The sequence below is a fragment of the Pseudomonas brassicacearum genome (assembly GCF_003732225.1).
In the GTDB taxonomy this organism is placed as follows: domain Bacteria; phylum Pseudomonadota; class Gammaproteobacteria; order Pseudomonadales; family Pseudomonadaceae; genus Aquipseudomonas; species Aquipseudomonas brassicacearum_E.
In genome coordinates this window covers 325079-382749 of record NZ_MOBJ01000007.1, presented here as the reverse complement: position 1 = coordinate 382749, position 57671 = coordinate 325079, and the positions used below count along the sequence as shown (strand labels likewise).

At 58.4% G+C, this 57671-nt stretch carries 58 protein-coding genes (2 of these 58 running past the window's edge); 37 read left to right on the top strand and 21 right to left on the bottom strand.

Features of this window, described 5'->3' with window-relative positions; translation table 11 throughout:
- Positions 1-372 carry the 3' end of a multidrug efflux RND transporter permease subunit gene (locus BK659_RS11700; RefSeq protein ID WP_123425211.1) on the top strand. The gene continues 2655 nt to the left of window position 1, outside the view, so the window shows 372 of its 3027 coding nt (coding positions 2656-3027); the start codon falls outside the window, past its left edge; the stop codon is at positions 370-372.
- A 183-nt stretch (positions 373-555) separates the two neighbouring features.
- On the opposite strand, the gene BK659_RS11695 is transcribed toward BK659_RS11700, so the two are convergent.
- The 7 genes from BK659_RS11695 to BK659_RS11665 all read right to left on the bottom strand — a co-directional run bounded on the left by BK659_RS11695 (position 556) and on the right by BK659_RS11665 (position 6626).
- A complete protein-coding gene (locus BK659_RS11695; RefSeq protein WP_123425210.1) occupies positions 556-786 on the bottom strand; it encodes a hypothetical protein in 231 nt (76 codons plus the stop codon).
- A 105-nt stretch (positions 787-891) separates the two neighbouring features.
- A complete protein-coding gene (locus BK659_RS11690; protein ID WP_123425209.1) occupies positions 892-2172 on the bottom strand; it encodes a sensor histidine kinase in 1281 nt (426 codons plus the stop codon).
- Complete coding sequence (colR, locus tag BK659_RS11685; protein WP_123425208.1) at positions 2162-2845, bottom strand: two-component system response regulator ColR; 684 nt, start codon at positions 2843-2845, stop codon at positions 2162-2164. The genes BK659_RS11690 and colR overlap by 11 nt, the downstream gene beginning before the upstream one ends.
- A gap of 274 nt (positions 2846-3119) precedes the next feature.
- The gene (gene groL, locus BK659_RS11680) at positions 3120-4763 is read right to left on the bottom strand and encodes a chaperonin GroEL (protein ID WP_123425207.1); all 1644 of its coding nucleotides are present in this window, start codon (positions 4761-4763) and stop codon (positions 3120-3122) included.
- 48 nt (positions 4764-4811) lie between these two features.
- Positions 4812-5105, bottom strand: coding sequence for a co-chaperone GroES (locus BK659_RS11675; RefSeq protein ID WP_008032125.1), 294 nt, complete (start codon positions 5103-5105; stop codon positions 4812-4814).
- 246 nt (positions 5106-5351) lie between these two features.
- A complete protein-coding gene (locus BK659_RS11670) occupies positions 5352-5828 on the bottom strand; it encodes an FxsA family protein (RefSeq protein WP_123425206.1) in 477 nt (158 codons plus the stop codon).
- Between the two features lie 66 nt (positions 5829-5894).
- Positions 5895-6626 (bottom strand): HugZ family pyridoxamine 5'-phosphate oxidase, encoded by a 732-nt coding sequence (locus tag BK659_RS11665; protein ID WP_123425205.1) that lies wholly within the window; start codon positions 6624-6626, stop codon positions 5895-5897.
- Positions 6627-6791: 165 nt separating this feature from the next.
- On the opposite strand from BK659_RS11665, the gene BK659_RS11660 reads away from it, so the two are divergent.
- Positions 6792-7550, top strand: coding sequence for an SDR family oxidoreductase (locus BK659_RS11660; protein ID WP_123425204.1), 759 nt, complete (start codon positions 6792-6794; stop codon positions 7548-7550).
- Positions 7551-7619: 69 nt separating this feature from the next.
- Here the strand turns inward: BK659_RS11660 and apbC are convergent, their stop codons facing one another.
- Positions 7620-8714, bottom strand: coding sequence for an iron-sulfur cluster carrier protein ApbC (apbC, locus tag BK659_RS11655; RefSeq protein WP_123425203.1), 1095 nt, complete (start codon positions 8712-8714; stop codon positions 7620-7622).
- Between the two features lie 331 nt (positions 8715-9045).
- Between apbC and metG the strand changes: the two genes are divergently transcribed.
- The 8 genes from metG to BK659_RS11615 all read left to right on the top strand — a co-directional run bounded on the left by metG (position 9046) and on the right by BK659_RS11615 (position 16114).
- Entirely contained in the window at positions 9046-11097 is a 2052-nt protein-coding gene (gene metG, locus BK659_RS11650; RefSeq protein WP_123425202.1) for a methionine--tRNA ligase, read from the top strand.
- A gap of 111 nt (positions 11098-11208) precedes the next feature.
- The gene (locus BK659_RS11645) at positions 11209-11778 is read left to right on the top strand and encodes an Rnf-Nqr domain containing protein (RefSeq protein ID WP_123425201.1); all 570 of its coding nucleotides are present in this window, start codon (positions 11209-11211) and stop codon (positions 11776-11778) included.
- On the top strand, positions 11775-12989 hold the full coding sequence (rsxB, locus tag BK659_RS11640; protein ID WP_123425200.1) for an electron transport complex subunit RsxB: 1215 nt from the start codon (positions 11775-11777) through the stop codon (positions 12987-12989). Before BK659_RS11645 ends, rsxB begins: the two co-directional genes overlap by 4 nt.
- Positions 12976-13974, top strand: a complete 999-nt coding sequence (locus BK659_RS11635; protein ID WP_123425199.1) for an RnfABCDGE type electron transport complex subunit D — start codon at positions 12976-12978, stop codon at positions 13972-13974. The genes rsxB and BK659_RS11635 overlap by 14 nt, the downstream gene beginning before the upstream one ends.
- Positions 13971-14576, top strand: coding sequence for an RnfABCDGE type electron transport complex subunit G (locus tag BK659_RS11630; protein ID WP_123425198.1), 606 nt, complete (start codon positions 13971-13973; stop codon positions 14574-14576). The genes BK659_RS11635 and BK659_RS11630 overlap by 4 nt, the downstream gene beginning before the upstream one ends.
- Positions 14573-15163 (top strand): Rnf-Nqr domain containing protein, encoded by a 591-nt coding sequence (locus BK659_RS11625; protein ID WP_123425197.1) that lies wholly within the window; start codon positions 14573-14575, stop codon positions 15161-15163. The genes BK659_RS11630 and BK659_RS11625 overlap by 4 nt, the downstream gene beginning before the upstream one ends.
- 25 nt (positions 15164-15188) lie before the next feature.
- Complete coding sequence (gene nth / locus BK659_RS11620) at positions 15189-15827, top strand: endonuclease III (protein ID WP_123425196.1); 639 nt, start codon at positions 15189-15191, stop codon at positions 15825-15827.
- Between the two features lie 107 nt (positions 15828-15934).
- A complete protein-coding gene (locus tag BK659_RS11615; RefSeq protein WP_123425195.1) occupies positions 15935-16114 on the top strand; it encodes a PA3496 family putative envelope integrity protein in 180 nt (59 codons plus the stop codon).
- Between the two features lie 224 nt (positions 16115-16338).
- Here the strand turns inward: BK659_RS11615 and BK659_RS11610 are convergent, their stop codons facing one another.
- The gene (locus BK659_RS11610) at positions 16339-16965 is read right to left on the bottom strand and encodes a response regulator transcription factor (RefSeq protein WP_123425194.1); all 627 of its coding nucleotides are present in this window, start codon (positions 16963-16965) and stop codon (positions 16339-16341) included.
- Positions 16966-17566: 601 nt separating this feature from the next.
- On the opposite strand from BK659_RS11610, the gene BK659_RS11605 reads away from it, so the two are divergent.
- Entirely contained in the window at positions 17567-18259 is a 693-nt protein-coding gene (locus tag BK659_RS11605; RefSeq protein WP_123425193.1) for a hypothetical protein, read from the top strand.
- Positions 18260-18456: 197 nt separating this feature from the next.
- Here BK659_RS11605 and BK659_RS11600 read toward each other — a convergent pair whose 3' ends face one another.
- Both BK659_RS11600 and BK659_RS11595 read right to left on the bottom strand, forming a co-directional pair.
- Complete coding sequence (locus BK659_RS11600; protein ID WP_019693354.1) at positions 18457-19674, bottom strand: argininosuccinate synthase; 1218 nt, start codon at positions 19672-19674, stop codon at positions 18457-18459.
- Between the two features lie 129 nt (positions 19675-19803).
- The gene (locus tag BK659_RS11595; RefSeq protein WP_123425192.1) at positions 19804-20712 is read right to left on the bottom strand and encodes a flagellar protein MotY; all 909 of its coding nucleotides are present in this window, start codon (positions 20710-20712) and stop codon (positions 19804-19806) included.
- Between the two features lie 156 nt (positions 20713-20868).
- Here BK659_RS11595 and pyrC point away from each other — a divergent pair, with 156 nt between their 5' ends.
- Together pyrC and rnt are read left to right on the top strand one after the other, a co-directional pair.
- Complete coding sequence (pyrC, locus tag BK659_RS11590) at positions 20869-21915, top strand: dihydroorotase (protein WP_123425191.1); 1047 nt, start codon at positions 20869-20871, stop codon at positions 21913-21915.
- Positions 21912-22586 carry a ribonuclease T gene (rnt, locus tag BK659_RS11585; RefSeq protein ID WP_123425190.1) on the top strand — a complete coding sequence of 225 codons (675 nt, stop codon included), beginning with the start codon at positions 21912-21914 and terminating at the stop codon, positions 22584-22586. Before pyrC ends, rnt begins: the two co-directional genes overlap by 4 nt.
- 72 nt (positions 22587-22658) lie before the next feature.
- On the opposite strand, the gene BK659_RS11580 is transcribed toward rnt, so the two are convergent.
- Positions 22659-23261, bottom strand: coding sequence for a peroxiredoxin (locus BK659_RS11580; RefSeq protein WP_123425189.1), 603 nt, complete (start codon positions 23259-23261; stop codon positions 22659-22661).
- Between the two features lie 316 nt (positions 23262-23577).
- Between BK659_RS11580 and BK659_RS11575 the strand changes: the two genes are divergently transcribed.
- Entirely contained in the window at positions 23578-23796 is a 219-nt protein-coding gene (locus BK659_RS11575) for a bacterioferritin-associated ferredoxin (protein WP_123425188.1), read from the top strand.
- 200 nt (positions 23797-23996) lie between these two features.
- A complete protein-coding gene (bfr, locus tag BK659_RS11570) occupies positions 23997-24470 on the top strand; it encodes a bacterioferritin (RefSeq protein ID WP_071553578.1) in 474 nt (157 codons plus the stop codon).
- A 184-nt stretch (positions 24471-24654) separates the two neighbouring features.
- Here bfr and grxD read toward each other — a convergent pair whose 3' ends face one another.
- The 3 genes from grxD to BK659_RS11555 form a co-directional block, all read right to left on the bottom strand.
- Positions 24655-24996 (bottom strand): Grx4 family monothiol glutaredoxin, encoded by a 342-nt coding sequence (grxD, locus tag BK659_RS11565; protein ID WP_123425187.1) that lies wholly within the window; start codon positions 24994-24996, stop codon positions 24655-24657.
- Positions 24997-25093: 97 nt separating this feature from the next.
- Positions 25094-27202: a molybdopterin oxidoreductase family protein gene (locus BK659_RS11560; RefSeq protein WP_123425186.1), complete on the bottom strand. Its 2109-nt coding sequence runs from the start codon at positions 27200-27202 to the stop codon at positions 25094-25096.
- 124 nt (positions 27203-27326) lie between these two features.
- Positions 27327-27617 (bottom strand): hypothetical protein, encoded by a 291-nt coding sequence (locus tag BK659_RS11555; protein ID WP_123425185.1) that lies wholly within the window; start codon positions 27615-27617, stop codon positions 27327-27329.
- 415 nt (positions 27618-28032) lie between these two features.
- On the opposite strand from BK659_RS11555, the gene argF reads away from it, so the two are divergent.
- Positions 28033-28953 (top strand): ornithine carbamoyltransferase, encoded by a 921-nt coding sequence (argF, locus tag BK659_RS11550; protein WP_123425184.1) that lies wholly within the window; start codon positions 28033-28035, stop codon positions 28951-28953.
- Positions 28950-30059 (top strand): ABC transporter ATP-binding protein, encoded by a 1110-nt coding sequence (locus BK659_RS11545; protein ID WP_123425183.1) that lies wholly within the window; start codon positions 28950-28952, stop codon positions 30057-30059. Before argF ends, BK659_RS11545 begins: the two co-directional genes overlap by 4 nt.
- A gap of 122 nt (positions 30060-30181) precedes the next feature.
- Here BK659_RS11545 and BK659_RS11540 read toward each other — a convergent pair whose 3' ends face one another.
- Together BK659_RS11540 and ybaK are read right to left on the bottom strand one after the other, a co-directional pair.
- Positions 30182-30964, bottom strand: coding sequence for a PhzF family phenazine biosynthesis protein (locus BK659_RS11540; protein ID WP_123425182.1), 783 nt, complete (start codon positions 30962-30964; stop codon positions 30182-30184).
- Positions 30965-31061: 97 nt separating this feature from the next.
- Complete coding sequence (gene ybaK, locus BK659_RS11535; protein ID WP_123425181.1) at positions 31062-31532, bottom strand: Cys-tRNA(Pro) deacylase; 471 nt, start codon at positions 31530-31532, stop codon at positions 31062-31064.
- A gap of 370 nt (positions 31533-31902) precedes the next feature.
- Here ybaK and BK659_RS11530 point away from each other — a divergent pair, with 370 nt between their 5' ends.
- The 14 genes from BK659_RS11530 to BK659_RS11465 all read left to right on the top strand — a co-directional run bounded on the left by BK659_RS11530 (position 31903) and on the right by BK659_RS11465 (position 46349).
- Positions 31903-32754, top strand: coding sequence for an MIP/aquaporin family protein (locus BK659_RS11530; RefSeq protein WP_123425180.1), 852 nt, complete (start codon positions 31903-31905; stop codon positions 32752-32754).
- 77 nt (positions 32755-32831) lie between these two features.
- Positions 32832-34337, top strand: coding sequence for a glycerol kinase GlpK (gene glpK, locus BK659_RS11525; RefSeq protein WP_123425179.1), 1506 nt, complete (start codon positions 32832-32834; stop codon positions 34335-34337).
- A 95-nt stretch (positions 34338-34432) separates the two neighbouring features.
- Complete coding sequence (locus BK659_RS11520) at positions 34433-35188, top strand: DeoR/GlpR family transcriptional regulator (protein WP_071553568.1); 756 nt, start codon at positions 34433-34435, stop codon at positions 35186-35188.
- A gap of 293 nt (positions 35189-35481) precedes the next feature.
- Positions 35482-37020 (top strand): glycerol-3-phosphate dehydrogenase, encoded by a 1539-nt coding sequence (glpD, locus tag BK659_RS11515; RefSeq protein ID WP_123425178.1) that lies wholly within the window; start codon positions 35482-35484, stop codon positions 37018-37020.
- Positions 37021-37469: 449 nt separating this feature from the next.
- Positions 37470-38384, top strand: coding sequence for a glutamate/aspartate ABC transporter substrate-binding protein (locus BK659_RS11510; RefSeq protein WP_123425177.1), 915 nt, complete (start codon positions 37470-37472; stop codon positions 38382-38384).
- Between the two features lie 192 nt (positions 38385-38576).
- Positions 38577-39323, top strand: a complete 747-nt coding sequence (locus BK659_RS11505; protein ID WP_123425176.1) for an amino acid ABC transporter permease — start codon at positions 38577-38579, stop codon at positions 39321-39323.
- Positions 39323-39994 (top strand): amino acid ABC transporter permease, encoded by a 672-nt coding sequence (locus tag BK659_RS11500; RefSeq protein WP_123425175.1) that lies wholly within the window; start codon positions 39323-39325, stop codon positions 39992-39994. Before BK659_RS11505 ends, BK659_RS11500 begins: the two co-directional genes overlap by 1 nt.
- On the top strand, positions 39991-40725 hold the full coding sequence (locus tag BK659_RS11495) for an amino acid ABC transporter ATP-binding protein (RefSeq protein ID WP_123425174.1): 735 nt from the start codon (positions 39991-39993) through the stop codon (positions 40723-40725). The genes BK659_RS11500 and BK659_RS11495 overlap by 4 nt, the downstream gene beginning before the upstream one ends.
- 163 nt (positions 40726-40888) lie before the next feature.
- Complete coding sequence (gene aauS / locus BK659_RS11490) at positions 40889-42790, top strand: two-component sensor histidine kinase AauS (protein ID WP_123425173.1); 1902 nt, start codon at positions 40889-40891, stop codon at positions 42788-42790.
- Complete coding sequence (gene aauR, locus BK659_RS11485; RefSeq protein WP_123425172.1) at positions 42787-44115, top strand: two-component response regulator AauR; 1329 nt, start codon at positions 42787-42789, stop codon at positions 44113-44115. The genes aauS and aauR overlap by 4 nt, the downstream gene beginning before the upstream one ends.
- A gap of 27 nt (positions 44116-44142) precedes the next feature.
- Entirely contained in the window at positions 44143-44472 is a 330-nt protein-coding gene (locus BK659_RS11480; protein ID WP_185015346.1) for a GlpM family protein, read from the top strand.
- A 170-nt stretch (positions 44473-44642) separates the two neighbouring features.
- On the top strand, positions 44643-45563 hold the full coding sequence (locus tag BK659_RS11475) for an arginase family protein (protein ID WP_123425170.1): 921 nt from the start codon (positions 44643-44645) through the stop codon (positions 45561-45563).
- Positions 45560-45934: a DMT family transporter gene (locus BK659_RS11470; protein WP_123425169.1), complete on the top strand. Its 375-nt coding sequence runs from the start codon at positions 45560-45562 to the stop codon at positions 45932-45934. The genes BK659_RS11475 and BK659_RS11470 overlap by 4 nt, the downstream gene beginning before the upstream one ends.
- Before the next feature lie 10 nt (positions 45935-45944).
- Positions 45945-46349, top strand: coding sequence for a DMT family transporter (locus tag BK659_RS11465; RefSeq protein WP_404942530.1), 405 nt, complete (start codon positions 45945-45947; stop codon positions 46347-46349).
- A 109-nt stretch (positions 46350-46458) separates the two neighbouring features.
- Here the strand turns inward: BK659_RS11465 and BK659_RS11460 are convergent, their stop codons facing one another.
- Together BK659_RS11460 and BK659_RS11455 are read right to left on the bottom strand one after the other, a co-directional pair.
- Positions 46459-47325: a fatty acid desaturase family protein gene (locus BK659_RS11460; RefSeq protein ID WP_123425168.1), complete on the bottom strand. Its 867-nt coding sequence runs from the start codon at positions 47323-47325 to the stop codon at positions 46459-46461.
- 209 nt (positions 47326-47534) lie between these two features.
- A complete protein-coding gene (locus tag BK659_RS11455; protein WP_123425167.1) occupies positions 47535-48305 on the bottom strand; it encodes a MipA/OmpV family protein in 771 nt (256 codons plus the stop codon).
- 227 nt (positions 48306-48532) lie between these two features.
- Here BK659_RS11455 and BK659_RS11450 point away from each other — a divergent pair, with 227 nt between their 5' ends.
- From BK659_RS11450 to BK659_RS11425, 6 genes are read left to right on the top strand one after another with little or no spacing between them, the layout of a single operon-like run.
- Positions 48533-49255, top strand: coding sequence for an MtnX-like HAD-IB family phosphatase (locus tag BK659_RS11450; RefSeq protein WP_123425166.1), 723 nt, complete (start codon positions 48533-48535; stop codon positions 49253-49255).
- A complete protein-coding gene (locus tag BK659_RS11445) occupies positions 49248-50642 on the top strand; it encodes an aspartate aminotransferase family protein (RefSeq protein WP_123425165.1) in 1395 nt (464 codons plus the stop codon). Before BK659_RS11450 ends, BK659_RS11445 begins: the two co-directional genes overlap by 8 nt.
- Complete coding sequence (locus tag BK659_RS11440; protein ID WP_123425164.1) at positions 50639-51502, top strand: alpha/beta hydrolase; 864 nt, start codon at positions 50639-50641, stop codon at positions 51500-51502. Before BK659_RS11445 ends, BK659_RS11440 begins: the two co-directional genes overlap by 4 nt.
- 14 nt (positions 51503-51516) lie before the next feature.
- On the top strand, positions 51517-52641 hold the full coding sequence (locus BK659_RS11435) for a GNAT family N-acetyltransferase (RefSeq protein WP_123425163.1): 1125 nt from the start codon (positions 51517-51519) through the stop codon (positions 52639-52641).
- On the top strand, positions 52641-54419 hold the full coding sequence (locus tag BK659_RS11430) for a sensor histidine kinase (RefSeq protein WP_123425162.1): 1779 nt from the start codon (positions 52641-52643) through the stop codon (positions 54417-54419). Before BK659_RS11435 ends, BK659_RS11430 begins: the two co-directional genes overlap by 1 nt.
- Positions 54409-55806: a sigma-54-dependent transcriptional regulator gene (locus BK659_RS11425; RefSeq protein WP_123425161.1), complete on the top strand. Its 1398-nt coding sequence runs from the start codon at positions 54409-54411 to the stop codon at positions 55804-55806. Before BK659_RS11430 ends, BK659_RS11425 begins: the two co-directional genes overlap by 11 nt.
- A 90-nt stretch (positions 55807-55896) precedes the next feature.
- Here the strand turns inward: BK659_RS11425 and BK659_RS11420 are convergent, their stop codons facing one another.
- Positions 55897-56931, bottom strand: coding sequence for an alpha/beta fold hydrolase (locus BK659_RS11420; RefSeq protein ID WP_123425160.1), 1035 nt, complete (start codon positions 56929-56931; stop codon positions 55897-55899).
- Positions 56932-57159: 228 nt separating this feature from the next.
- Positions 57160-57671: the end of a 5-methyltetrahydropteroyltriglutamate--homocysteine S-methyltransferase gene (gene metE, locus BK659_RS11415; RefSeq protein WP_123425159.1), read on the bottom strand. The gene runs 1801 nt beyond the window's last position; the window shows 512 of its 2313 coding nt (coding positions 1802-2313); its start codon lies off the right edge, out of view; its stop codon occupies positions 57160-57162.

Genomic DNA, 57671 nt, shown 5'->3' with positions numbered 1-57671 from the left:
CTGATCCCGTTGTTCCTGGGCTGGTCGAGCATGAACATCTATACCCAGGTCGGTTTGGTGACCCTGATCGGACTGATCAGCAAACACGGGATCCTGATCGTCCAGTTTGCCAACCAGTTGCGCAAGGACAAGGGGCTGACGCCGCGCGAAGCGGTCGAGGAAGCGGCAGCCATTCGTCTACGCCCGGTATTGATGACCACGGCAGCCATGGTCTTCGGCATGGTGCCGTTGATCATCGCCACGGGCGCGGGCGCCGTCAGCCGCTACGATATCGGGATGGTGATCGCCACCGGGATGTCGATCGGGACGTTGTTCACCCTGTTCGTGCTGCCCTGCATCTACACGCTGCTGGCCAAACCCGATAAGAACTGAGAGTTCCGTATGTGGGAGCGAGCTTGCTCGCGATAGCTCACTGACAGCCGGCAACATTGTTGAATGTTAAGCCGTCATCGCGAGCAAGCTCGCTCCCACACTGGTTTTCGGCAAATTGAAGATTTGGGTTCAAAAACAAAAGGCCTCGCATAGGCGAGGCCTTTTCTGTGGGCTTGAGGGTTTTCAACTCTGGCGTTTCATTCCCTGAGTCATGCCAAACATGAACAACAACAACTCATCATTATCAGTGTGGGTCACCACGGATGACTTCGCAGCCCGTGGCAATGGGCAATGTGTGCCGCCACTCATTGCACTAAGAATTTTCGTTCGCGGCTGCTCCAGTCCAACCACCGCCAGTGAAACAACTGCCAAGGCTCCTGCCATAAACAAACCTCTAGCAAATTCTAGTTTCATGGCTACAAACCTTTGATGGAGCTGCCAGATGCCTTGTTATAAAAATAGACGAGCTTTTCCCTATCTGCCGAGCCCCACGACGAATGGCGGCGCAATGGTTTTATGTCAGGCGCCCGTCTTGCCCAGTTCGACATGAAAGCGGCAGCCGTTGGGCTCCATGGTGCTGAGGCTGACGCTCCAGCCCTGGTTCTCACAAATCCGCTGCACCAGCGACAGGCCCAGCCCAAGCCCTTCGCCACGCTTCTCGCCACCCCGCACAAACGGCTCGAACATCGCTTCGCGCTTCTCTTCGGGAATACCGACGCCGCTGTCTTCGACCAGAAAACCGCAGGGCAGAATGCTCAGGCGGATAAACCCGCTGTCGGTGTAATGCAAGGCGTTACGCAACAGGTTGCCCATGACTGCATGCAGGAATGTCGCGTTATAGCGCGTATCCAACGGATTGCCGGGTTCATAAAACAGCGTGAGTCCCTTGTCCTCGATCGGCTCGCGCCACATGCCGAGCAGGTCTTCGGCCACCTGTCCCAGGGTCAGTTGCGGCGACATGCTGGCATCTTCGCGCTGGGCACGGGCAAGCATCAGGAAGGTCTGGACCAATTCGCGCATTTCTTCACAGGCGCGAGCGATCCGCTCGACCTGATTGCGACCACGTTGATCGAGGTCCGGATTCTCCAGCAACAATTCGCAGGAACTGGCCAAGACCATCAACGGTGTACGCAGTTCGTGACTGACGTCGCTGGTGAACAGCCGCTCGCGACTCAGTGCCTGGCGCAATCGGCCCAGCGTGGCGTCGAAGGCCACGGCCAGCTCACCGACTTCATCGGCGGCATAGTCCGGCGCCAGGGGCGGTGCCAGACCGAGCAGTTGATCGCGGTGACGCACCTGTCGCGCCAGCCGCACCACCGGAGCCATAACCTTGCGTGCCAGAACCCAACCAAGAAACACTGCCAATGCCAGACTTAATACGAACCCCACCAGCACTACGGCAAACAGCACCCGCTCGCGCTCTTCGAAATCGCTCTGATCTTGCAGCAAGACGTAACGCCGGCCGTCAACGATCTCGACGATTGCGTGGTACGAGAGGTGCTCGCGAAATACTTCATGGAACCCCGCATTCAGGTGCCGCAGGTCCCTTGGCAAATCAAAGTCGCCAGGGCCACCGCTGAAGTAGAACAACTGATCGGGCTCGGGACGGTGGCTCCAGTCGGCCATGCTGTCCATCAACAGCAAACGCTGTAAATCGCCACCCAGGCCTGCGGAAATCAGCTTTGCTTCGACCAGATGCACGGTCGCCACGATACCCATGGCGAATGCCCCTGCCACCAACGCACTCATCAAGGCAAACGCAATAATGATCCGCTGAGCAAGGCTCTGCTTAAACTCCATCACGCCCCTCGGCCAGACGATAGCCGACGCCGTGCACGGTTTGCAGCAACGGTTTGGCGAACGGCTTGTCGATCACCTGGCGCAGCTGATGGACGTGACTGCGCAAACTGTCGCTGTCCGGACAATCGTCGCCCCAGAGGGCTTCTTCGAGGATTTCGCGACGCAATACGTGGGGGCTTTTCTGCATCAACACCGCCAGCAGCTTGAGGCCCACCGGGTTGAGTTTCAGCAGGCGACCTTCGCGGGTCACTTCCAGCGTGTCGAGGTCGTAGCTCAGATCGCCAACCTGCAAGGCGCGGCGACCGCCCCCCTGGGTACGACGCATGACCGCCTCGATGCGCGCCGCCAGTTCGGACAGGGCGAAGGGTTTGATCAGGTAATCATCGGCACCGGACTTGAAGCCCTGCAGCCGGTCATCCAGCTGGTCACGGGCAGTCAGCATGATGACCGGGGTATCGCGCCGGGCGTCTTCACGCAGGCGTTTGCACAGGGTGTAACCATCGATGCCGGGGAGCATGACGTCGAGCACGATCAGGTCGTAATGTTCGGTGGCCGCCAGGTGCAGACCTGACAAACCGTCCTGCGCGCAATCCACGGTATAGCCTTTAAGCCCCAGATAATCAGCCAGATTGGCGAGGATGTCGCGGTTGTCTTCAACCAATAGAATTCGCATGGGCACTTGCTCCGTACACAGTAACGGCCGTCTTGGCCCGCGCAGCTTAAGGCCAAGAGTGGCTCAGGGCTAGGGCTGTCTGATTATCTACCCTGTCAGAATGCCCGTCGGTTTTTTGTCTGGCCGAAGATCGAAAGATCGCAGCCTTCGGCAGCTCCTACAGGTATACGTCGACCCCCGAAGGCTGCGATCTTTTGACGTTGATGTTCACAGGCAATAAAAAACCCCGCAGGCTTAACGCCAGCGGGGTTTTTTCGTACAGGGTAAGGCTGGCTTACATCATGCCGCCCATGCCGCCCATACCGCCCATGTCTGGCATGCCGCCGCCAGCTGGACCGTCTTCCTTGATCTCGGCGATCATGGCTTCGGTGGTGATCATCAGGCTGGCAATCGACGAAGCCGCTTGCAGAGCCGAACGGGTCACTTTGGCCGGATCCAGGATACCCATTTCGATCATGTCGCCGTATTCGCCGGTAGCAGCGTTGTAACCGTAGTTACCCGAACCCTGCTTGACCTTGTCGACGACAACGCTTGGCTCGTCGCCGGAGTTGGCAACGATCTGACGCAGTGGCGCTTCAACAGCGCGACGCAGCAACTGGATGCCCACGTTCTGGTCATCGTTGTCGCCTTTGAGTTCAGAGATAGCTTGCAGAGCGCGAACCAGTGCCACGCCACCGCCAGGTACCACGCCTTCTTCAACGGCTGCACGGGTAGCGTGCAGGGCGTCTTCAACGCGGGCTTTTTTCTCTTTCATTTCAACTTCGGAACCAGCACCAACCTTGATCACTGCAACGCCGCCGGACAGCTTGGCCAGACGCTCTTGCAGTTTTTCACGGTCGTAGTCGGACGAAGTGTCAGCCACTTGTTGACGGATCTGAACAACGCGAGCCTGGATATCAGCCTCAACGCCAGCACCGTCGATGATGGTGGTGTTTTCTTTGGACAGGATCACGCGCTTGGCATTACCCAGGTGTTCCAGGGTAGTGCTTTCCAGGCTCAGACCGATCTCTTCGGAGATAACGGTACCGCCAGTCAGAACAGCGATGTCCTGCAGCATGGCCTTGCGACGGTCGCCAAAGCCCGGGGCTTTGACAGCAGCAACTTTAACGATGCCGCGCATGTTGTTCACGACCAGAGTCGCCAGGGCTTCGCCTTCAACGTCTTCGGCAACGATCAGCAGAGGACGGCCGGCTTTGGCAACGGCTTCCAGTACTGGCAGCATTTCGCGGATGTTCGAGATCTTTTTGTCGACCAGCAGGATCAGCGGACCGTCCAGTTCGGCGGTCATGGTCTCAGGCTTGTTGACGAAGTACGGGGACAGGTAGCCACGGTCGAACTGCATGCCTTCTACAACCGACAGTTCGTTTTCCAGGCCCGAGCCTTCTTCAACGGTGATCACGCCTTCTTTACCGACTTTTTCCATGGCTTCGGCAATGATGTCGCCGATGGAGCTGTCGGAGTTGGCCGAGATGGTGCCGACCTGAGCGATTGCCTTGGTGTCAGCGCATGGCTTGGACAGGGCTTTCAGCTCTTTGACGATAGCGATGGTCGCTTTGTCGATACCGCGCTTCAGGTCCATCGGGTTCATGCCGGCAGCGACGGCTTTCAGGCCTTCGTTGACGATCGATTGAGCCAGAACGGTAGCGGTGGTGGTGCCGTCGCCTGCGTCATCGTTGGCACGGGAGGCAACGTCTTTGACCAGCTGCGCGCCCATGTTTTCGAAACGATCTTTCAGTTCGATTTCTTTGGCTACGGAAACGCCGTCCTTGGTGATGGTCGGAGCGCCGAAGCTCTTCTCGATGATCACGTTACGGCCTTTAGGGCCCAGGGTCGCTTTTACTGCGTCAGCCAGGACGTTCACACCGGCGAGCATTTTTTTACGGGCGGAATCGCCGAATTTAACTTCTTTAGCAGCCATGATCGATATTCCTTAAATACTTTGTAGTAGCGGGAAATTGAGCGGAAATCAGCCTTCGATAACAGCGAGAATCTCGTTCTCAGCCATTACCAGCAGGTCTTCACCGTCGACTTTCACAGTGTTGCTGCCGGAGTACGGGCCGAACACAACCTTGTCACCCACTTTCACGGCCAGCGCACGCACTTCACCGTTGTCCAGCACGCGGCCGGTACCGACAGCGAGGACTTCACCGCTGTTGGCTTTTTCGGCAGCCGAACCTGGCAGAACGATACCGCCAGCAGTTTTCTTTTCTTCTTCGCTGCGACGGATGACGACGCGGTCATGCAGAGGACGAAGCTTCATTGTCGATCTCTCCTAATTGTGGTTTTCAGCGGCCGGTGTAATCCCGGCGGGTTAAATTCCGGCGTTGCCGGTTGCGGTTCGCCAAGCGAACCGCGGAAGTCTGTCTGGTGATCATCACCAGAAACCTTGCGGTGACCGTTACATAAGGGCGCATAAGCTTATTACAAGGGCTGGGCAGTGAATTTTTTTACATTACTGGCCACAGAAACGAACACGGCACCCGAAGGTGCCGTGTCGCTAAAGGAGTTACTTGGAATCGCGGTGCTCGAACTCGCCTTCGATCACGTTCGGCTCACGGCCCAGCGGTTGCCGCGGAGCCGGGCCGCCACGCGGTTGCAGATCATCGGCAAAGGCACGCTGACGAATCGCCTGTTCTTCAGCGCGCTTGCGCATCGTGTTGGCCAGCAGCCGACGGCTGAGCGGCAACGTCATGATCAGGCCGATCACGCTGCTGATGAAACCTGGCAGGATCAACAGACCGCCACCCAACGCCAGCATCAGGCCTTCAAGCATGGTCTGCGCTGGCAGTTCGCCGCGGTTCAGACTTTCACGAGCGCGCAATGCGGTGGCCAGACCGGCGATACGCAGCACGAACACGCCAAGCATCGAGCCGAGAATGATCAGCAGCAGTGCCGGGAAAAACCCGATGGCCGCGCTGACCTTGACGAATACGAACAGCTCCAACACCGGGAACAGCAGAAAGAGCAACAAAAAAGGGCGCATCAAATGGTTCCTCAACGCAAGAATGCCTTGCAAGTAGAACTTAGATGACGTCGCCGTTTCGTGATTTCAAGCGTCGGCTATCGCATTTTTTGGCCAATGCTCGGCGTGAGCCAGTAAAACCAAGGCTTCGCGTACTTGTGTCGGCGTATTGCAAACATCCGGGAACGGCAACCAGTACAGCCCCTGACCGATGCGCAGGTGCATCCCTTCGCTGTCGATACCCGCCAATTGAGCAGGTGAAGTTTTCGGCAAACCGGCCAGGTCGACGTAATGAGCGATGGCCTTGGCATGATCGGCGTTCATGTGTTCGACCATGCTCACTTCGGCCTTGCCGGCAAACGGGTTGGCCAGGGTCAACTGGTCGACCCAGTGAATCGCACCGAAACCGCCGATGTAGCGATGACGAACCGGTTTGAGTACCCAGAAATCGAAATCATGCGCCTTGTGATAATTCTGCGAGTCCGGGAAATAGCGGTAATAACGCTCGGCGGCAGTATCGATGGCGGCCTGGTCTTCAATTTTTTCCGCTTCGGCCAGGTAAGTCAGTCGACCGACAGCCTGCACGTCTTCAGCCTCGCGCTCACCCACCAGCAGTGAGCATTTGGGATCTTTTTGCAGATTATGGGTGTGCTGGGCGATCCGGCTGATCAGGATCAGCGGCCGGCCCTGCTCGTCCAGGCAATAAGGAACCACTGAGCCAAACGGGAAACCGGGCATCGCCTTGGAGTGCGTCGAGAGCACTCCGCGGTATTCCTTGAGCAGCAATTCTCGGGCATGCTTGGCAGCTTCAACGCTCAATTTATGACTCCTTATATAGAATCCGTCAAAAAAACGGACAGGCACCTGGGGCAAAGTTCCAGCAACGCCATCGGGGCAGTTCTCATGTGCAGCCAGGCCACATCAGGTGCAGATCGAGAGGCTCTCTAAAAGGAAACCACTCTGACCTGCTATTGGGGCATGCGAATGCAACTCACTGACAAAGTAATCATTATCACCGGCGGTTGCCAGGGTTTAGGCCGTTCGATGGCCGAGTATTTCGCCGCCAAGGGCGCGAAACTGGCGCTGGTCGACCTCAACCAGGAAAAACTCGACCTGGCCGTCGCTGCCTGCAAAGCCGCCGGTGTCGAGGCTCGCGCCTACCTGTGCAACGTCGCCAATGAAGAACAGGTGACTCACATGGTCGCCCAGGTCGCTGAAGATTTCGGCGCGATCCATGGTTTGATCAACAACGCCGGGATCCTGCGCGATGGCCTGCTGATCAAGGTCAAGGACGGCGAGATGACCAGGATGAGCCTGGCCCAATGGCAGGCAGTGATCGACGTCAACCTGACCGGCGTGTTCCTGTGCACCCGTGAAGTGGCGGCCAAGATGATCGAGCTGAAGACCAGCGGCGCGATCATCAACATCTCCTCGATTTCCCGCGCCGGCAACGTCGGCCAGACCAACTACTCCGCCGCCAAGGCCGGTGTTGCTGCGGCCACCGTGACCTGGGCCAAGGAACTGGCGCGCTACGGCATTCGTGTAGCCGGTATCGCTCCGGGCTTCATCGAAACCGAAATGACCCTGGGCATGAAGCCTGAAGCGCTGGAGAAAATGACTTCCGGGATTCCGCTCAAGCGCATGGGCAAGCCGGAAGAAATCGCTCATTCGGCGGCGTATATATTCGAGAACGACTATTACACCGGCCGGATTCTGGAAATGGATGGCGGTTTGCGGATTTAAAGCAAGATCAAAAGATCGCAGCCTGCGGCAGCTCCTACAGGCTGCGATCTTTTTTCGGGCTACCGGATATCAATCGTCGCTGACGGTGATGTTCGGCATCGCTGGCGCGACAGCTTCCTGCAAGACGATCCGCGCACCGACGTGACGGGCCAGTTCCTGGTAAACCATGGCGATCTGGCTTTCAGGCTCTGCAATCACCGTAGGCTTGCCGCCGTCGGCCTGCTCGCGAATCAGCATCGACAGCGGCAGAGATGCCAGCAGCTCGACGCCATATTGGTTGGCCAGCTTCTCGCCGCCGCCTTCGCCGAACAGGTGCTCGGCATGACCGCAGTTGGAACAGATGTGCACGGCCATGTTTTCCACCACGCCGAGTACCGGAATGCTGACCTTGCGGAACATTTCCACGCCTTTGCGCGCGTCCAGCAACGCCAGATCCTGCGGCGTGGTGACGATCACCGCACCGGCCACCGGAACTTTCTGCGCCAGGGTCAGCTGAATGTCACCGGTGCCTGGCGGCATATCGATCACCAGATAGTCCAGATCGCTCCAGGCTGTTTGCGTCACCAGTTGCAGCAAAGCACCGGAAACCATCGGGCCGCGCCAGACCATCGGCGTGTTGTCGTCGGTCAAAAAAGCCATGGACATGACTTCAACGCCATGCGACTCGATGGGCACGAACCATTTCTGGTCCTTGATCTTCGGTCGGGTGCCTTCCGCAATACCAAACATGATGCCCTGGCTCGGGCCGTAGATATCGGCGTCGAGAATCCCGACCTTGGCACCTTCACGGGCCAGCGCCAGCGCGAGGTTGGCGGCGGTGGTGGATTTGCCCACGCCGCCCTTGCCGGACGCCACCGCGACCACGTTCTTGACGTTGGCCAAGCCTGGAATCTGCGCCTGAGCCTTGTGTGCAGCGATTACGGTGCTGATGTCGACCTTGGCCGAGGTCACGCCATCCAGGCCTTCGATAGCCATCTGCAGCATTTGCGCCCAGCCACTCTTGAACAGACCGGCGGCGTAGCCCAGTTCCAGCTGAACGCTGACGCGGTCGCCCTGGATGTCGATGCTGCGCAGACAACCGGCGCTGACCGGGTCCTGGTTCAGGTAAGGGTCGGTGTACTGACGAAGGACGGCTTCCACCGCTGCGCGATTGACGGCGCTCATGGGCAACTCCGATAACAAGACTGGGAAATCAGACCGGTATCGTACCTGTTCTGCACGTCGGACGGCATGCTTTCAGGATGTGACAAAGATCGAATGACCGATCTCCGACCTGTAGCAGCTGGCGCAGCCTGCGTTCGGCTGCGCAGCAGTCGTAAATCCCGCCGCCGCGGCTTATCAGACAGACCGCGTCAGCCGGATTACGACCGCTTCGCGCTCGAACGCAGCCTTCGGCAGCTGCTACAAGGGGACGGGAAACCGCGCTCACGGGGTGAAAAATATGCGCCGGCGCTTTATAGTGGCCGACCTCCGTTTCATCAAGTAGCCGAGCCCCATGTCCGAGCCACGCAAGATCCTCGTCACCAGCGCCCTGCCCTATGCCAATGGTTCAATCCACCTTGGCCATATGCTTGAGTACATCCAGACCGATATGTGGGTGCGCTTCCAGAAGCATCGCGGCAATCAATGCACTTACGTCTGCGCGGACGACGCCCACGGTTCGGCCATCATGCTGCGCGCAGAAAAAGAAGGCATCACCCCGGAACAACTGATCGCCAACGTCCAGGCTGAACACAGCGCCGACTTTGCCGAGTTCCTGGTCGACTTCGACAACTTCCACTCCACTCACGCCGAAGAAAACCGTGAGCTGTCGAGCCAGATCTACCTGAAGCTGCGCGACGCCGGGCACATCGCCACGCGCTCGATCACCCAGTATTTCGACCCGGAAAAGAAAATGTTCCTGGCCGACCGCTTCATCAAGGGCACCTGCCCGAAGTGCGGCACTGAAGACCAGTACGGCGACAACTGCGAAAAATGCGGTGCCACCTACGCGCCAACCGACCTGAAAGATCCGAAGTCGGCGATCTCTGGCGCCACCCCGGTGCTCAAGGATTCCCAGCACTTCTTCTTCAAGCTGCCGGACTTCCAGCAAATGCTGCAGGAATGGACCCGCAGCGGCACCTTGCAAGACGCGGTCGCGAACAAGATCGCCGAGTGGCTGGATGTCGGTCTGCAACAGTGGGACATCTCCCGCGATGCGCCGTACTTCGGTTTCGAAATCCCGGACGAGCCAGGCAAATACTTCTACGTCTGGCTGGACGCGCCAATCGGCTACATGGCGAGCTTCAAGAACCTCTGTGCACGTCGGCAGGATTTGGACTTCGACGCGTATTGGGCCAAGGACTCCACCGCCGAGCTGTACCACTTCATCGGCAAGGACATCGTCAATTTCCACGCGCTGTTCTGGCCAGCCATGCTTGAAGGCGCCGGCTACCGCAAGCCGACCGGCATCAACGTACACGGCTACCTGACCGTCAACGGCCAGAAGATGTCCAAGTCCCGCGGCACCTTCATCAAGGCCCGGACCTACCTGGACCACCTGTCGCCGGAATACCTGCGTTACTACTACGCCGCCAAACTCGGCCGTGGCGTCGACGATCTGGACCTGAACCTCGAGGACTTCGTACAAAAGGTCAACTCCGACCTGGTCGGCAAAGTCGTCAACATCGCCAGCCGCTGCGCAGGCTTCATCCACAAAGGCAACGCCGGCGTGCTGGTGGCCGGTAATGCCGCACCAGAACTGACCGAAGCGTTCCTGGCCGCCGCGCCGAGCATTTGCGACGCTTACGAGGCTCGCGACTTCGCCCGTGCCATGCGCGAGATCATGGGCCTGGCCGACCGCGCCAACGCCTGGATCGCCGACAAGGCGCCATGGTCGCTGAACAAACAGGAAGGCAAGCAAGACGAAGTCCAGGCGATCTGCGCCCTGGGCGTCAACCTGTTCCGCCAACTGGTGATTTTCCTCAAGCCCGTGCTGCCGTTGCTGGCCGCCGACGCAGAGGCGTTCCTCAACGTCGCACCGTTGACCTGGAACGATCACGCGACCCTGCTCAGCAACCATCAGCTGAACGAATTCAAACCGTTGATGACGCGCATCGACCCGGTCAAAGTGCAAGCCATGACCGACGCTTCGAAAGAAGACCTGGCCGCCAGCCAGACCGACACCGGCGATGCCGCCCCTCAAGGCAATGGCGAGCTGGCCAAGGATCCGCTGTCGCCAGAGATCGAGTTCGATACCTTTGCCGCCGTCGACCTGCGGGTTGCCCTGATCCTCAAGGCCGAAGCCGTGGACGGTGCGGACAAGCTGCTGCGCCTGACCCTGGACATCGGTGACGAGCAACGCAACGTGTTCTCCGGCATCAAGAGCGCTTATCCGGACCCAGCCAAGCTTGAAGGTCGCCTGACGATGATGATCGCCAACCTCAAGCCACGCAAAATGCGCTTCGGGATCTCTGAAGGCATGGTCATGGCGGCAGGCCCTGGCGGCGAAGAAATCTACCTGCTGAGCCCGGACAGCGGCGCCAAGCCGGGTCAGCGCATCAAGTAAGGCTCGACCTGCTGAACCGATCCCACAGTCGTGCCCGGCATGACTGTGGGATTTTCATGTCTGGCCCATACTGTCGTAGGAGCCATCAACAGCGCGTGTATATGGACGCTCATGACCGAATTACTCCTCACGCTTATCAGCGCCGCCCTGATCAACAACCTCGTGTTGCAGTGGCCGCTGGGCGTCGATCCGCTACTGGCCACCGAACGCAGGCAGGTTCACGCACTGGGCATGGCCACGGCGAGCCTGATGCTGATCGTGGGCGTGGCGGGCTACCTGGCCTATTTTTGGTTATTGGTGCCACTGGAGCTGACGGCCCTGCGCCTGTTCGTGTTCCTGCCGCTGAGCGTCCTGCTGATCGCACCGTTGCTGAAACTGCTTTCGCGCCTACTTCCAAAGTTTTCGTTCGACGGCCTCTGGCCTTTGCTGCTGGGCAACGCCGGCGTGCTCGGGCTGACCTTGTTCAACGCTGAGGACGACAAGGGATTTTTCCACGCCACAGCCTTGAGTCTCGGCGCCGGACTGGGTTTCTGGCTGGTGCTGAGTCTGTTCAGCGATCTGCGTCAGCGCACCTTCAATAACGATGTGCCCCTGCCCTTTCGTGGCCTGCCGATCGACCTGATCAGCGCCGGATTGATCGCGGTGGCATTTCTCGGCTTCAGCGGACTGATCAAAACATGAGTCTGATTCAACGCATCGACGCCCTCCTGCCCCAGACCCAATGCGGCAAGTGCGGCCACCCCGGATGCAAGCCCTACGCCGAAGGCATTGCCAATGGCGAGGCGATCAACAAGTGCCCGCCGGGCGGCAACGAGACTATTTCGGCACTGGCCGAGCTGCTGAAAATCCCGGTTCTGGAATTGGACGTCAGCCGTGGTTCGGCACCGGCGCAAATTGCATTTATCCGCGAAGCCGAATGCATCGGCTGCACCAAGTGTATTCAGGCCTGCCCGATAGACGCGATTGTCGGTGCGGCAAAACTGATGCACACGGTAATCATCGACGAATGCACCGGCTGTGATCTGTGCGTGGCGCCGTGCCCGGTGGACTGCATCGAAATGCACCCATTGCCCTTGGCCAACGTTCTGCCGATTGTCGGAGGCCTGGCCTTCACGCTCGAAGAACAACGAGCACGCAACGCCAAACGCGACCACGCCCGACAGCGCTTCGAACAACGCAATGCGCGCCTGCGTCGTGAAGAAGAGCAAAAGCACGCCGAACGACTGGCCCGCGCACAAAAAACCGCACAGCACAGCGAAGCCAGCAACAATCCACTGCAGGACGCGATTGCCCGGGTTCAGGCACAGAAAGCCGCTGCCGCCGATGCCGCGCTGAAAAAAGCCAAGATCGATGTGGCAATGAGCCGGGCGCAACTGAACAAATCGCTGAAGGCTTTCGGGCATCCACCGACCTTCGAACAGCAGTCGCAGCTGATCATTTTGCAGCAGCAATTCGAAGCCGCCGAACAGGCCCTGGCGCAACTCGAAAGCACTGCGCCGACGGTCCCCGTGCCAGCGACGGCTCCGGCCAGGGATGCCGAACTCAAACGCGCGAAAATCCAGCTGGCGATGCGTCGCGCCGAACTGAAAAAAGCCCAGACCAGCGAAGCCCCGTCCGAGCAACTGGAGGCGCTCGGCGCTGCCTTGGCTCAAGCAGAACAAGCACTGCACGCTGCCGAAGGCGCCAGCGAACAACCGGTGCCGGACCTTGTGCGCTTCGAAAAACGCCCCATCGACGCTCATCTGCGGCAACTGAAAACCGAGTTGGCTTACGCTCGCGCCGACGTCAGCAAGCTTGAACGAGGCCCGGATACACCGGCGGAACTCTTGGCCAAGGCCCGCGAAAGGCTCTGCGAAGCCGAACGTCAGGTGAACGCCTATGTCGCCCCTTGAACCGGTCGATGATCGCCTGCAACAGGCGATGAAGCGGGTTTTGTTGGCCACCGTGCCGGGCATGCTGGTGTTGTTCTGGTTATTTGGCTGGGGCGTTCTGATCAATCTGCTGCTGGCCTGCGGCAGCGCGCTAGCAGTTGAAGCCGCGGTACTGCGCTTGCGCAGGTATCCGATCAAGCCAGCGCTGAGCGATGGCAGCGCGCTGGTCAGTGCCACCTTGCTGGCGCTGGCGTTGCCGCCTTATTGCCCATGGTGGCTGACTGTCAGCGCTGCGGCATTTGCAATGTTTTTCGGCAAGCACCTGTATGGCGGCGTGGGCAAAAACCCATTCAATCCGGCCATGCTCGGTTTTGCGCTGGTGCTGGTGTGTTTCCCACGACAGATGACCCACTGGCCGACGTCTCACGGGATGAACCTGGCCGCCGGCCTGCAACAGATTTTCGGCTTCAATTTCAGCGGTGCCGAACAGCCCGACGCCTGGGTGACGGCCACGGCGCTGGATAGCCTGCGAATCAATAAAAGCCTGACCATGGACGAACTCTTCGCCGGCAACCCGGCGTTCGGCCACGTTGGCGGTAAAGGCGTCGAATGGGTAAATCTGGCCTTTCTAGCAGGTGGCGCATTTCTGTTGCAGCAACGAGTGTTCAGCTGGCACGCGCCGGCCGGCATGCTCGGCAGTCTGTTCGTCATCAGCCTGCTGTGCTGGAACGGCTCGGGTTCGGACTCCCACGGCTCCCCGCTCTTTCACTTACTGACAGGCGCGAGCATGCTCGGAGCTTTCTTTATCGTGACCGAACCGGTGTCCGGGGCAAAGAGTCCCAAAGCCCGGCTGATGTTCGGCGTGGGCGTCGGCCTGCTGACCTACCTGATTCGAACCTGGGGTGGTTATCCCGACGGGGTGGCCTTTGCGGTACTGCTGATGAATCTCTGCGTGCCAGCCCTGGAACGCCTCGCTGCTGCACAACCCGAGCCTCGTACGCCATGAACCGCAATCTCAGTGTGCTGATGCTGGTGGTCGTGGCCGGATTAGGTGCAGGCGCGACATTTTTCCTGCAGCACGCCACCGCACCGCGGATATCGGCTGAACAGCGCTTGATTGAAAGCCGCAGGCTCTTCGACATGCTGCCAGCCGGCAGCTACGACAATCAGCCATTGGACCAGCCGCTCGCGCTCAAAGGTATCGAGCTGAGCAAAAGCACATTGCTGGGCGGTTATTTGGCAACTGCGGGCGGTAAGCCCAGCGCCGTTATTCTGCGAAGTCAGACAATCGGCTACGAAGGCGCAATCGAACTGCTGATCGTGATCGACATCAACGGCAAGCTGCTGGGTGTGAAAACCCTCAAGCAATCGGAAACACCCGGTCTGGGTGGAAAAATCGCCGACCAGCCCAACCCCTGGCTACAAGGCTTTTTCGGCAAGTCGCGCAATGACCCTGGCGACAGTGGCTGGGCACTGAAAAAAGATCAGGGGCAATTCGACCAGTTGACCGGCGCAACCGTCACTTCCAGAGCAGTGATCAGTGCAATCCATGATGCGTTACGCTATTTCGACGAGCATCAGCCACAGCTGATCGGGAGCGGACAATGAACCAGTCCTCGATGCTCCAGAACTCGCTAATATTGACCCCGTTGATCGGCGCGAGCGACTCCCTGGTAAAAGCCTTGGGTCTGTCGCTGCTGTCGCTGCTGGTCATTGGCGTTTACGGCCTGAAGATGAGTGTGTTGCGGCCGCGGATCGTTCCGTCCATGCAGTTGATCACCAGCATTGCGCTCGCCGCCACATTGACCAGCCTCGCAGCATTGGCATTGCAGGCCTGGGCCTTTGAACTGCACCAATATCTGGGATTTTATGTAGGGTTGATTGCCCTGCAGTGCGTCGCGCTGGAGTACAACGGCTTCTTCACCCAGGCAGGCATGATCGACCGGATTCGCTTGTACGGTATGTTTTTGGGGCTGATGATTACGCTCGGTTTAGTGCGCGAAGGTTTTGGCAGCGGGTCTTTCGCCAGCCATGTGTCCTGGTTGACCGGACTTACAGAATCGAACTGGCAGGGTTGGCTATTGTCCGCAGACGGCGGCATACGACTGGCCGTCATCGCTCCTGGCGGGTTTATCCTGCTGGGACTGCTCATAGCCGCCAAACAAGCCTGGCCTGGCGCCTCAACCTCACACTGACCGCCTTGAAGGAAATGCTCTACCCATGAATGCCGCAAAACGCCTGGAAATTTTCCGTCGGCTTCACGAGGACAATCCGGAACCGAAAACCGAACTGGCCTACTCGTCGCCCTTCGAACTGTTGATCGCAGTGATTCTTTCTGCTCAGTCCACTGACGTGGGTGTCAACAAGGCCACCGCCAAACTGTTTCCGGTAGCCAATACGCCGGCAGCGATTCATGCGCTCGGTGTAGAAGGATTGTCCGACTACATCAAGACCATCGGCCTGTACAACAGCAAGGCAAAAAACGTCATCGAAACCTGCCGAATGCTGGTAGAGCTTCATGGCGGCGAAGTACCGCAAACCCGTGAGGAACTGGAAGCGCTGCCTGGGGTAGGCAGAAAGACTGCGAACGTGGTGCTCAACACGGCTTTCCGTCAACTGACCATGGCCGTTGACACGCATATTTTCCGGGTCAGTAATCGCACAGGTTTAGCGCCAGGCAAAAATGTCGTCGAGGTGGAACAGAAACTGATGAAGTTCGTTCCCAAGGAGTTTCTGCTCGACTCACATCACTGGCTCATCCTCCACGGACGTTATGTTTGCCTGGCCCGCAAGCCCCGCTGTGGCAGCTGTCGGATCGAAGACCTGTGCGAATACAAGCAAAAGACCTCTGACGATTGAGGTTCTATTACTTTTATTGATTTATCGATTGAAAAAATCTTTTTTACCCGCCAGGAGTTTATCGATATAAGAGGCGCCAATGGCAGTCTTAGCCTGGAGTTAACCTTATGAGCACTGGCAAAGAACAACTGGACACAGAAGACGACTTCATCGCTGTTGAGGCCGATGATGCCGAGCCTGTGGTAGAGGTAGCGAAGACCAACCTGAGCAAACGTCGCACCATCGATAATCTTCTGGAGGAGCGGCGCTTGCAAAAGCAGCTGGCCGATTACGATTTTGACCTTTAACACCTGAAAGCCTCCCGAAATGGAGGCTTTTTCATCAAGCCCTCAACCGCTGCAAAAAAGTCGCACAGCGCACCCGATCAATCGCAGGACAATGCGCTCTGGTTCAACGGATCCAGAACGGCCAGGACCTCAGGGCGAGCGATCCTGCGGCTCAAAATCCGACCAGGCGCCTCTTGTCTTCAAGTGCTTGCCACGCGCACAGCACTACTCCCCCCCCGAGAGAATCAAACCAGACCATTACGCTGCGCAAGCTCGATCAGGTCAACCAGCGAGCGAGCATTCAGCTTTAATAGCAAACGCGTTTTGTAAGTACTGACGGTTTTATTGCTGAGGAACATTCCATCGGCAATTTCCTTGTTGGTCTTGCCTCGGGCCAACTGTTGTAAAACCATCATCTCCCTTCCGGACAGACGATCCACCATGTCTGCTTCACTCGCATTCCCCAAACTTGCGCGAACCGAGTGCAAGGCTTGATTAGGAAAGTAACTGTACCCGGACAGTACCGCCTTGATTGCACTGAGCAGTTCGGTGAGGTCCTGCTGCTTGCAGACATACCCTGCAGCCCCCGCCTGCATACAACGCATTGAAAAGTGTCCGGGGGCCTGTGAAGTCAACACCAGCACTTTCAAAGGCAGGGTGACCGAGGTCAAGCGCGCAATAACTTCCAGGCCATCCAGTTTCGGAATACCGATATCCAGTATTACGATATCCGGCATATGTTCACGGGCAAGTTGCAGTGCATCTACACCATTGTCCGTTTCAGCAATGACTTCGTAGCCATGACGCTCCATTAGCATACGTACAGCAAGACGAATGACGGGGTGATCATCCACGATCAGCACTTTATTCATGGGCAAGTCCAATTTCGCTGTTCGAATTTTTAGAGCCCGCACAATAGCGTAGTCGTTTCGCCCGTGGGATGCTGCCCACCCCAACCACCCACACCGAGAGACAATCCCTACAAACAACAAGGATTCCCCCTACAAGAACTCATAAAAAACAATGTCTCTTAAAGTTTACTCGAGACCATACTCTCCTCTGATCAACTGTTTTCTTCAGCAGACATCGAAGAAAATCACCTGGCAGCACGCAATCTATCCCGGCAAGTCTCGAACACTGGTCTATTATCAAAAATAATCGGTGAGTTCCAGCGCCAAATTGATACCAAACACAAACCCGCAAGACCGCCAGTGCTCCACTCGGCAACCTCCAACTTCCACTTACCGCCCCGAGGCGCCAAGGATATAAAACAAACTCATGTTCGCCCCACATAAATCACACTAAAAGAAAGCTATCGATCCATTCTAATCAGTGATAAAACTGCAGAGCATGGCGCCCCCCCGAAGAAGCGCTTTACAGCCAGTGTTCAACCCACACTATACAACCACTATTACTTAACATCTTTTGCCCACAAGGATTCCACTATAAAACACTTTTTAACGAGCAATCAGAATGACAAAACCTCAAAAGAAAATAACCAACCCGATGACTATAATTGCGATATTCGCGGCACTCTCCGAAACGTCGGCGGCGGTATCGTTGCCCTTCCTCGACAACCAGGAGCGCCAGACTTACATCTGGTTTCTGATCAGCTTTCCTTTTTACCTGCTGTTCCTGTTCTTTATCACGCTAAACTTCAACTACAAATCATTGTATGCACCTTCTGACTTCCAAAAGAGCAAGCAATTTATCAAAGTCATCGACGACTCTGCTCGACCAGAAAAAAGCAAAAAAACCTCGATCAATGCCCCTGTTGAAAAGGACAATCAACCGAATTCAATCAAGCGAGACAAACCTGACTATCTGCTTCAGAGCACGCAAGACCCACCCGCCTATATAACGTTCATCGCAAATCAGTCCACCCAGTACCAGGTGCCTTTACCTGCTTCGATACACGGCATACGGATCATTGATGCCCGATGGATACGCAAGAAGAAAGATCTCGGCAACCTGATGACAGCTATCCCATTGAAAAAACACAGCCACAGTGAAACGATCGTATTTCTTACGAGCTGTGAGTCGGAACATCTGGTTAACGAAAAAGCACTCAAAAAATCAGATGCAAAAACAATAGAACCCACACAGTCTTTCTACATGACTTATAACTTGAGCACACTGGCGATGACCGTCGTCAGCCAGCACTGACCACTGCCCTGTATCAAGCAACAGGACACGTCGTTTCTGACCCAGACAGAACAGAGAGGAGATACAGACAATCCAGGCAACTAAAGCCCCAGACTGAGTGACGCAGATTCAGGATACGAATATCCAAACACGAATTCTTCGATCCCATCGTGACCCCGTTACACGCGGGGCCACGATGGTTGATCATGCCAACAGCATCAGAACAGCTTGCGGCCTTTGTTTGCGGCAATCCGCATACGCAGAGCGTTCAGCTTGATGAAGCCGGCTGCATCAGCCTGGTTGTAGGCGCCGCCATCTTCCTCGAAGGTAGCAATGTTGGCGTCGAACAACGATTCGTCGGACTTGCGGCCGGTGACGATCACGTTGCCCTTGTACAGCTTCAGGCGAACCACGCCGTTCACATGCGCCTGGGAAGCATCGATCATCTGTTGCAGCATCAGACGCTCAGGGCTCCACCAGTAACCGGTGTAGATCAGGCTGGCGTATTTAGGCATCAGCTCGTCTTTGAGGTGAGCCACTTCACGATCCAGAGTGATCGATTCGATCGCCCGGTGAGCGCGCAACATGATGGTGCCGCCAGGAGTTTCGTAGCAGCCACGGGACTTCATGCCGACGTAACGGTTCTCGACGATGTCCAGACGGCCGATACCGTGTTCGCCACCGATACGGTTCAGGGTCGCCAGCACGGTAGCCGGGGTCATTTCGACGCCGTCCAGTGCAACGATGTCGCCGTTGCGGTAGGTCAGTTCCAGGTACTGCGGCTTGTCGGGAGCGTTCTCCGGGGAGACGGTCCAACGCCACATGTCTTCTTCGTGCTCGGTCCAGGTGTCTTCCAGCACGCCGCCCTCATAGGAGATGTGCAGCAGGTTGGCATCCATCGAGTACGGGGATTTTTTCTTGCCGTGACGCTCGATCGGGATCGCATGCTTCGCGGCATAGTCCATCAGCTTCTCGCGAGACAGCAGGTCCCACTCGCGCCAAGGAGCGATCACTTTCACGCCAGGCTTGAGTGCATAGGCGCCCAGTTCGAAGCGAACCTGGTCGTTACCCTTGCCGGTCGCGCCATGGGAAATGGCGTCAGCGCCGGTTTCGTTGGCGATTTCGATCAGGCGTTTGGCGATCAACGGACGAGCGATGGAAGTACCCAGCAGGTACTCGCCTTCGTAAACGGTGTTGGCGCGGAACATCGGGAAAACGAAATCACGCACGAATTCTTCGCGCAGATCGTCGATGTAGATTTCTTTTACGCCCATGGCTTGTGCCTTGGCGCGGGCCGGCTCGACCTCTTCACCCTGACCCAGGTCAGCGGTAAAGGTCACCACTTCACAGTTATAAGTATCCTGCAGCCACTTGAGGATCACCGAAGTGTCCAGGCCGCCGGAATACGCCAGAACGACCTTGTTTACGTCCGCCATGCCATCACTCCACGGGGTTCTACGGAAAGCAGAGAAGTCTACCGCCGCGAGAGGATAATTTACAGTGGCGCGACAGCTTATGATGACGAAGCGACAGATTATGTCGAGCGAGCGACGATTTCAGCAGGTTCAGGAGGTCGCCGCAGCGGTGCCTGTCGAACTGACTTGCGGGGCCGGTTTGTCGGTGGGTGCGACGCGCTCAAGGTGAACGTTGACCCGGCGATTCTTCGCCCGATTGGCGGTGTTGGTGTTGGGGGCCAACGGATAACGTTCGCCGTGAAAACGCATCGTGATTTGCGACTCCTGAATGCCATTGGCCTTGAAGAAGTCCATCACCGCCAGCGCTCTGCGCCGGGACAGGTCACGATTGGTCAGGCGATTGCCGCTGTTGTCGGAATGACCGTCGAGTTCGATGTGATTGACCGTCGGGTCGGCCTTCATGAACGTCAGCATGACCTGCAGCTTGGCCTTGGCCTGCGCGTCCAGATCGATACCGCCACCCGGGAAACCAACTTCGGCCTGCTTCACCTGTTCGTAATTCATCGGCAGCAACTTGGCGACGCACACCTGGTAATCGGCGTAGGCCTTGCTGAATTTGACCGGCAACAAACGGACTTCCGACACCCCGCCATCGCGCGAGTAATGACGAACCAACGGACTTCGACCGTCCATCAAGCCACCAATAAGGCGTCCGGCCTGGAGCTGAGAACTGTTGAACAGCACCTCGCCGCTGCCGACTTTGACTGACCCCAGATTGATATCACCACGCCCAGGTTGCCAAGGCGCCTCGGCAGCCAGCAAGGTCGCCGAACCGCCCGCGAGCATTGGGTTGTAAGCCTTCAGACGAAAGATTGCCTGCTCGCCCGCGCGCCGCACGAACTCACCCGAGCCGAAATCGGTAATCGGTTGGGTCAGGCGACATTCGAATTTGTCGCCTTCGACCGTCCACTCGATGCTCTCCAGACGCGTCTGGAAAGTGAGAGCCATCGCAGGAAGGCTGGCAAACACGCTGAGCAAGGCTAAATAACGCTGGCGCACGGGAGGCTCCACTGGCTTCTACAACAAAAAGACCGATACATATGATTACGGCATACCTTTGTCATATCGGAAGCTTGCTGCAAAACTTGATAGCGAGTGCCTGGATGAGTCTTTTCCGGTAGCATTCCCTTGAGTTTGACCCGCCTGGAATCCCCAATGTCCGACCGCCTGACCCTGCTGCGTCCCGACGACTGGCATATTCATCTTCGCGATGGTGCTGTGTTGCCCAATACTGTCGCGGATGTCGCGCGCACCTTTGGTCGCGCCATCATCATGCCTAACCTGGTACCACCGGTGCGTAACGCCGCTGAAGCCGACGCCTATCGCCAGCGCATTCTCGCTGCGCGCCCGGCCGGCAGCCGTTTCGAACCGTTGATGGTGCTCTACCTGACCGACCGGACTACCCCCGATGAAATTCGCGCGGCCAAGGCCTGCGGTTTCGTTCACGCCGCCAAGCTGTATCCGGCTGGCGCGACCACCAACTCGGACTCCGGTGTTACCAGCATCGACAAGATCTTCCCTGCGATCGAGGCCATGGCCGAGGTCGGGATGCCCTTGTTGATTCACGGTGAAATCACCCGTAACGACGTCGATGTCTTTGACCGCGAAAAAATCTTCATCGACGAGCACATGCGCCGGGTCGTGGAGCGTTTCCCAACGCTCAAAGTGGTGTTCGAACACATCACCACCAGCGACGCCGTGCAGTTCGTCAACGAGGCTTCGGCCAACGTTGGCGCAACCATCACCGCTCACCACCTGCTGTATAACCGCAACCACATGCTGGTGGGCGGGATTCGTCCGCACTTCTATTGCCTGCCGATTCTCAAGCGCAATACACACCAGGTCGCCCTCCTTGACGCCGCCACCAGCGGCAGCGAGAAGTTCTTCCTGGGCACGGACTCGGCCCCGCACGCCCAGCACGCCAAAGAAGCAGCCTGTGGCTGTGCCGGTTGCTACACCGCTTATGCCGCGATCGAGCTGTACGCCGAGGCTTTCGAACAGCGCAATGCGCTGGACAAGCTCGAAGCCTTCGCCAGCCTCAATGGCCCGCGTTTCTACGGCCTGCCGGCGAACACCGATCGCATTACCCTGGTCCGCGAAGAATGGACCGCCCCAACCAGCCTGCCGTTCGGCGAGCTGACTGTCATCCCGCTGCGCGCCGGTGAAAAACTGCGCTGGCGCCTGCTGGAGGAACACGCGTGAGTGAAGACCATTTCGACGACGAACAGGAAGGTTCAGGCGGTGGTGGTTCACGCCACCCGATGGCAGCCAGGTTCCGTGGATATCTGCCAGTCGTCGTCGACGTTGAAACCGGTGGTTTCAACTGCGCCACTGACGCCTTGCTGGAAATTGCCGCCACGACCATCGCCATGGACGAAAAAGGTTTTGTGTACCCCGATCACACCTACTTCTTCCGTGTAGAACCGTTCGAAGGTGCCAACATCGAAGCCGCAGCGCTGGAGTTCACCGGAATCAAACTCGATCACCCACTGCGCATGGCCGTGAGTGAAGAGGCGGCGCTGACCGATATCTTCCGTGGTGTGCGCAAGGCACTGAAGGCCAACGGCTGCAAACGGGCGATCCTGGTCGGTCACAACAGCAGCTTCGACCTGGGCTTCCTCAACGCCGCCGTCACGCGCCTGGACATGAAGCGCAATCCGTTTCACCCGTTCTCCAGCTTCGACACCGCGACGCTGGCAGGTCTGGCTTACGGTCAAACCGTCCTGGCCAAGGCATGCCAGGCCGCGGACATCGACTTCGACGGTCGCGAGGCTCACTCGGCACGCTACGACACCGAGAAGACGGCCGATCTGTTCTGCGGCATCGTCAATCGCTGGAAGCAAATGGGCGGCTGGGAAGACTTCAACGACTGATTCAGTCGCAGGATTTATCCCGCCCATAAAAAACCGGCCACTGAGGCCGGTTTTTTATGCCTGACGCGTGGCTTACAGCTTGCCAGCGTTCTCGGTCAGGTAAGCCGCAACGCCTTCTGGCGAAGCAGTCATGCCCTTGTCGCCTTTTTTCCAGTTAGCCGGGCAAACTTCGCCGTGCTCTTCGTGGAATTGCAGGGCGTCGACCAGACGAATCAGTTCTTCCATGTTACGGCCCAGTGGCAGGTCGTTGACGATCTGCGAGCGAACAACACCTTTGTCGTCGATCAGGAATGCGCCACGGAAAGCCACGCCGTCTGCGGACTGAACGTCGTAGGCTTTCATGATGTCCTGCTTGATGTCGGCAGCCATGGTGTATTGAACCTGACCGATGCCGCCGGCATTGATCGGGGTGTTGCGCCAGGCGTTGTGAGTGAAGTGCGAGTCGATCGAAACAGCGATCACTTCAACGTTGCGTGCCTTGAAGTCAGCCATGCGGTGGTCCAGAGCGATCAGCTCGGACGGGCAAACGAAGGTGAAGTCCAGTGGGTAGAAGAACACCAGGCCGTATTTGCCTTTGATGGCCGAGGACAGGGTGAAGCTGTCAACGATCTCGCCATTGCCGAGTACGGCCGGTACGGTGAAGTCAGGGGCTTGTTTGCCTACGAGTACGCTCATTGGATATCTCCTGGTGTGGTGGCGTGAAGAACGGCATCGAACCAGTCTGTCGCGGATAAACGACAGGTTCATGACTCGAGTGCCCTTCGCAAAGACCGGACATCATACACCGCGTTTTTCACCTGTCCTTAGCGCTTTTTACAACGACATCAAAAACCTCGACGCAGGCTTAATGACACCATCCCGGGCCGCATTATGCCGTTCGTCAGGCAATCGCTGCTCTGGCGTAAAGCCTGTCGAAACCACTTTGACAATCATTCTCGTTAACATTAAGATCCGTCGCAACTGAGCCACAACCAACGACGGTTCTCACTTTATGTATGTCTGCCTCTGCACTGGCGTCACCGACGGAAAAATCCGCGATGCGATCTATGAAGGTTGCTGCAGCTACCGCGAGGTGCGCCAAGCCACCGGCGTTGCCAGCCAATGCGGCAAATGCGCCTGCCTTGCCAAGCAAGTGGTTCGCGAAACCTTGGCCGACCTGCAATTGAGCCAGGCGGCGATCCCCTACCCTGTAGAATTTTCGGCAGCGTAAAATAGAACATTCTAAAGAACCGGACTTAGCGTCCGGTTTTTTTATGCCCGCAATTCAATTGCTTAGCGCAAGGATGCGGAACACAAACATTCTTATTCCGATTAATTTTCATATAGTATTCAATAACTTAGGTTTGACACTAACCACTGCTCAGCTCAAACTCCGCCTTATATATGGTAATTAAAGGACAGGAGCCCATCATGAAAGGCGACATCACAGTCATCCAGCACCTCAACAAGATTCTTGCCAATGAGCTGGTCGCAATCAATCAGTACTTCCTGCATGCCCGCATGTATGAAGATTGGGGCCTGAACAAGCTTGGCAAGCACGAGTACCACGAGTCCATCGACGAGATGAAGCACGCGGACAAGCTGATCAAGCGCATCCTGTTTCTCGAAGGCCTGCCGAACGTCCAGGACCTGGGCAAGCTGCACATCGGCGAGCACACCAAGGAAATGCTCGAGTGTGACCTGCGCATCGAGCGCACCGGCCATGCCGACCTCAAAGTGGCTATCGCCCATTGCGAAACAGTCGGTGACTTCGGCAGCCGTGAACTGCTCGAAGATATTCTCGAATCCGAAGAAGAACATATCGACTGGCTGGAAACTCAACTGAGTCTGATCGACAAAGTGGGTCTTGAGAACTATCTGCAATCGCAGATGGGCGACGAATAATTTATACGGCGCTGATCTCGACTTAATAAAAAGCCCCGCTCTCTTGCGAGAAGCGGGGCTTTTTTACATCTTGAAGATCAAAAGATCGCAGCCTGCGGCAGCTCCTACAGGAGTCGGATACATCCACGACTTTATTGTGAATGTCAGTCCGTAGGAATTGGTAATGCCTGCAAGCGCATCCTGATCAGGCTTCGGTCTTGGCAGCAGCGGCTTTTTCGACAGCCGCTTTGATCGTGGCCTGCAACGAACCGTCAGCGGCCATTTCAGTCATGATGTCGCTACCACCGACCAGCTCACCACCGACCCACAGTTGCGGGAAGGTTGGCCAGTTGGCGTACTTTGGCAGGTTGGCACGGATCTCGGGGTTCTGCAGGATGTCCACGTAAGCGAACTTCTCACCACAGCCCATGACGGCCTGAGCGGCTTTCGCGGAGAAGCCACACTGCGGGGCATTCGGCGAGCCTTTCATGTAAAGCAGAATGGTGTTGTTAGCAATCTGCTCTTTAATAGTTTCAATGATATCCATGGAGCACCTCGGCTGAACTTTCCGACTCAGTTGTCGGCACGGTGACGCATTGTAACGGAAAGCCGAGCGCCATGCTCGGTCTCCCCGACAGACATCCTTACGCCGCTGCAACAGTCACCGGTACACCATTGAGCGCCGCATTTCCGGACAACTCATCGAGTTGGCGTTCATCGGTCAGGTCATTGGCGCTGGAGCCCGGCTGCCCCATGGCAATGGTCATCTGCACGCCCGGCCGGGCATGGCCCCAACCGTGCGGAAGACTGACCACGCCTTTCATCATCTCGACGCTGCTCAGCACCTCGACTTCGATCACCCCGACCCGCGAGCTGACCCGCACCCGTTGCCCATCGCTGAGCCCGCGACTGGAGAGATCATCCGGGTGCATCAACAACTGATGACGCGGCTTGCCTTTTACCAGGCGGTGGTAATTGTGCATCCACGAGTTATTGCTGCGCACATGGCGGCGACCGATCATCAACAGTTCATCGGCGGGCGGCGCTTGCAGCGCGGCAAATCGCGCCAGATCGGCCAGGATCGCCGGTGGCGCCGCCTGCACGCGCTGGTTGGCGGTTTTCAGACGCGGCGCCAGGTTTGCCTGGAGAGCGCCAAGGTCGACCCCATGAGGATGATCGAACAAGTTTGCCACCGACAGCTTGTGCGGCGACGCATCACCATAGCGTCCGGCTCGCAAGCCGCGGTCGATCATCTGCGCCGGAGTGATCGTAGGTTTCAGCTCTTTGCCGGTCTTCGCTGCAAAGGCCTGGGCCAGGCCGACGAAAATTTCCCAATCGTGCAGCGCGCCTTCCGGCTTGGGCAGGATCGCCCGATTGAAACGGCTGACATTGCGCACCGCGAACATATTGAACGTGGTGTCGTAGTGATCGTTTTCCAACGCCGAAGTCGACGGCAGAATCAGGTCGGCATAACGCGTGGTCTCGTTGATATACAGGTCGATGCTGAGCATGAATTCCAACCCGTCCAGCGCCTGCTCCAGCTGCCGGCCATTAGGTGTCGACAACACCGGATTACCGGCCACGGTGATCAACGCCCGTACCTGACCTTCGCCTTCGGTGAGCATCTCTTCGGCCAGCGCCGACACCGGCAACTCACCGGCGTATTCCGGACGACCAGACACGCGACTTTGCCAGAGATTGAAATGCCCGCCCGAAGTGGACGCCACCAGATCGACCGCAGGCTCGGTGCACAGCGCACCGCCCACCCGATCAAGATTGCCGGTGAGCAGATTGATCAACTGCACCAACCAATGACACAGCGTGCCGAACGCCTGAGTAGAAACGCCCATACGGCCATAACACACGGCGGTCTTCGCGGCGGCGAAGTCTCGCGCCAGCTGACGAATCTGCTCGGCCGGCACTGCGCACAACGGGCTCATGGTCTCAGCACTGAAGGATGCGATGGCCTGACGGACCTCCTCCAACCCGTCGACCGGCAAATGACTGCCACAGGTCAGACCTTCAGCGAACAATGTATTGAGCAACCCGAATAACAGGGCCGCGTCACCGCCCGGACGGACGAACACATGCTGATCGGCAATCGCTGCCGTCTCACTGCGACGCGGATCGACCACCACCACTTTGCCGCCTCGGGCCTGAATCGCCTTCAAACGCTTTTCGACATCCGGCACGGTCATGATGCTGCCGTTGGAGGCCAGCGGATTACCACCCAGGATCAGCATGAAGTCGGTGTGATCGATGTCCGGGATCGGCAGCAGCAAACCATGGCCATACATCAAATGACTGGTGAGATGGTGAGGCAATTGATCGACCGAAGTGGCAGAGAAACGGTTGCGGGTTTTCAGCAAGCCGAGAAAATAATTGCTGTGAGTCATCAACCCATAGTTGTGCACGCTGGGATTGCCCTGATAAACCGCGACGGCGTTCTGACCATGGCGCTCCTGAATCGCCGACAGGCGTTCGGCCACCAGAGTGAATGCCTCGTCCCAGGCAATCGCTTGCCACTCGCTGCCAACCCGCAGCATTGGCTGTCGCAGGCGGTCGGGGTCATTCTGGATATCTTGCAGCGCCACTGCCTTGGGGCAGATATGACCGCGACTGAAGCTGTCCTGCGGATCACCCTTGATCGAGGTGATTTGCACGCCAGCGTCGTCGGTTGCGGTGGTTTCGATGGTCAAGCCGCAAATGGCTTCACACAGGTGGCAGGCACGGTGATGAAGAGTCTTGGTCATAGCCATTCTCTGTTTTATTCAGGGCAACCCGTGTGAGGTTGCGGGAACAAAACTATGGGCCGCGACTGCCCGCTGCGCCAGCGATGTTCGTCTTGTGAATCGAGGCCCATCAGGCCCGCAGATATCAGCCCTGTGGAAGCCTTGGCGGCGCTTGCAGCTGGATTTCCTGGATGGTTTCGATCTGCTCCTGGGCAATGTGCACGCCCGTGAGTTCGCCGATCAGCCGCCAGTGCTCGTCGAGTCCGGCACTGATGGTGGCCATGCGGTCGATCATCCGTCGCCCCGCCGCCTTGGTCACCTCGTCTTCGCTGCGCATCAACTCAAAAGACATTGAGGTCATGGAGGCGGTCAGGTGGGTCAGGGAGCGCGCCGTGAGGCCCAGCAGCTCCAGCAATAACTGTTCTTTCGATTCCATTCCAAAGGCTTCCCGAGTCGCTCGTGACTTAGTTATAACCCAGCACTTTGCATTAGCAAATGTTTCAGCCGAAGGCTGCCTGGATCCTGCCTGCAAACATCCTGGCCGACAGGTCAGAAACCGACCGAGACGGTGCTTTGCCCGCCCCGCTTGATTGCCAAGGCGCGTGAGCGCAGTGTACAAAGAGGTCGCTGCTGTCAGGAAACAGGCTTCAACAGCGCTACTGCGGTTATCCCGTAGCCCGTCTGAAATCCCCTAAAAACCGTAGCCCTATTGGTAAGACGCGACATTTAATTATAAGATCGCGCCTTCCCCTATTTCGTCGCCCCGTGCGGCTTTCGCCGCAGGTCTCGCCCGTTTTTCAATTAAACAAGGCTTTGAGTATCTGCGGTCTGTTGCAAAAAGGTAGTCAATGATGAGCGCAAGGCACTTTCTCTCCCTGATGGATTGCACGCCCGAAGAGCTGGTCAGCGTGATCCGTCGAGGCATTGAGCTCAAAGACCTGCGTAACCGCGGCGTACTGTTCGAGCCATTGAAAAATCGTGTGCTCGGGATGATTTTCGAGAAATCCTCGACGCGCACCCGGTTGTCGTTTGAAGCCGGCATGATCCAGCTTGGCGGCCAGGCGATTTTCCTGTCGCCCCGTGACACCCAACTGGGTCGTGGCGAGCCAATCGGCGACTGCGCCATCGTCATGTCGCGCATGCTCGACGCGGTGATGATCCGTACCTTTGCCCACAGCACCCTGACCGAATTCGCTGCCAACTCGCGTGTACCCGTGATCAACGGGCTGTCCGATGACCTGCACCCGTGCCAGTTGCTGGCCGACATGCAAACCTTCCTCGAACATCGCGGTTCGATCCAGGGCAAAACCGTGGCCTGGATTGGCGACGGCAATAACATGTGCAACAGCTATATAGAAGCCGCGATCCAGTTCGACTTCCAGCTGCGCATCGCCTGCCCTGAAGGTTATGAGCCGAATCCTGAGTTCGTGGCCAAGGCCGGCGATCGGGTGACCATCGTCCGCGATCCTCGGGATGCGGTACGCGGCGCTCATCTGGTCAGCACCGACGTCTGGACTTCCATGGGTCAGGAAGAGGAGACCGCCAAGCGCCTCAAGCTGTTCGCGCCATTTCAGGTCAATCGTGCCTTGCTCGACCTGGCCGCCGGGGATGTATTGTTCATGCACTGCCTGCCCGCTCACCGCGGCGAAGAAATCAGCGTCGACCTCCTCGACGACCCGCGTTCGGTCGCCTGGGACCAGGCCGAGAACCGCCTGCATGCGCAAAAGGCCCTGCTCGAGTTTCTCGTTACGCCTGCGTACCACCACGCATGAGTCATTCGTTACTGCTGAACCTGCGTAACCTGGCCTGCGGCTATCAAGACCAGCGGGTCGTCCAGAACCTCAACCTGCACCTCAATGCCGGTGACATTGGCTGCCTGCTCGGCTCGTCCGGCTGCGGCAAAACCACCACCCTACGCGCGATTGCAGGCTTTGAACCGCTTCACGAAGGGGAAATCCAGCTGGCCGGTGAAACCATCTCCAGCGCCGGTTTCACCCTCGCGCCGGAGAAACGCCGGATCGGCATGGTATTCCAGGACTACGCGCTGTTCCCGCACCTGAGCGTGGCCGAGAACATTGCGTTTGGTATTCGCAAGCATCCACAGAAAGATCGGGTCACCGAAGAGATGCTTGAACTGGTCAACCTGAAGAACCTCGGCAAGCGCTTCCCCCACGAACTCTCCGGCGGCCAGCAACAGCGTGTCGCGCTGGCCCGGGCATTGGCGCCGGAACCGCAACTGCTGTTGCTGGATGAACCGTTCTCCAACCTCGATGGCGAATTACGCCGCAAGCTCAGCCATGAAGTCCGGGACATTCTCAAGGCGCGTGGCACCAGCGCGATTCTGGTGACGCACGACCAGGAAGAAGCCTTCGCCGTCAGCGATCAGGTCGGTGTTTTCAAGGAAGGTCGCCTGGAGCAGTGGGACACGCCCTACAACCTGTACCACGAACCGCAAACACCGTTTGTGGCGAGCTTTATCGGTCAGGGTTATTTCATTCGCGGTCAACTGAAAACCCCGGAATCGGTGCAGACCGAACTGGGCGTGCTGCGCGGCAACCGCGCGTATACCTGGCCAACCGGTGGCGCGGTGGATGTGTTGCTGCGTCCCGACGATATCGTTTACGCGCCAGACAGCCAGCTCAAGGCACGCATTGTCGGCAAGACCTTCCTCGGCGCATCGACCTTGTATCGTTTGCAGCTACCGACCGGCAGCCAACTGGAATCGATCTTCCCGAGCCATGCCGATCATCTGGTCGGTGCCGATGTCGGAATTCGCGTAGCCGCCGAACACCTGGTGCTGTTCCAGGCACCCGGCAGCACGGCGGCGCAGATTCCAGCGGTAGAATCCGGGGTTCGTCGGTACAGCACCGCGCATTGAACAATACGAACTAATGTGGGAGCGAGCTTGCTCGCGATAGCGGACTGTCAGTCAACATCATCGTTGACCGGCATACCGCCTTCGCGAGCAAGCTCGCTCCCACATTGGATTGTCGTTGTCAGTTAACCGAGTAATAACGTCCCGCTGGCCACCAGCGTCGCATGACCACCGATTTTCACCCGATCCCCTTCAAAACGGCAGAACAACTCCCCTCCCCGCGCCGAACACTGATACGCCGTCAGACTTGATTTGTCCAAACGCTGTGACCAGTACGGAATCAGGCTGCAATGAGTCGAACCGGTGACCGGGTCCTCGTTGATACCAATGGCCGGCGCGAAGTACCGCGAGACGAAATCATGTCGCGTTCCACGCGCCGTAATGATTGCGCCAAGCCAGGGCAACTTCGCCAGCGCGACCATGTCCGGCTGGCAATCGAGCACTGCCTGCTCCGACTCCAGCACCACGAACAATTCCTTGGAACCCAGCACCTCAACCGCCTGCACGCCCAGCGCCCGCTCCACATCGAGGGTCGCGCCCACTTCGCGCGGCTCGATCACCGGAAAATCCAGCCATAGTCGTTCGCCTTCCCGGCTCACACTCAAGGGGCCGGACTTGCTGATGAAGTCCAGGCGCTCGACCGGTTCTTTATAGACCTCGAACAACACATAAGCGCTGGCCAGCGTCGCATGACCGCACAACGGCACCTCGGTGGTCGGCGTGAACCAGCGGATATGCCAGCCTTGCGCCTCACGCACCACGAAGGCGGTTTCGGCGAGATTGTGTTCGGCGGCGATTTTTTGCATCAGGTCATCGGCGAGCCAGGCGTCGAGCCGATAGACCATTGCCGGATTGCCACTGAACGGTCGATCGCTGAATGCATCGACCTGATGAAACGCTAGCTGCATGGATGCTCTCCTTCTTTTAGGTAAGGACGAGCTTGCATCAACCGTCAAGTGGCAACCAGAGACAGAGCCTGCCGATTTTCACCATACAGCGCGGCAGTCAGGCCCGACCGATATCGGCGAATTTCGCCTGGGTGTGCTCGGCCAGCACCGTCGCCGCCAATTCGACCTCAAGACCACGTCGGCCCGCACTGACGTAAATGCTCGCGAAAGGTTGAGCAGTGTTATCGATAAAAGTGCGCAAACGCTTCTTCTGCCCCAACGGGCTGATACCGCCCAGCAAGTAGCCCGTCGCCCGTTGCGCTGCAGCGGGATCGGCCATTTCGACTTTTTTCACCCCCGCAGCATGCGCCAGCGCCTTCAAGTCCAGGCTTCCGACGACCGGCACCACGGCCACCAGCAATTCCCCCTTCTCACTCGCGGCTAACAGCGTCTTGAACACCTGCGCCGGATCCAGCCCGAGCTTTTCCGCAGCCTCCATCCCGTAGGACGCTGCCTTCGGATCATGTTCATAACTGTGCACGCGATGTTCGGCACGAACTTTTTTCAACAGATCCAATGCGGGGGTCATGGCAGCTCCAAGCCTGGCGACAAAAGAAAAATACTGCGCTGGATTCTAGGTCATCGCGGAGCAAAAGGCTCTATTACCGGGCCCTGATCCCTTAAGGACAGGTAAGCGCAGGAGAAAATCCAGCAATGTCCCAGGGCCAACCAAATGATCATTCACCTGACTAATAGTTTAAATATGACTGATGGTTCACTTTCGACCTTTGACAGCAGTGTTTCTTGTCTATATTTTTTCGAATCTGAATAGTATGAAAAAGTTTCCACGCAGCACCCGGCAGTAAGCCGAGACCAGGATGGGGATCCTGCCTCGGCGAAAATCGCGCTCGGACCCTTTCGGAAAAAGTGCCCAACAACAACAAAAAAGGATGTTTTCAATGACAACTGCATTACAACAACCCTCGCTCTCGAGCCAATGCATGGCCGAGTTCCTGGGTACTGCCTTATTGATTTTTTTTGGTACTGGCTGTGTCGCGGCGCTCAAAGTCGCGGGGGCCAGCTTCGGCCTATGGGAAATCAGCATCATCTGGGGGATCGGCGTCAGCATGGCGATCTACCTGACCGCGGGTGTTTCCGGCGCCCACCTGAACCCGGCCGTCAGCATCGCGCTGTGCATTTTCGCCGATTTCGAGAAGCGTAAACTGCCGCTCTACATCTTCTCCCAGGTCGCTGGCGCCTTCTGCGCAGCGTTGTTGGTTTACACGCTTTACAGCAACCTGTTCTTCGATTTCGAACAAACTCACCAGATGGTTCGTGGCTCACAAGCCAGCCTCGAACTGGCCTCGGTGTTCTCGACCTTCCCTAATCCTGCCCTGTCGACGGGTCAGGCGTTTCTGGTCGAGGTGATCATCACCGCCATCCTGATGGGCGTGATCATGTCCCTGACCGATGACAACAACGGCCTGCCAAAAGGTCCACTGGCGCCGTTGTTGATCGGCCTGCTGATCGCCGTCATTGGCAGCTCGATGGGCCCGCTGACCGGTTTTGCGATGAACCCGGCCCGAGACTTCGGCCCTAAACTGATGACTTTTTTCGCCGGCTGGGGTGAAATTTCCTTCACTGGCGGACGTGATATCCCGTACTTCCTGATTCCGATCTTTGCACCGATCCTGGGTGCTTGCCTCGGCGCTGCGGCCTATCGCGGGCTGATTGCCCGTCATCTGCCGATCGCCATACCTGCTACAAAGGATGCAGAACCCGCCATTGACGGCAAAGCACGAATCTCCTGAAAGCGGCGGCGCGTGATCCTGCCCACCATTGATCATGCGCCCCACCCCACTCCCTTATTTCGTCCAAGGCAATCGACATGACCGACATTCAGAATAAGAACTACATCATTGCCCTCGATCAGGGTACGACCAGCTCCCGGGCGATCATTTTCGACCGTGACGCCAACGTGGTCTGCACTGCACAACGCGAATTCGCCCAGCATTACCCACAAGCCGGCTGGGTCGAACACGACCCGATGGAAATCTTCGCCACCCAAAGCGCCGTGATGGTCGAGGCCCTGGCGCAAGCCGGCCTGCATCACGATCAGGTGGCAGCCATCGGCATCACCAACCAGCGTGAAACCACCGTGGTGTGGGACAAGACCACCGGCCGTCCGATCTACAACGCGATCGTCTGGCAGTGCCGCCGCAGCACCGAGATCTGCCAGCAGCTCAAACGCGATGGCCATGAGCAGTACATCAGCGACACCACTGGCCTGGTTACCGACCCGTACTTCTCCGGCACCAAGCTCAAGTGGATCCTCGACAATGTCGAAGGCAGCCGCGAACGTGCACGCAAAGGCGAGTTGCTGTTCGGCACCATCGACAGCTGGCTGATCTGGAAATTTACCGGCGGCAAGACCCACGTCACCGACTACACCAACGCCTCGCGCACCATGCTCTTCAACATCCACACCCTGGAGTGGGACGCGAAGATGCTCGAGGTGCTGGACATCCCGCGTGAGATGCTGCCGGAAGTCAAATCGTCGTCGGAAATCTACGGCCACACCAAGAGCGGCATCGCCATCGGCGGCATCGCTGGCGACCAACAGGCCGCACTGTTTGGCCAGATGTGCGTTGAACCGGGCCAGGCGAAAAACACCTACGGCACCGGCTGCTTCCTGTTGATGAACACCGGCGACAAAGCGGTGAAATCCAGGCACGGCATGCTCACCACCATCGCCTGCGGCCCACGCGGCGAAGTCGCCTATGCACTGGAAGGCGCGGTGTTCAACGGCGGTTCCACTGTTCAGTGGCTACGTGACGAGCTGAAGATCATCAACGACGCTCACGACACCGAATACTTCGCCAACAAGGTCAAGGACAGCAACGGCGTGTACCTGGTACCAGCCTTCACCGGCCTCGGCGCTCCGTACTGGGACCCGTATGCCCGTGGCGCACTGTTCGGCCTGACTCGCGGCGTACGCGTGGATCACATCATTCGTGCAGCACTGGAGTCGATTGCCTACCAGACCCGCGACGTACTCGACGCCATGCAACAGGACTCCGGCGAACGCCTCAAAGCCCTGCGCGTAGACGGCGGCGCGGTCGCGAACAACTTCCTGATGCAATTCCAGGCCGACATCCTCGGCACCAAGGTCGAGCGCCCGCAAATGCGTGAAACCACTGCACTCGGCGCCGCCTACCTGGCTGGCCTGGCCTGCGGTTTCTGGGGCAGCCTGGACGAACTGCGCGGCAAGGCGGTGATCGAACGTGAGTTCGACCCGCAACTGGACGAAACCTCGAAGGAAAAACTCTACGCCGGCTGGAAAAAAGCCGTCAGCCGCACCCGCGACTGGGAACCGCACGAAGGCGCTGAATAAGCCAAGTAGCGGATTCGTATCGGTATGTAACTGGTAGGGAGGTGATTCGTACGGCATCATGGGCAAATTTTGCACGGCAGCCCAAAGGAAGCCCTATGAATCTGCCTCCCCGTCAGCAGCAAATCCTCGAACTGGTCCGCGAACGCGGTTACGTCAGTATCGAGGAAATGGCTCAGCTGTTCGTCGTTACACCGCAGACCATCCGCCGCGATATCAATCAATTGGCGGAAGTGAATTTGCTGCGTCGCTATCACGGCGGCGCCGCTTACGATTCAAGTGTCGAAAACACTGCCTACGCCATGCGTGCCGATCAGATGCGCGATGAGAAACAACGCATCGCCGAAGCCATCGCCGCACAGATTCCCGATCACGCCTCGCTGTTCATCAATATCGGTACCACCACCGAATCCATCGCCCGGGCGCTGCTCAACCACAGCCAGCTCAAGGTGATCACCAACAACCTGCACGTCGCCTCGATCCTCAGCGCCAAGGATGACTTCGAAGTCCTGCTGGCCGGTGGCAACGTACGCCGTGATGGCGGCGTGGTGGGTCAGGCCTGCGTCGACTTCATCAACCAGTTCAAGGTCGACTTCGCACTGGTCGGCATCAGCGGTATCGATGAAGACGGCAGCCTGCTCGATTTCGACTATCAGGAAGTGCGGGTCTCGCAGGCGATCATCGCCAATGCCCGGCAAGTCTTGCTGGCAGCAGACTCCAGCAAGTTCGGCCGTAACGCCATGGTCCGCCTGGGACCGATCAGCCTGATCGACTGCCTGGTGACCGACCACGCTCCAGTACCGGCATTGGCGCAACTGCTGAGCCAGCACAAGATTCGATTGGAAGTCGTTTAACCCCTCCCCCGAGATTTTCGTCGCCTATAGCGGCGCCATCGCGAGCAAGCTCGCTCCCACAGAGTCCGCGCAATCCCTGTGGGAGCGAGCTTGCTCGCGATGGCGGCCGCCCATTCACCACACCTTCCGCGCCCTACCGAGGGCCTGAATGTTCGAAAATTTTCCTTTCCCCTCCCTTCAATCAGAATTTTCAATCGAAGCCGGCTGGTTGCGCCTGGATTTATGCGCTACTATTTTCGCAAATGAACATTAATGTTCGAATTCAAATATTGAAAGAACCCCGAGGCCAGCCGATGCCCACTTCAACCTTGCCTACACCCCCTCTTGCCGAGGTCTACGATATCGCCGTCATCGGCGGTGGGATTAACGGTGTGGGGATTGCAGCAGATGCCGCCGGCCGCGGTCTTTCGGTGTTCCTTTGCGAAAAGGACGATCTGGCCAGTCACACCTCGTCCGCCAGCAGCAAGCTGATCCACGGCGGCCTGCGTTACCTCGAACATTACGAATTCCGCTTGGTGCGTGAGGCCCTGGCCGAGCGTGAAGTGCTGCTGGCCAAGGCCCCGCACATCGTCAAACAGATGCGCTTCGTGCTACCGCACCGCCCGCACCTGCGCCCGGCGTGGATGATCCGCGCGGGCTTGTTCCTCTATGACAACCTTGGCAAGCGGGAAAAACTCGCCGGTTCCAAGAGCCTGAAGTTCGGCGCCGACAGCGCGCTGAAAAGCGAAATCACCAAAGGTTTCGAATACTCCGACTGCTGGGTCGACGACGCCCGTCTGGTGGTGCTCAATGCCATGGCCGCCCGCGAAAAAGGCGCCCACATTCACACCCAGACCCGCTGCGTCAGCGCCCGTCGCAACAAAGGCCTGTGGGAACTGAACCTGGAACGCGCCGACGGCAGCCTGTTCACGATCCGCGCCAAGGCGCTGGTGAACGCCGCCGGCCCATGGGTCGCCAAGTTCATTCGCGATGACCTGAAGATGGAATCGCCTTACGGCATCCGCCTGATCCAGGGCAGCCACCTGATCGTGCCGAAGCTGTACGAAGGCGAACACGCGCATATTTTGCAGAACGAAGACCAGCGCATCGTGTTCACCATTCCGTACCTCAATCAATTCACCCTGATCGGTACCACTGACCGCGAATACACCGGCGACCCGGCAAAAGTCGCGATCACCGAAGGCGAGACCGACTACCTGCTGAAAGTGGTCAACGCGCACTTCAAGAAACAAGTCAGCCGCAGCGACATCCTGCACACCTATTCCGGTGTTCGTCCGCTGTGCAACGACGAATCCGACAATCCTTCGGCCGTGACCCGCGATTACACCCTGGCGTTGTCCGGCAGCACTGAGGAAGCCCCGCTGCTGTCGGTGTTCGGTGGCAAGCTGACCACCTACCGCAAACTGGCCGAGTCGGCCATGGCGCAACTGGCACCGTACTTCAAGGACATGAAGCCGAGCTGGACCGCGCAGGCGACCCTGCCAGGCGGCGAAGACATGACCACGCCGCAGGCATTGAGCGCGTTGATTCGCGACAAGTTCGACTGGTTGCCGACGGAAATTGCCCGGCGCTGGGCCACCACCTACGGCAGCCGCACCTGGCACATGCTCGAAGGCGTTCAGAGCCTGAACGACATGGGCGAACACCTGGGTGGCGGTCTCTACACCCGCGAAGTCGATTACCTGTGCAGCGAAGAATGGGCAACCACCGCTCACGACATTCTCTGGCGTCGCAGCAAACTGGGCTTGTTTACCACCAAGGCGGAACAAGAAAACGTGCAGCTGTACCTGAACAAGGTCGAACAGAACCGCAGCAAGATCGAAGCGGCCTGATCGGTAATCCGGTTCAACGAAAGCCCCTGAATCTCACGATTCAGGGGCTTTTTGCATTCTGATGCACATCACAAATCCACTGTGGGAGCGAGCTTGCTCGCGATAGCGGTGTGTCAGGCAACCTCAATGCTGGATGTGCCGGCCTCATCGCGAGCAAGCTCGCTCCCACAGGGTATTCGGTGACCGGGGGATTGCATTCGGTTTTCCGAACGCGACCCGTCAGTCGATTCGGTTAACCGGACTTATTAGCCCTTGAATCAACGCCATAAATATTTAATATCTTTTAAAATCAATGCCTTGATTGAGGCGGCATGGCCTGGCACGAGTCATGCTCTACACTCTGGGACGAATGTCTGATGTACCAGCACTTCAGGAGCCGTCAAGGCATTCCGCAGTACATAAGGGCCGATGAACTGGCTCCATATAAAAACAATGTTGAGGAAAATTTGATGCGTATCGTTCCCCATATCCTGGGCGCAGCCATTGCTGCCGCACTGATCAGCACGCCAGTTTTCGCCGCCGAACTCACCGGCACCCTGAAGAAGATCAAAGAGTCCGGCACCATTACCCTGGGGCATCGCGATGCTTCTATTCCGTTTTCCTACATTGCAGACGCTTCCGGCAAACCGGTCGGCTACTCCCACGATATTCAGCTGAAAATCGTCGAAGCCATCAAAAAAGACCTGGACATGCCGAACCTGCAGGTCAAGTACAACCTGGTCACCTCGCAAACCCGTATTCCACTGGTGCAGAACGGCACTGTGGACGTCGAGTGCGGCTCCACCACCAACAACACCGAACGTCAGCAACAAGTTGACTTCTCCGTTGGCATCTTCGAAATCGGCACCAAGCTGCTGTCGAAAAAAGACTCGACTTACAAAGACTTCGCTGACCTCAAGGGCAAGAACGTCGTGACCACCGCCGGCACCACGTCCGAGCGCATTCTGAAGTCGATGAACGCCGACAAGCAGATGGGCATGAACGTGATCTCCGCCAAAGACCATGGCGAGTCCTTCCAGATGCTGGAAACCGGCCGCGCCGTGGCTTTCATGATGGACGACGCGCTGCTGGCCGGTGAAATGGCCAAGGCCAAGAAGCCGACTGACTGGGCCGTAACCGGTACTCCACAGTCCTACGAAATCTACGGCTGCATGGTCCGCAAGGGCGATGCACCGTTCAAGAAGGCTGTCGACGACGCGATCATCGCGACCTACAAGTCCGGCGAGATCAACAAGATCTACGAAAAATGGTTCATGCAGCCAATCCCGCCAAAAGGCCTGAACCTGATGTTCCCGATGAGCGACGAGCTCAAGGCTCTGATCGCCAACCCGACCGACAAAGCGGCTGACGAAAAGAAATCCTGATTTCTGACTAACCTTACCTCCTGAAAGGGCCCTCGCCCGTTCAGGAGGCAGTCACTACCTGCTGGCATTTTCTGGAAGCACTCGAACCGGTGGTTGTCGAGCCGATCGCGTGTGCCTGACCGTCGAGGTCAGAGGGAACGGAGTTTCCCCAGGCGGGCACTTGTACATCGATCGATCTGAGGGGAGACCCTAATGAATTACAACTGGGACTGGGGCGTGTTCTTCAAGTCCACCGGCGTGGGCAGCGAGACCTATCTCGACTGGTACATTTCCGGTTTGGGCTGGACCATCGCCATCGCTGTCGCGGCATGGATTATCGCCCTGTTGCTGGGCTCGATTCTGGGCGTCATGCGCACCGTGCCGAACCGCATCGTATCGGGCATCGCGACCTGCTACGTCGAACTCTTCCGTAACGTGCCGCTGCTGGTACAGCTGTTCATCTGGTACTTCCTGGTACCCGACCTGTTGCCGCAAAACCTGCAGGACTGGTACAAGCAGGACCTGAACCCGACCACCTCGGCCTTCCTCAGCGTCGTCGTGTGCCTGGGCCTGTTCACCACCGCGCGTGTTTGCGAACAGGTGCGCACCGGCATCCAGGCGTTGCCGCGTGGCCAGGAATCCGCCGCTCGCGCCATGGGCTTCAAGCTGCCGCAGATCTACTGGAACGTGCTGCTGCCCCAGGCTTACCGGATCATCATTCCGCCGCTTACCTCGGAATTCCTGAACGTATTCAAGAACTCGTCCGTCGCCTCCCTGATCGGTCTGATGGAACTGCTCGCGCAGACCAAACAGACCGCCGAGTTCTCCGCCAACCTGTTCGAAGCCTTCACCCTGGCGACCCTGATCTACTTCACCCTGAACATGAGCCTGATGCTGCTGATGCGCATGGTCGAGAAGAAAGTTGCCGTACCGGGCCTGATTTCCGTAGGGGGTAAATGATGGAATTCGACTTCTCGGGCATCATCCCGTCCCTGCCGGGCATGTGGAACGGCATGGTCATGACCCTCAAGCTAATGATCATGGGCGTGGTCGGCGGGATCATCCTCGGCACGATCCTGGCACTGATGCGCCTGTCCCACAACAAACTGCTGTCGAACATTGCCGGCGCCTACGTTAACTACTTCCGCTCGATTCCGCTGTTGCTGGTCATCACCTGGTTCTACCTGGCGGTGCCGTTCGTGCTGCGCTGGATCACTGGCGAAGACACGCCGATCGGCGCGTTCACTTCGTGCATCGTGGCCTTCATGATGTTCGAAGCGGCGTACTTCTGCGAAATCGTCCGGGCCGGCGTGCAGTCGATTCCCAAGGGCCAGATGGGTGCTGCCCAGGCCTTGGGCATGACGTATGGCCAGATGATGCGTTTGATCATCCTGCCGCAAGCGTTCCGCAAGATGACCCCGCTGCTGCTGCAACAGAGCATCATTCTGTTTCAGGACACCTCGCTGGTCTACGCGGTCGGTCTGGTGGATTTCCTCAACGCCTCGCGTGCCAGTGGCGACATCATTGGCCGCTCCAATGAGTTCCTGATCATCGCAGGTCTCGTGTACTTCACAATCAGCTTTGCCGCCTCGCTGCTGGTCAAGCGTCTGCAAAAAAGGTTTGCCGTATGATCTCTATCAAGAATGTCAACAAGTGGTATGGCGACTTCCAGGTACTGACTGACTGCAGCACCGAGGTCAAAAAAGGCGAAGTGATTGTGGTGTGCGGACCGTCCGGCTCCGGCAAATCCACCCTGATCAAATGCGTCAACGCCCTGGAACCGTTCCAGAAAGGCGACGTAGTGGTCGATGGCACGTCCATCGCCAACCCGAAGACCGATCTGCCGAAACTGCGCTCGCGCGTTGGCATGGTGTTCCAGCATTTCGAGCTGTTCCCGCACCTGACCATCACCGAAAACCTGACCATCGCGCAGATCAAGGTGTTGGGCCGCAGCAAGGAAGAAGCCACCAAAAAAGGCCTGCAACTGCTTGAGCGCGTCGGCCTTTCGGCTCACGCCCACAAGCACCCGGGCCAGCTCTCCGGTGGTCAGCAACAGCGTGTGGCGATTGCCCGCGCGCTGGCGATGGACCCGATCGTCATGCTGTTCGACGAACCGACCTCGGCGCTCGATCCGGAAATGGTCAACGAAGTGCTCGACGTGATGGTGCAACTGGCGCACGAAGGCATGACCATGATGTGCGTAACCCACGAAATGGGCTTCGCCCGTAAAGTGGCGGATCGGGTGATCTTCATGGATCAGGGCAAAATCATCGAAGACTGCAAGAAAGAAGAGTTCTTCGGTGACATCAACGCCCGCTCCGACCGTGCGCAGCATTTCCTCGAGAAAATCCTGCAGCACTAACAACAGCACCGCTCCCCACCTGTGGGAGCGAGCTTGCTCGCGATGACTGCCTACCAGTCAATGATGATGTCGACTGTTAGTCCGCTATCGCGAGCAAGCTCGCTCCCACAAGGGCCGATGGTGGTCTGGAGATTTGTGTTGTGGTTGACCCAAGGCATCTGTGATGAAATGCGACCCCACTCTCTATCGCGCAGCGCCGCCATCACTTGCCGTGAAACCCCGTCTGATTCGCCATCTGTTTCTGCCTCCGCTGGTCATCTTGCTGATGGTCGGGTTGGGTTACGTCGGCTTCTGGGTCAGCGAACACTACGGGATTCGCAGCCTCAGCGAGAACGGTCAACGGCAGCTGGAACTGCACGCCCGCGCGGTCGAAAGCGAGATCAGCAAATACACCTACCTGCCCAGCCTGCTGGAACTCGAGTCGAGTGTTTCCAAACTGCTGGACGACCCTACGCCTGAACACCGGCAAGCGGTCAATGATTACCTCGAGGGCCTGAACCGGCGCAGCCGCAGTCGGGCGATCTACGTGATGGACACCACCGGTCGGGTGCTGGCGACCAGCAATTGGCGCGATGTCGACAGTTACCTCGGTGAAGACTTGTCCTTTCGTGCCTATTTCCAGAATGCCGTACGCGGCCAGCCGGGGCGTTTCTACGGCATCGGCAGCACCAACGGCGAACCCGGTTACTACCTGGCCCACGGCCTCGAAGAGCAAGGCAAGATCATCGGCGTCGCAGTGGTTAAAGTCCGCCTCGAAGCCATGGAAGAGCGCTGGCAGCGTGCACGCCTGGAAGCCTTCGTCAGTGACGAGAATGGCATCATTATTCTTTCCAGCGACCCGGCGCGCCGGCTCAAATCGGTTCGCCCGCTCAGCGATGACACCAAAGAACGCCTGGCCCGCAGCCTGCAATATTACTGGTTCCCGCTCAACGAACTGGAACCGCTGGCCCGTGAGCGACTGTCCGAAGGCGTGGAAAAAATCACCTTCCCGGCCAACGCCGAGCTGGTCTCCGATGAACAGGAAATCAGCTACCTGTCGCAAACCCGCCCCTTGAGCGATACACCGTGGAATTTCACCCTGCTCACACCGCTCCAGGACTTACGCCGCGAAGCGATCAATCAGGGCATTCTGGTCGCGGTGGCCTTCGCGCTGGTGGCGTTCCTGCTGATCGCCTGGAACGAACGACGCAAAGTCATCGCCACCCGCCTCGCTGCCCGTGAAGCACTGCAAGAAGCCAACAGCCAACTGGAGCGCAAGATCACCGAGCGCACCACCGACCTGCGTGCCAGCAACGAACGCCTGAAAAGCCAGATCCGCGAACGCCGCCAGGCTGAAGAAACCTTGCGCCGGGCCCAGGATGAACTGGTCCAGGCCGGCAAACTCGCGGCTATCGGCCAGATGTCCACCAGCATTGCCCACGAATTGAACCAGCCGCTGGCCGCCTTGCGCACCTTGTCCGGCAACACCGTGCGCTTTCTTGAGCGCGGTCAGCTGGACATCGCCAGTGCCAACCTGAAAACCATCAATGAACTGATCGACCGCATGGGCCGGATCACCGCCAGTCTGCGCTCCTTTGCCCGGCGCGGTGACGATCAGGGCCAGGCCAGCCTCGGCAAAGCGGTAGACGCCGCCTTGCAACTGCTCGGCGCTCGCCTTGAAAGCGCTCGCTTGCTGTTGCACCGCGAGTTCAGCGATGTGCAAGTGCAGATCGACCAGACCCGTCTGGAACAGATTCTGGTCAATCTTATCGGTAACGCGCTGGACGCCATGCAAGCGCAGCCGCAGCCCGAGCTGTGGCTGGAGGGTGACGTCGTCGACGGCAAATATCGCCTGCGCGTACGCGACAACGGCCACGGCATCGACGCCGAAACCCGCAAGCACTTGTTCGAACCTTTCTTTACCACCAAACCCGGCGAACAGGGCCTGGGCCTCGGCCTGACCCTGTCGGCAAGCCTGGCCGCCGCCACTGGCGGTCACCTCGGCGTCGAACACCCGACCAGCGGTGGTACTGCTTTCGTCCTCAGTTTACCGTTGGTAAGCCCCCTTCCCGCCGAGCCAATATGAACAACGACCTTAGTGTGCTGATCGTCGAAGACGATCCCCATGTCCTGCTCGGTTGCCAGCAGGCCCTGGCCCTGGAAGATATTCCCTGTGAAGGTGTCGGTAGCGCTGAAGAAGCCCTGGCGCGAGTCGGCGACAACTTCGCCGGGATCGTCATCAGCGACATTCGCCTGCCGGGCATCGATGGCCTGGAACTGCTGAGCCGCCTCAAGGCGCGCGATCGCAGCCTGCCGGTGGTGCTGATCACCGGCCATGGCGACATCTCGATGGCGGTCGGCGCGATGCAAAAAGGCGCCTACGACTTCATGGAAAAACCGTTCTCCCCCGAACGCCTGGTAGACGTCGCGCGCCGCGCCCTGGAGCAACGCAGTCTGGCTCGCGAAGTGACCTCCTTGCGTCGGCAACTGGCCGAACGCGACTCCCTTGAGGGGCGGATCATCGGCCGCTCGCCCGCCATGCAGCACCTGCGCGAGCTGATCGCCAACGTCGCCGACACCTCGGCCAACGTGCTGATCGAAGGCGAGACCGGCACCGGCAAAGAGTTGGTCGCGCGTTGCCTGCATGACTTCAGTCGCCGTCACTCGCAGCAATTCGTCGCGCTGAACTGCGGTGGCTTGCCGGAGAACCTGTTCGAAAGCGAAATCTTCGGTCACGAAGCGAATGCCTTTACCGGTGCCGGCAAACGACGGATCGGCAAGATCGAACACGCCAACGGCGGCACGCTGTTCCTCGATGAAGTGGAAAGCATGCCACTGGCGCTGCAAATCAAATTGCTGCGGGTGTTGCAGGAGCGCACGCTGGAGCGGCTCGGTTCGAACCAGAACATTGCGGTCGACTGCCGGGTGATCGCGGCGACCAAGTCCGACCTCGATGACCTGAGCAAAGTCGGCCAGTTTCGCAGCGACCTGTATTACCGCTTGAACGTGGTGACCCTGGAACTGCCGCCGCTACGTGAACGCCGCGAAGACATCCTGCAATTGTTCGAACACTTCTTGCAGCAATCGTCGCTACGGTTTGACCGTGCAGTGCCTGAACTGGACAACCAGACCCTGTCGACCCTGATGAGCCACGACTGGCCCGGCAATGTGCGCGAACTGCGCAACGTCGCCGAGCGTTTTGCTCTCGGTTTGCCGGTCTTCAAGAAATCCGGCACCAGTGGCGCCGCCCAAGGCCTGGCGTTCTCCGAAGCGGTGGAAGCCTTCGAGCGCAATCTGCTCAATGACGCCTTGCAGCGCAGCGGCGGCAACCTGACCCAGGCCAGCCTGGAACTGGGCATGGCCAAGACCACGCTGTTCGACAAGGTCAAAAAATACGGTTTGAGTCACTAACCCACTGCGAGACGTTCCGTGGATCTACTGTTGAAAGCTGCACTGGGCGCCGCGGTGGTGGTGATCCTCGCCTTCCTCGCCAAAACCAGAAACTATTACATCGCAGGCCTGGTACCGCTGTTTCCGACCTTTGCACTGATCGCTCATTACATCGTCGGCAAGGGCCGCTCGCTGGACGACCTGAAGACCACCATCGTGTTTGGCATGTGGTCGATCATTCCGTACTTCGTTTACCTGGCGATGTTGTATGTGATGGTGGATCGGCTGCGGTTGGAGGCATCATTGGCGGTGGCGGCGCTCGCGTGGCTGATGGCGGCGACGGTGTTGGTTTCTGTTTGGGTGCGGGTTCACGCCTGATAACGTGCCGTTCTCCAAAAGATCGCAGCCTGCGGCAGCTCCTACGGGTGTACGCGATCTTTCTGATGTCTGGCCCGTCCCTTGCATTTACCCGTTAAAGCCCGCCCGGCCTGCGCTCGTGATCGACCGCGCCGGCTTTGGAGGGGCGCTGCCATGGGTAAGAATACGTTTTGAATATCTTGGATCTCGACCACAGCCTGACAGCCCAGGCGCCGATTGTCCGGCTGCTGGAAAGCGGTCGTGCGAATCGTCTGGACCTGCTCGATCTGGGACCCAAACTGCGTTTGTGGTCCAGTGAGAAAAACTACCGACGCTTTTCCGAACGCCTGCGCCAACGGCCCCCCCATACGGGCCCGCAGCCGGAAATATTCTTTATGGGTTCCGGCGACTACCACCACCTGACCCCGGCCTTTCTCGCCGAGATTACCGAGCCGGTCAGCCTGATCCATTTCGATAACCATCCCGACTGGGTGCGCTTCGCGCCGCGTCGGCATTGCGGTTCGTGGGTCAATCGGGCGCTAAAGATGCCGAACATCAAACGCATCGTCACCCTCGGGCCGTGCAGCGACGACCTGCATAACCCGCAACTGCGCGGCGGCAACCTCGGCGCGCTGAAGCGTGGTGACTTGCAACTCTTCCCCTGGCAGCACCCGCCGTCCCAGGTCTGGGGCCTGATCGGCGATGGTGCCGGGCATCAACAGCGGGAAAACATGCTGCACTGGCGCAACCTGGCGGACCTCGACTGGCCAGTGTTTCTCCAGCAATTGATCGAAAGCCTGCCGACCGAAGCCGTGTGGATCACCATCGACAAGGACGTGCTCGCCAGCGAAGATGCCGCGACCAACTGGGATCAGGGCGGCATGCGCTTGACGCACTTGCTGCAAGCCCTGCGTGCATTGGCCGCGAGCAAGCGGATCCTGGGCATCGATGTCTGCGGCGAGTTCGCCCAACCGGCCTTCAGCAATGCGTTCAAGCGCTGGGAAGCCAAGTCCGACCAGCCGCCTCCCGAGCGCTGGAGCGAAGACGATCTGCTGCGAAATGCGGCAACCAACCAGGCACTGATCAGCCTGTTCGAGGAGTTATTCCCGTGAATTTGACCGTGGTGTTACTGGTGGCGTTTTCGATTCTCCTCGACGTCATCGGGCAGCTCTGTTTCAAGCTGGGTCTGGATCGTTTGCCCGAGCTCGAAGGCGGCTTCCGGCTGAATGCGTTCTGGGGCCAGGTGTTCAATGCGCCGTTGCTCTGGTGTGGGATCGGCGCCTACGCAATCGAGTTCTTTGTCTGGCTCGAAGCCTTGTCCCGCGCGCCGCTGAGCCTGTTGTTTCCGGCGGCGGCACTGGCTTACTGCGGCGTCGTACTGGCGGGCAAAGTGGTGCTGGGTGAAACCGTCAGCCGCCGGCGCTGGCTCGGCACCGTGGTGATTACGGCGGGCGTGATGCTCGTGTGTGTCGCCCATGCCTGAAGCTCAATCGATGATGGAAAGGAACAGCACTATGGGTTGGCTGCACGGGCGTCTGGGCACCGTTGTGCTGTGGATGCTGCTGATCGGTTTTGAAAGTAGCGGTCAGATCGCGACCAAAGTGGGTGGTGATCAACTGGGGCAGATGGACTTCAACCTCCAATGGCTGGCAGCCGTGGCCGGTAATCCTGGGGTGCTGACGGCCATCGCCTGCTACATCGGGGCATTCTTCGTCTGGATGTTGATATTGCGACGCAGCAGCCTGTCGCTGGCGTTTCCGCTGAGTTCGCTGGTATTTGTCGGCGTACTGCTCGGCTCGTGGCTCGGCCTCGGCGAACAGATCAGCCTGCTGCACTGGTTGGGCGTGGCAGTGATCATGGGCGGGATTGCGTTACTGGCTGAAGGCGAAGAAACCTGAATACAACGCTATTCCATGTGGGAGCGTGGCTTGCCCGCGAAGCGAACACCGCGGTTTTTCAGGCATTACGCGTTATCGTTCTTCGCGGGCAAGCCACGCTCCCACAAGGTCAGCGCTTATGGTGGGCCGTCAGGAAGCCCAAACCGTGTGACAGCGCAATCACCTTCACCCCCGCCGCTCGTTGCTGTTCGGCAATTTCGCGGTGGAATGCCTTGACCTGGGTCCAGTGCATTTTCGGCCGGTAATGATGCTCGGCGTGATAGCCGTTGTTCATCCAGATCAGGTTGTAGAGCACGCTGTAGCTGCTCACGCCCCAGGCAATCGGCAAGTCCGGATTGCCGCCAAAATGCTCGTAATACCCGTTGAGCGAAGACAACGCCTGACCGAGATACCAGAACGGCAACAACAGCAGCACCGCATGCCAGTCGTAGAACGCCAGCGCCACATATGCCGCCACCGTCACATAAATCTCGACCTTGACCCAACGCGCATCGCTGGGCCGCTTGCGCTGCATTTCTTCGTAGAACGGCTTGGGATCATCGCGGAAAAAGCTGAGAAAAGTGTATGACCAAGGGTTTTCGGGTTGTCCGTCCTTGCCGCGCAGGTAGATCGACAGCGGATCGACGGTCTTGCCATTGGCGTCCGGCAGATCGGAGTTGCCACGGTGATGGCGGTTATGGATGTCGCGGTACAGCGTTTGCGAGAACCCGATGGTCACCGACAGCAACAAGTCGAACGCCCGGTTCATCCAGGCAATGGTGAAGTACGGGTTGTGGATCTGGTTGTGGGAAATGCTGTTGATGCTCCACGACAGGCTGACGGCGTAGACCAGTGCCAGCGGCACGATGGCCCACCACGACAGGTCATGGAAGGTCAGCACCAACCACAAAACAAACGCCAGATGAGCCACACCGAGCGCGATCGGGACCAGATCCCACAGCGAATAGGCGAGGAAACGATACGCGGGACGAGCCATGAAGCACTCCTGAAATATTGAGTTCTCCACGACTATTGCAAACAGCAGACCAAACTTACCTGTAGCAGCTGCCGAAGGCTGCGTTCGGCTGCGTAGCAGTCGTAAAACCGGCCACCCGGCGCTTCCAGAAATACCGAGGGTTACTTGATTGCGACTGCTGCGCAGCCGAACGCAGGCTACGCCAGCTGCTACGGGGATCTGCGCTCAGGTCAATTGAATTTGTAGCTGATCGCCGCCTGTACTTCGCCCTGGTTCACGCGGCCTTCTTGCTTGACGATGGTGCTGTCCGCCGCCGAGTTGGTCAGGTGCTTCCAACTGGCACTGGTCACCAACGACCACTTTGCTGCCAGCGGGAACTCGAAGTTCTGGGTCAACGCCACATTCTGCAAGCCGCCACTGGCCTTGTACGGACGGAACTCCGAATCCCGGGCGTCTTTGTTGGAAACGCCAAAGAACGTCTGAGTCTGCCGGCCATCGGCAAAATTCGCGGCCAGTTCGCTACTGCCAATGATCCCCAGCCCCAGCGGATAACCCACTTCCCCGCCCACACGACCGAGCACACCACCCTGGCCGCGATTAGCCCCCACGGTATGGCCGACGAAAGCGAAAATTCGCCAGAAATCAGCCGGGCTGTACTGAACGAAGCCACCGGCCTCGCCCATGGCCGACACATTGTGCAGGCCCCGCAGCGTGCCATTGGAGTTGCGTCCCGGAATGTAGTTGATAAACGGCCCGGCACTGAAACCATTGGTTTTCAAGGCGCTCCAGGTCAAACCGTCGTCGGTGCTGAGGCTGACATCGCCCCAGTCCAGATCGAAGTAAGGCACCGGCACGGTTTCATAACGACTACCCGTGGGGTCATAGGGCTGATTGCTCATGCCGAGACCTGCCTCACCGGTAATTCCGGTCGCCTGCGCGGTGGCGCAAAACCCGCCAAGGCCCAGCAAGGCAGCGAATACAGCAGAGGTAATCCTGAACATAGAGCAATTCCTTGGCAGTGCAGGCGCGCATCAACTCCCGGGCCGATTTTCCTGCGCAAGCACTCATGTTGTTTGTAGCGACCTACAAAAATTGTAGCTTCGCGGACACATATCCCGCACAGCATACCTCAGAGCCCCAGCCTATAGGATCTGAAACAACTTGGCACAATCCCTGCTCTACCCCGTTGCAAGCGCAACAGCGCGCCCCTGTCCTATAGGTAATGCAGATGATTGACTGGCATATCGTGTGTGATTTCGACGGGACCATCACCCGCACCGACGTGATCGACAGCATCCTCCAACGTTTCGCCGACCCGAGCTGGGAAGCGATCGAGGACGAGTGGCTGAGCGGTGCTATCGGTTCGCGTGAATGCCTCAGTCGCCAGCTATCGCTGGTCAAGGCAACACCCAACGAACTGCTCGGGTTCTTCGACAGTGTCGAAATCGATGCCGACTTCCCGGACTTTGTCGACCACGTGGTCGGTCTGGGCGCCTCCATCGAAGTGGTCAGTGACGGCATCGAGCAAGGCATCGCGCGGATTCTGGCGCGCAACTACGTCAGCCTCCTGCCGATCCTCGCCAACCGCCTGCGTCAGGTCGACCACAACAGCTGGCGCATCGACTTTCCGTATTCGAGCGACGCCTGCCGTGCGGCCTCCGGCAACTGCAAATGCAAGTCCACGCCCAGCAGCAAACGCGTGCTGGTAATCGGCGACGGCCAGTCCGACATGTGCGTGGCGTCCACCGCCGACTTCGTATTCGCCAAGGACCGCCTGGCCGAACATTGCGAACGCAATGGCATTGCCTACGCCCGTTTCGACAGCTTCGCCGAACTTCCGGCCTTGCTGGCCAAACTGCCTGCCGGCAACGCCGCCAACGCCACTGCCTTCGCGCTTGAAACCTCTTCTGAACTCTCGCTACACAATCAGGAACTCTTCCACCATGTCTGATATCCGAATTGCTACCGCAGAAGACCAGATCCTTCTGGACAAAGAAGCCAAGTACTGCTCCTACGGCGACACCGTTCACTACATCGATCCGCCGCGTATTTTCAGCCGTTGCGAAGGCTCCTACGTCTGGGACACCGAAGATCAGGCTTACCTCGACCTGCAAATGTGGTACTCGGCGGTCAACTTCGGTTACGCCAACCCGCGTCTGAACAACGCCCTGAAACAACAGATCGACACCCTGCCGCAAATCGCCAGCCAGTACCTGCACAAAGGCAAGATCGAGCTGTCGGAAATGATCGCGGTCGACGCCAAGAACAAGTTCGGCCTCGACGGTCGCGTGCACTTCAACGTCGGCGGTTCGCAGTCCATCGAAGACTCGTTGAAAGTGGTCCGTAACGCCACCAACGGCAAGAGCCTGATGTTCGCCTTCGAAGGCGGCTACCACGGCCGTACCCTCGGCGCCTCGTCGATCACCTCGAGCTACCGCTACCGTCGCCGCTACGGTCACTTCGGTGAGCGTGCCAACTTCATCCCGTTCCCGTACCACTTCCGTGGCCCGAAAGGCATGACCAAGGAAGAATACGGCAGCCATTGCGTGCAGCAGTTCGCCCGTCTGTTCGAAACCGAATACAACGGCGTCTGGGACCCTAAAGTCGGCCAGAGCGAATACGCAGCCTTCTACGTCGAGCCAATCCAGGGCACCGGCGGCTACGTGATCCCGCCGATGAACTTCTACAGCGAGCTCAAGCAAGTGCTGGATCAGCACGGCATCCTGATGGTCGTCGACGAAATCCAGATGGGTTTCTGGCGTACCGGCAAGCTGTGGTCGATCGAACACTTCGACGTCAAACCGGACGTGATCGTCTTCGGTAAGGCGCTGACCAACGGCCTCAACCCACTGGGCGGTATCTGGGCTCGCGAAGAGCTGATCAACCCTAAGGTGTTCCCGCCAGGTTCGACTCACTCCACCTTCGCTTCCAACCCGCTGGGTACTGCGGTCGGTCTGGAAATGTTCAAGATGACCCACGAAGTCGACTACGGCTCGATGGTCATGGCCAAGGGCAAATACTTCCTGGACGGTTTGCAGGACCTGCAGAAACGCTACCCGATCATCGGCGACGTCGACGGCCTGGGCCTGGCTCTGCGCTGCGAAATCTGCGGCCCGGACGGCTTCACTCCGGACAAGGCCACTCTGGACTTCATGGTTGATGAAGGCATGAAGGGCGACATCGAAATCGACGGCAAGCGTCTGGGCCTGATTCTCGATGTGGGCGGCTACTACAAGAACGTCATCACCCTGGCCCCGTCGCTGGAAATCAGCTACGCGGAAATCGATCTGGGCATCGCCCTGCTCGACCGCCTGCTTGATCGGGCCATGAAACGATGAATCAAACAGAGATCGATCTCGGCGAAGGCAGTACCGGTTTCGTTCTCGGCAGTGGCGAGGTCGCGGTGTTGTTGATCCACGGCCTGACCGGCACCCCGACGGAGTTGCGTCGGGTTGCCATCGGCCTGGCCAAATCGGGTTGCACGGTGTACGTGCCAACCCTGGCCGGGCACTGCGGTGACAACGCCGACCTGCAAGCCACCGGCTGGCAGGACTGGTATGAAGGTGTACGCAAGACATTCGTGGGCATACGCCAGCGGCACGAACAGGTGTTCGTCGGCGGTCTGTCCATGGGCGCGGTCATGTCCATGTATGTCGCGTCCGAGCATCCAGGACAGGTCGCCGGCCTGCTGATGTATTCAACCACCCTGCGCTACGACGGCTGGAACATCCACAAACTGGCGTTCCTGACCCCCTTGTTGATGAAGATCCCATTCGGCGTGAACATCTGCAGCTTCGAAGAATCGCCGCCCTATGGCATCAAGAACGAGCGTCTGCGGGCGATCGTCGAACGTCAGATGAAGGAAGGCGAAAGCAGCAATGCCGGTCTGTTGACCATGGAAGGCGTGACCGTGCGCGAATTGCACCGGATGAATGCGGTGGTCAAGAAGCGCATGCCGTCGATCAAGACACCCGCCCTGGTACTGCACTCCATCGAGGACGACATCACCAGCCGCTGGAACGCCGATTACGTCGAACGCCATCTTGGCGGCCCGGTCACCAAGGTCATGCTGGACAACTGCTATCACATGATCACCGTCGACCTGGAATACCGACGCGTCGTGGAGTTGAGCGCGGACTTCGTCCAACAACTCTCCATGAAGCCAAGCGAGCGTGAAGAGTATCGACAACTGGCGTAGCTTAAGGACAAGACGTGATTACCGCCCAAGTCTTTTCAACCATCGAGGCGATCGAACGTTGCGCCTGGAATGACTGTTTCCCCGGGGAACTGGAGGACTGGGATTACTATCGGGCGGTTGAACAGGCTGGGGTCACCGACTTCCAGTGGCGTTACCTTGCACTCTATGAAGGCAGTACGCTGATTGCCGCGGCGGCGGCGTTTACCACCCAGTACTCGCTCGACACCACGGTGCAGGGCATCGGCAAACGCATCACGCAGCGCTTGCGCCAATGGCTGCCGGGTGTGCTGGATATTCGCTTGTACGCCTTGGGATCGCCAGTGACCGAGCAATGCCACGCAGGCACCGCCAGCCACATCACCGAAGAGCAGCGTCCGGCGCTGTTGCGTCAGTTACTGACGTTGGCCCGTAACGATGCCAACCAGGCGGGTATCGGCCTGTTGGCGGTCAAGGATGCACCCAGCCACGATCAGCAATGGATTGACGTCTGCCACAAGGCCGGGCTGCAAACCATGCCCGGTTTGCCGAGTGCGATATTGCCGATCGTTTTCGGGTCTCTTGATGCCTACCTCGGCACGCTGGGAAAATCCACCCGCAAGGATTTACGCCGAAAACTTCGGGCCCAGGGTCCGCGGATCGAATGGCGACGTTCGGTCGACGATGTGTTGCCAGAAATGATGCGCTTGTATGAAGCCACCCAGGCACGCAGCGAACTGGAGTTCGAACGACTGTCGGCAGAGTACTTCACCAACATCCTCGAACACCTCGACCAACGCGCCGCGTGCGTGCTGTATTGGGTGGGCGAGCAACTGGTGGCGTTCAATCTGGTGTTGCTGGATGAACATCGACTGGTGGACAAGTTTTTTGCCCACGACCTGGAACAGACCCGCGAGTACAACCTGTACTTCAGAAGCTGGCTGGCCAATGTCGACTACTGTATTCAACACAAAATCCCGCTGTATGAGTGTGGCCAGGCTGGTTATGCCAGTAAGCTGCGGCTCGGCTGCAAGTTCGAAGGCAATACGTTGTTTTTTCACCACCGTAACGCGCTGCTCAACGCTTTGCTCAAACTCGTGAAACTGTTTGTCCGACCGGATAAGTCCGACCCTGCCATGGCTGCTGCGATAAGCGAAACCTGATGAAACAAGACCGACGCCGTAAAGCCCTGCCCTTCGCCATCTCCCGCTGGAGTGTCCAACGCAAGCTGGTATTGGCGTTCTGGCTGGTCAGCGTGATCCCTACCATGATCGCTGCGGAACTGGCGGCCACCACGCTGTCACAGATCTTCGATAGCAACGTGCGGATCTGGTTGCAGGAATCGACCAAGATCGTCGAAGACGAGGTCCGGGAAATCCTCCGCGAAAACACGCGGGTCGCCCAGTTGTTGCTGCGCCACATCCGCCCGATCAACGACCGGCTCTCGGCCCGGCAGGACCGCCTCAGCGCCGACATTGCCGAAGCCATGGGCATCGACGTCGTGGCGCTGGTGCGCACCAGCGATCACAAAGTGCTGTTCAGTACCGTGACCGACGACATCGTCGAGCAAATCAACACCGCGCCCAAAGCCGTCCTGCAAACCATTCAGGTCACGGGCGCGTCCACCGGCATCCTGGTCTCGACCTTCCAGACAACCCAGGCTGGGGTCGACTATCAGTTGGTCCTCGCCAACTACCTGGACAGCAGCTTCCTCACCAGCGTCGCCGATGTGCATTCCCTTGACCTGCGGTTGTACCTGGCCAAGGACGAAGACTTCTCGGAAATTTTCGCGACCCAGCGCTTCGAAGATCACCCCATGAAGGTGCCCGAAGACATCGAGCAAATCCTGCGCACCACGAAAAAACCGATCGAACAGTTCACCAATAACTACAGCGGCATCTATCGGCCAATCCTCAATGACAGCGGTGAACTTCAGGGGGTGATATTCAGCGGCCTGCTGCGCCACAACAGCCTGGTCGGGCTGGTGAACCAGAGCAATCTGTTCATCCTGATTTTCATCCTCAGTTCGGCGCTGTCGCTGGGTGTCGGCTGGCTGGTCTCGCAACGCCTGACCCAGCCCCTGCGCAATCTCTCCAAAGGCGTACGGGGGGTCATCGACGGTGATTATCGTCAGCGGATACCGGTCACCGGCAGCGATGAGCTGGCCGAACTGAGCAGCACCTTCAACCACATGACCGAGCGCCTGGGCGAACTGCAGCACCTGGAATCGCAACTGCGCCGCCGGGATCGCCTGCATGCGCTGGGTGAAGTGGCCATGGGCCTGGCCCATGAAATCCGCAACCCGCTGGGCATCATCAAAACCGCGACCCAGTTGTTGCACCGTCGCGCCGACCTGCCCGAAACCGACAAGCGGCATCTGGAATACGTGGTCAGCGAGGTCAGCCGGATCAACGACCTGATCACCGAATTCCTCGACTTTGCCAAGCCCAGCGCGCCCATGCGTTCTACCCAACTGGTGCGACCGCTGGTCGATGAGCTGATCGGATTCTGTGCCCCGGAACTGGCGACTCATAACATCGACGCCCGGATCGAAGACAATGCGCCGGCCGCGACCATGCACGCCGATGCCCGGCAACTCAAACAGGCTTGCCTGAACCTGGTGATCAACGCCATTGACGCAATGCCCGATGGCGGTCGCCTGACCCTGGGCATTTCCAGCGACAAGGAGTACACCGTCATCAGTGTTTCCGACACCGGTCAGGGCATCGAACCGGACATGATCGAGCGTATCTTCACGCCGTTCGTCACCACCAAGGCTTCAGGTACGGGTCTTGGGCTGGCAAAAGTCTTCTCGATCATGGAAAACCATAACGGGCGAATTGAATGCGTCAGCGAAAAAGATGCCGGCGCCACATTCAGCCTGTACATTCCGGCCAACGGTGAAGACGACAGCGACGACGAGGACAGTGATGACGCATAACATTCTGGTAGTCGATGACGAGCCCAAGCTCTGCGACTTGTTGGCGTCCGCCCTGAGCCAGAACGATATCCAGGTGTTCACCGCCAGCAATGGCTTGCACGCGCTCAAGGTGCTGGAACAGGAAGACATTGACCTGGTGATCAGCGACTGGCGCATGCCCGGCATGGACGGGCCGCAGCTACTGGCCGAAATCAAAGTGCGCTTTCCGCAATTGCCGGTGATCGTCATGACGGCCTACAGCACGGTGAAAAACGCCGTGCAGTCGATGCGCAACGGCGCCTTCGACTACATTGCCAAGCCGTTCGACATCGATGAGCTGGACATTACGGTCAGCAAGGCCCTGCAGTTTCGCGAGATTCTCAAAGACAACCAGCGCATGCGCGCCGAGCTTGAGGAGCACGCGCAAATCGACAGCCTGGTGGGCGACAGTCCGACCTTCCGTCGAGTGCTGCAAGCGGTGGATTCGGTGCGCGAAAGCAACGCGACCATCCTGCTCACCGGCGAAAGCGGTACCGGCAAGGAAATGGTCGCGCGGGCCATCCACAAACATGGCAACCGCGCCGACAAACCCTTCATCGCAGTGAACTGTGCAGCTATTCCCGAAGGCTTGCTGGAAAGTGAAATGTTCGGCCATCGCAAAGGCGCCTTCACCGGCGCGGTGGCCGATCGGGTCGGGCGTTTCATGCAGGCCGACAAGGGCACGCTGTTTCTCGATGAGGTTGGCGACATGCCGCTGGCGTTGCAGGCGAAGATTCTGCGTGCCTTGCAAGAGCGCGTGATCGAACCGGTGGGTGATCCGCGTGAACGCAAGGTCGACGTGCGAGTGATCGCTGCCACCAACAAAGACCTGCTGGAAGCGGTGGCCAACAAAGAGTTTCGCGAAGACCTTTACTATCGCCTCAACGTGTTCCCGATCCCCCTGCCTGCCTTGCGTGAACGGGTCGAAGACATCGCGCCATTGGCCCGGCACTTCGCACACACCATGGGCGCCACCGCCGGCAAACGCATCAACGGTTTCAGCCCGGAAGCCTTGCAGGCCATGGTCAGTTATTCGTGGCCGGGAAACATCCGCGAACTGCAAAACTGCGTTGAACGCGCCACCATCGTTGCCTCGGGTGCGGTGATCGAGGAAGACGATCTTCCGGCCTATCTGTTCGCCTCAAGGCGCTCCGGCGACGGCGCCAGCGCGGTCCTCAACGAAAGTACCGGTGTGCCGCACGACCTCGACGCCGCACTGGCCGAAGTCGAAAAAAACTACATCCTGGCGGCCCTGCAACAAAGCAACGGCGTGCAAGCCGCTGCCGCGCAACTGATCGGTATCTCGGAGCGCAGCTTCTGGTATCGGCTGAAGAAACTGGGGATTCATGTGGACAAAATCGTCCGCTGAGCGCCATGTCAGGAAAAGATCGCAGCCTACGGCAGCTCCTACGGGGTCAGTGTAGGAGCTGCCGCAGGCTGCGATCTTTTGATCTTCTCGTTACAACAGATTCGGTGCCCGCACCGGATCGATCTGCGCCCAATGCGAGGTATCTTCACGATGGGATTGCAGGTACGGCAACACCGCCGCCAGTAACGGCGCCTTGAACGCTTCCTGAAAACGATGGGCCAGCCCTGGAATCAGCTTCAACTGACTGCCCTGGATATGCGCCGCCAGGTGAATGCCATGCATCACCGGCAACAGCGGATCGGCGGTGCCATGCACCACCAGCGTCGGCACCCGCAACTGATTGAGCAGCGCCACCCGGCTCGGTTCGGCGAGGATCGCCATGATCTGGCGCTTCACGCCGTCGGGATTGAACGCCCGGTCGTAGGCCACCGCCGCCAGATGCAACAGAACCTGACGATCATCGCTCACCTGAGGACTGCCCAGCGCGGCCAGCAGATCGGCCTGTTGCTCCAGCGCCACCTCACGGTTCGGCGCACTGCGCCGCGACAGCAACTGCACCAGCGCCGCGTTGGGTGCCGGCAAGCCTTCAGCACCGGAACTGGTCATGATCAGCGTCAAACTCTCGACCCGTTGCGGCGCCATCGCCGCCATGTGCTGGGCGATCATTCCGCCCATGCTCGCGCCCAGTACATGGAATTGCTCCACGTGCAGCGCATCCATCAGGCCTAGCGCGTCGTCCGCCATGTCGGTCAGGGTGTACGGCGCCGCTACGGGTAAACCGAGTTTGTAGCGCAGCACCTCAAAGGTCAGGTTGGCATTGGCAGGTGCCTGACGCCAGGTCGACAGCCCGACATCGCGATTGTCGTAGCGAATCACCCGAAAACCTTGCTCGCACAGCGCAACCACCACCTCATCCGGCCAGTGAATCAACTGGCCACCCAGGCCCATCACCAGCAGCAACGCAGGATCGGACGCACGACCGATGCTCTGGTACGCCAGGCTCACCTGCGCCAGATCGACACGCTCGGTCGGAACATTGACATCGCAGCGCGACGCCGCAAAAGACGGTAGGCCGAACAGCAGTGCGGCCAGAAGAACCGCAGTTGAAAAAAATCGTACCCGCATGAAAAAACACCGAAACGCAGAACCCCAGTAGAGCGCGAGTCTGATGAACTTTGTTAAAGCGCGCTGCCACAGTTACGTGACAGTTTGATGAAGGGTGCCGAACGGTCGTATTCAAGACCGAGTTATCGTTCATCGCGAGCAAGCTCGCTCCCACAGGATTTATGTCGGATACAGACTTTGTGTACGATATCGATCAACTGTGGGAGCGAGCTTGCTCGCGATGGCGTCCTACGCCAATTGACTACGCAACTGCCGAGCGGCAGCCACCATGTTCACCAACGCCGCTTCGGTCTCCGGCCAGGCGCGGGTTTTCAGGCCGCAGTCCGGGTTGACCCACAGTCGTTCGGCCGGGATCCGCTGTACGGCTTTACTCATCAACTTGACCATCTCGGCCGTGTCCGGCACCCGTGGCGAGTGGATGTCGTAGACGCCCGGACCAATGTCGTTCGGGTAATCGAAGGCCTTGAAGGCTTCCAGCAATTCCATGTCCGAACGCGAGGTTTCGATAGTGATCACGTCCGCGTCCATGGCAGCGATGGACTGGATCACGTCATTGAACTCGCTGTAGCACATGTGGGTGTGGATCTGGGTTTCATCGCGCACACCCGATGCACTCAAGCGGAACGCCTCCACCGCCCAGTCCAGATACTCCTGCCATTGCGCCCGGCGCAGCGGCAAGCCTTCGCGGAACGCCGCTTCGTCGATCTGGACGATTTTGATTCCGGCCCGCTCCAGGTCGA

Coding starts and splice junctions, on each gene's coding strand:
- nth (WP_123425196.1), top strand. CDS start 15,189: ATGAATGCCGCAAAACGCCTGGAAATTTTCCGTCGGCTTCACGAGGAC.
- BK659_RS11445 (WP_123425165.1), top strand. CDS start 49,248: ATGTCTGATATCCGAATTGCTACCGCAGAAGACCAGATCCTTCTGGAC.
- colR (WP_123425208.1), bottom strand. CDS start 2,845: ATGCGAATTCTATTGGTTGAAGACAACCGCGACATCCTCGCCAATCTG.
- BK659_RS11460 (WP_123425168.1), bottom strand. CDS start 47,325: ATGGCTCGTCCCGCGTATCGTTTCCTCGCCTATTCGCTGTGGGATCTG.
- bfr (WP_071553578.1), top strand. CDS start 23,997: ATGAAAGGCGACATCACAGTCATCCAGCACCTCAACAAGATTCTTGCC.
- BK659_RS11505 (WP_123425176.1), top strand. CDS start 38,577: ATGAATTACAACTGGGACTGGGGCGTGTTCTTCAAGTCCACCGGCGTG.
- BK659_RS11695 (WP_123425210.1), bottom strand. CDS start 786: ATGAAACTAGAATTTGCTAGAGGTTTGTTTATGGCAGGAGCCTTGGCA.
- pyrC (WP_123425191.1), top strand. CDS start 20,869: ATGTCCGACCGCCTGACCCTGCTGCGTCCCGACGACTGGCATATTCAT.
- BK659_RS11635 (WP_123425199.1), top strand. CDS start 12,976: ATGTCGCCCCTTGAACCGGTCGATGATCGCCTGCAACAGGCGATGAAG.
- BK659_RS11575 (WP_123425188.1), top strand. CDS start 23,578: ATGTATGTCTGCCTCTGCACTGGCGTCACCGACGGAAAAATCCGCGAT.
- aauS (WP_123425173.1), top strand. CDS start 40,889: ATGAAATGCGACCCCACTCTCTATCGCGCAGCGCCGCCATCACTTGCC.
- BK659_RS11630 (WP_123425198.1), top strand. CDS start 13,971: ATGAACCGCAATCTCAGTGTGCTGATGCTGGTGGTCGTGGCCGGATTA.
- BK659_RS11540 (WP_123425182.1), bottom strand. CDS start 30,964: ATGCAGCTAGCGTTTCATCAGGTCGATGCATTCAGCGATCGACCGTTC.
- BK659_RS11545 (WP_123425183.1), top strand. CDS start 28,950: ATGAGTCATTCGTTACTGCTGAACCTGCGTAACCTGGCCTGCGGCTAT.
- BK659_RS11675 (WP_008032125.1), bottom strand. CDS start 5,105: ATGAAGCTTCGTCCTCTGCATGACCGCGTCGTCATCCGTCGCAGCGAA.
- BK659_RS11610 (WP_123425194.1), bottom strand. CDS start 16,965: ATGAATAAAGTGCTGATCGTGGATGATCACCCCGTCATTCGTCTTGCT.
- BK659_RS11670 (WP_123425206.1), bottom strand. CDS start 5,828: ATGCGCCCTTTTTTGTTGCTCTTTCTGCTGTTCCCGGTGTTGGAGCTG.
- BK659_RS11645 (WP_123425201.1), top strand. CDS start 11,209: ATGACCGAATTACTCCTCACGCTTATCAGCGCCGCCCTGATCAACAAC.
- grxD (WP_123425187.1), bottom strand. CDS start 24,996: ATGGATATCATTGAAACTATTAAAGAGCAGATTGCTAACAACACCATT.
- argF (WP_123425184.1), top strand. CDS start 28,033: ATGAGCGCAAGGCACTTTCTCTCCCTGATGGATTGCACGCCCGAAGAG.
- BK659_RS11450 (WP_123425166.1), top strand. CDS start 48,533: ATGATTGACTGGCATATCGTGTGTGATTTCGACGGGACCATCACCCGC.
- BK659_RS11560 (WP_123425186.1), bottom strand. CDS start 27,202: ATGACCAAGACTCTTCATCACCGTGCCTGCCACCTGTGTGAAGCCATT.
- BK659_RS11420 (WP_123425160.1), bottom strand. CDS start 56,931: ATGCGGGTACGATTTTTTTCAACTGCGGTTCTTCTGGCCGCACTGCTG.
- BK659_RS11510 (WP_123425177.1), top strand. CDS start 37,470: ATGCGTATCGTTCCCCATATCCTGGGCGCAGCCATTGCTGCCGCACTG.
- glpK (WP_123425179.1), top strand. CDS start 32,832: ATGACCGACATTCAGAATAAGAACTACATCATTGCCCTCGATCAGGGT.
- rsxB (WP_123425200.1), top strand. CDS start 11,775: ATGAGTCTGATTCAACGCATCGACGCCCTCCTGCCCCAGACCCAATGC.
- BK659_RS11690 (WP_123425209.1), bottom strand. CDS start 2,172: ATGGAGTTTAAGCAGAGCCTTGCTCAGCGGATCATTATTGCGTTTGCC.
- BK659_RS11555 (WP_123425185.1), bottom strand. CDS start 27,617: ATGGAATCGAAAGAACAGTTATTGCTGGAGCTGCTGGGCCTCACGGCG.
- metG (WP_123425202.1), top strand. CDS start 9,046: ATGTCCGAGCCACGCAAGATCCTCGTCACCAGCGCCCTGCCCTATGCC.
- BK659_RS11520 (WP_071553568.1), top strand. CDS start 34,433: ATGAATCTGCCTCCCCGTCAGCAGCAAATCCTCGAACTGGTCCGCGAA.
- aauR (WP_123425172.1), top strand. CDS start 42,787: ATGAACAACGACCTTAGTGTGCTGATCGTCGAAGACGATCCCCATGTC.
- BK659_RS11580 (WP_123425189.1), bottom strand. CDS start 23,261: ATGAGCGTACTCGTAGGCAAACAAGCCCCTGACTTCACCGTACCGGCC.
- BK659_RS11615 (WP_123425195.1), top strand. CDS start 15,935: ATGAGCACTGGCAAAGAACAACTGGACACAGAAGACGACTTCATCGCT.
- apbC (WP_123425203.1), bottom strand. CDS start 8,714: ATGAGCGCCGTCAATCGCGCAGCGGTGGAAGCCGTCCTTCGTCAGTAC.
- BK659_RS11605 (WP_123425193.1), top strand. CDS start 17,567: ATGACAAAACCTCAAAAGAAAATAACCAACCCGATGACTATAATTGCG.
- BK659_RS11495 (WP_123425174.1), top strand. CDS start 39,991: ATGATCTCTATCAAGAATGTCAACAAGTGGTATGGCGACTTCCAGGTA.
- glpD (WP_123425178.1), top strand. CDS start 35,482: ATGCCCACTTCAACCTTGCCTACACCCCCTCTTGCCGAGGTCTACGAT.
- BK659_RS11600 (WP_019693354.1), bottom strand. CDS start 19,674: ATGGCGGACGTAAACAAGGTCGTTCTGGCGTATTCCGGCGGCCTGGAC.
- BK659_RS11455 (WP_123425167.1), bottom strand. CDS start 48,305: ATGTTCAGGATTACCTCTGCTGTATTCGCTGCCTTGCTGGGCCTTGGC.
- groL (WP_123425207.1), bottom strand. CDS start 4,763: ATGGCTGCTAAAGAAGTTAAATTCGGCGATTCCGCCCGTAAAAAAATG.
- BK659_RS11625 (WP_123425197.1), top strand. CDS start 14,573: ATGAACCAGTCCTCGATGCTCCAGAACTCGCTAATATTGACCCCGTTG.
- BK659_RS11440 (WP_123425164.1), top strand. CDS start 50,639: ATGAATCAAACAGAGATCGATCTCGGCGAAGGCAGTACCGGTTTCGTT.
- ybaK (WP_123425181.1), bottom strand. CDS start 31,532: ATGACCCCCGCATTGGATCTGTTGAAAAAAGTTCGTGCCGAACATCGC.
- BK659_RS11465 (WP_404942530.1), top strand. CDS start 45,945: ATGATGGAAAGGAACAGCACTATGGGTTGGCTGCACGGGCGTCTGGGC.
- BK659_RS11660 (WP_123425204.1), top strand. CDS start 6,792: ATGCAACTCACTGACAAAGTAATCATTATCACCGGCGGTTGCCAGGGT.
- BK659_RS11500 (WP_123425175.1), top strand. CDS start 39,323: ATGGAATTCGACTTCTCGGGCATCATCCCGTCCCTGCCGGGCATGTGG.
- BK659_RS11530 (WP_123425180.1), top strand. CDS start 31,903: ATGACAACTGCATTACAACAACCCTCGCTCTCGAGCCAATGCATGGCC.
- BK659_RS11425 (WP_123425161.1), top strand. CDS start 54,409: ATGACGCATAACATTCTGGTAGTCGATGACGAGCCCAAGCTCTGCGAC.
- BK659_RS11430 (WP_123425162.1), top strand. CDS start 52,641: ATGAAACAAGACCGACGCCGTAAAGCCCTGCCCTTCGCCATCTCCCGC.